Origin of the sequence: Micromonospora sp. CA-244673, from assembly GCF_050948395.1 — a bacterium.
Classification (GTDB): domain Bacteria; phylum Actinomycetota; class Actinomycetes; order Mycobacteriales; family Micromonosporaceae; genus Micromonospora.
The window spans coordinates 5157983-5213966 of record NZ_CP192019.1 but is presented as its reverse complement, the minus strand read 5'-3'; the positions used below and the strand labels follow the sequence as shown (position 1 = coordinate 5213966).

Sequence of the window (55984 nt, the reverse complement as noted above, 5' to 3'; positions counted from 1 at the left end):
CCGCCCTGGGCGCCGCGTTGGTGCCTGTCCTGGGCGCCGATCGTTAGACACGTACGTAATCACCGGCGACACGCCGGAACCCGGTCCGTGAGGGGGCGCGCAACATGGCGATGACGGCTGCGGTCAAGGACGAGCTGAGTCGGGTCGACGTGCCCAAGCCCTGCTGTCGGCGGGCGGAGATGGCTGCCCTGCTCCGGTTCGCCGGTGGGCTGCACATCGTGTCGGGTCGCGTCGTGGTCGAGGCGGAGCTCGACACCGGTGCGGTGGCCCGGCGGCTCCGCCGGGAGATCGCCGAGGTCTACGGCTACCCGAGCGAGATCCACGTGCTCGCCTCGGGCGGCCTGCGCAAGGGCAGCCACTTCATCGTGCGGGTGGTGAAGGACGGCGAGGCCCTCGCCCGGCAGACCGGCCTGCTGGACGTCCGGGGCCGGCCGGTGCGTGGCCTGCCCCCGCACGTGGTGGCCGCCAACGTGTGCTGCGCGGTCTCGGCCTGGCGGGGCGCGTTCATGGCGCACGGCTCGCTCACCGAGCCGGGCCGGTCCAGCGCACTGGAGATCACCTGCCCCGGTCCGGAGTCCGCGCTGGCGCTGGTCGGCGCGGCCCGCCGGATCGGCATCAGCGCCAAGAACCGCGAGGTGCGCGGGGTGGACCGGGTGGTGGTCAAGGACGGCGACGCGATCGCCGCGCTGCTCACCCGGATCGGCGCCCACTCCAGCGTGCTGGCCTGGGAGGAGCGGCGGGTGCGCCGCGAGGTGCGGGCGACCGCCAACCGGCTGGCCAACTTCGACGACGCCAACCTGCGCCGCTCGGCCCGCGCCGCGGTGGCGGCCGCCGCCCGGGTGACCCGCGCGCTGGAGATCCTCGCCGACGACGCCCCCAACCACCTGACCTCGGCTGGCCAGCTGCGGCTGGAGCACCGGCAGGCCTCCCTGGAGGAACTGGGCGCGCTGGCCGAGCCGCCGCTGACCAAGGACGCGATCGCCGGCCGGATCCGCCGGCTGCTCGCGCTCGCCGACAAGCGGGCCCGCGACCTGGGCATCCCGGATACCGAAGCGGCCGTCACGCCCGACATGCTCGTGGTCTGATAGGACCGGTGAGGCGTCGGGCTGCGAAGGGGATCACCACCCGCCGCAGCGCGGCGGCGCGCGCTCGGATAAGGTCGCTGCGTACGGCAAGGGGGCCGGCAAAGGCACCCCTCGCCGTGCTCACCGCCTCGGGCGGTCTGGTCTCCTGGGACCGCGGCGGGGTGGCCGAGATGAACCGTCAACGGCCGGCTCCACCGGTCGGCGAACAATCTCCGCCGGCCGGGGTTCGACGCCGGCGGACCAGAACGCGAGGAGATGGGACCTGTGACCATCCGGGTTGGCATCAACGGCTTCGGCCGGATCGGCCGCAACTTCTTCCGGGCAGTGCTGGCGTCCGGCGCTGACATCGAGGTCGTGGCGGTCAACGACCTGACCGACAACGCGACGCTCGCCCACCTTGTCAAGTACGACAGCATCCTGGGCCGCCTTCCGCACGAGGTGAAGGCCACCGCCGACGAGATCACCGTGGGCGGCAAGACCATCAAGGCGTACGCCGAGAAGGACCCGGCCAAGCTGCCGTGGGGCGAGGTCGGCGCCGACGTCGTCATCGAGTCCACCGGTTTCTTCACCGACGCCACCAAGGCGAAGGCGCACGTCGACGGCGGGGCCAAGAAGGTCATCATCTCCGCTCCGGCGAAGAACGAGGACGTCACCGTGGTCATGGGCGTCAACCAGGACCAGTACGACCCGGCCAAGCACACGATCATCTCGAACGCCTCCTGCACCACCAACTGCCTCGCCCCGATGGCCAAGGTGCTGCACGACACGTTCGGCATCCAGCAGGGTCTGATGACGACCATCCACGCGTACACGCAGGACCAGAACCTGCAGGACGCGCCGCACAAGGACCTGCGCCGCGCCCGGGCCGCCGCGCTCAACATCGTGCCGACCTCGACGGGCGCCGCGAAGGCGATCGGCCTGGTCCTGCCGGACCTCAAGGGCAAGCTGGACGGCTACGCGCTGCGCGTGCCGATCCCGACCGGCTCCGTCACCGACCTGACCGTCACGGTCGGCCGGGAGACCACGGTGGACGAGGTCAACGCCGCGCTGAAGGCCGCCGCGGACGGCCCGCTCAAGGGCATCCTGATTTACAACGACGATGCGATCGTCTCCTCGGACATCGTGACCGACCCGGCGTCGTGCATCTTCGACGCGCCGCTGACCAAGGTGATCGGCAACCAGGTCAAGGTCGTCGGCTGGTACGACAACGAGTGGGGCTACTCGAACCGCCTGGTCGACCTGGTCAAGCTGGTGGGTTCGTCGCTGTGAGCATCCGCAACCTCGACGACCTGCTCGGCGAGGGGGTGTCGGGTCGGCGCGTGCTGGTGCGCGCCGACCTGAACGTCCCGCTCGACAAGCAGAGCGGTGACATCACGGACGACGGCCGTATCCGGGCCGTGCTGCCGACCCTGAGCGCGCTGGTCCAGGCCGGCGCCAAGGTGGTCGTCTGCTCGCACCTGGGCCGCCCGAAGGGCGCGCCGGATCCGCAGTTCAGCCTCCGCCCGGTCGCCGGGCGGCTCGGCGAGCTGCTCGGCGCGCCGGTGCACTTCGCCGAGGACACCGTCGGCGACTCGGCCCGGGCCTGCGTGGAGGGCCTGGCCGACGGCCAGGTCGCCCTGCTGGAGAACCTGCGTTTCAACAAGGGCGAGACCAGCAAGGACGACGCCGAGCGGGGCGCCTTCGCCGACCAGCTCGCGGCCCTCGGCGACGCGTACGTGGACGACGCCTTCGGCGCCGTGCACCGCAAGCACGCCAGTGTCTACGACGTGCCGGCCCGGCTGCCGCACGTCGCCGGCCGCCTCGTGCTGCGCGAGGTGGAGGTGCTCAGCAAGCTCACCGGCGACCCGGAGCGGCCGTACGTGGTGGTGCTGGGCGGCTCCAAGGTCTCCGACAAGCTGGCCGTGATCGAGGCGCTGCTGCCTACGGTCGACCGGCTGCTCATCGGCGGCGGGATGTGCTTCACCTTCCTCAAGGCCCAGGGCCACGAGGTGGGCACCTCGCTGCTGGAGAAGGAGATGGTCGAGACCTGCCGCAACCTGCTGGAGCGGTCCGGCGGCAAGATCATGCTCCCGGTCGACGTGGTGGCCGCGGACGCGTTCGCGCCCGACGCCGCGCACGACACCGTGCCCGCCGACGGCATCCCGAGCCACCGGCTGGGGCTGGACATCGGCCCCGAGACGGTGGCCGGCTTCGCCGCCGCGCTGTCCCAGGCGAAGACGATCTTCTGGAACGGCCCGATGGGCGTGTTCGAGATGGCCGCGTTCGCGAACGGCACCCGGGGCGTCGCCGAGGCGATCACCAAGACCGACGCGTTCAGCGTGGTGGGCGGCGGCGACTCGGCCGCGGCGGTGCGGGCGCTCGGCCTGGACGAGTCCTCGTTCGGCCACATCTCCACCGGCGGCGGCGCCTCCCTGGAATACCTCGAGGGCAAGACCCTCCCCGGCATCGCGGCCCTGGAGAACTGAATGGCGAGCACCCCCCGCCGGCCGCTGATGGCCGGCAACTGGAAGATGAACCTGAACCACCTCGAGGCCAACCTGCTGATCCAGAAGCTGGCCGCGAGCCTCACCGAGAAGCAGCTCACCGGGGTCGAGACGGTGGTCCTGCCGCCCTTCACCGACCTGCGCACCGTGCAGACCGCGGTGGACGGCGACAAGCTGCTGATCGGCTACGGCGCGCAGGACCTGTCGCCGTTCCAGTCGGGCGCGTACACCGGGGACATCTCCGGTGCGATGCTCGCCAAGCTGGGTTGCACCTACGTGGTGGTCGGCCACTCCGAGCGGCGGCAGTACCACCACGAGGACGACGCGCTGGTCAACGCCAAGGTGGCCGCCGCGCTGGCGAACGGGCTCGTCCCGATCCTGTGCATCGGCGAGGGGCTGGAGATCCGCGAGCAGCTCCGGCACGTGCCGCACTGCTGCGACCAACTCGACGGCGCGCTGAAGGGGCTCACCCCGGAGCAGGTCACCAAGGTCGTCGTGGCGTACGAGCCGGTCTGGGCGATCGGCACCGGCAAGACGGCGACCCCGGAGGACGCCCAGGAGGTCTGCGGCGAGGTGCGCAAGCGCCTGGTGGAGACCTTCGGCCAGGACACCGCGGACCAGGTCCGGATCCTCTACGGCGGGTCGGTGAAGTCGTCGAACGTGGCGGCGACCATGGCCCAGCCGGACGTGGACGGGGCCCTGGTCGGGGGCGCCAGCCTGGACGCCGAGGAATTCGCGCAGATCTGCCGGTTCCCGGAGCACATCGCCCGCTGATCGCTCGCTATCCTTGACGCTGCCCGCCCACCGGTCGGTGCCGCTGTGCCCGTCAGGACCGGGCAGTGATCGCAACGAGAGGATTGACCCCCGCCATGCCGATCTGGTTCGCCTACACGATGATCGTGTTGCTGGTCATCACGAGCATCCTGCTCACCCTGCTGATCCTCCTGCACCGCGGTAAGGGCGGCGGGTTGTCGAGCATGTTCGGCGGCGGCGTCAGCTCCAGCCTGGCCGGTTCCTCCGTTGCCGAGAAGAACCTCGACCGCTACACCGTTCTGGTGGGCATCGTCTGGTTCGCGTGCATCGTCGGGATCGGGCTCTGGCTCCGGCTCCAGACGGGCAGCGGCGCCTGAGCGAGCGCTCCGAGTCGTACAATCTGCGCGCGGTCCGTGACGGACCGCGCGCAGATTGTTTCTCCGCGCGTCGCCCGCCGCCTACCCCCGCAAGCGGCGGTCCCCTCCGACGACAGGAGCGAGCAGCCGTGTCCAGTGGCAACGTCATCCGCGGCACCCGGATCGGGTCCGCCCCCGAGCGGTTCGAGCAGCGCATCGAGCCGGCGCCCCGCCGGCCGGTCACCTACTGGTGCGCCAACGCCCACCGCGTCCAGTTCCTCATCGCCGCCGAGGCGGAGGCCCCGGAGACCTGGGACTGCCCGCGCTGCGGCGAGCCGGCCGGCCCCGACCCGGGCAACCCGCCCGGCCCGGCCCGCGCCGAGCCCTACAAGACCCACCTGGCGTACGTGCAGGAGCGGCGCACCCCGGAGCAGGGCGAGGCGCTGCTCGCCGAGGCCCTGGAGACGTTGCGCCGGCGGCGCGGCAGGGCCTGAGCACGCGGGAGCCCCGACCCGCCCGGGCCGGGGCTCCGCCGTCGTTCAGCGCAGGCTGCGAAGCCGGGGCGGCACGTCGGCCGCCGCGGCCCGGTCCAGCAGCCAGAGCGTCCTGGACACCCCGCGCACGCCGGCCGCCGGCAGCTGCACCGGCCCGGCACCGGCGAGGGCCATCCCGACCGCCCGGGCCTTGTCCGCCCCGGCGGCCACCAGCCAGACCTCCTCGGCCGTGTTGATCGTCGGGAGGGTCAGCGTGGTGCGCACCGGCGGCGGCTTGGGGCTGCCGCGTACCGCGCTGACCGGGCGGTTGTCGTGGTGCACCGGGTGCTCCGGGAAGACCGAGGCGACGTGCCCGTCCTCGCCCACGCCGAGCATCAGCACGTCGAAGTGGGGGAGGGCGGCGGTCCCCGGCCGGGCGGCCCGGGCCAGCTCCCGCGCGTACCCGGCGGCGGCCGCCTCCGGGTCGTTGCCGGCGGGCCCGTCCGAGGCCGGCATCGGGTGGATGCGGGCCGGGTCCAGCGGGACCACGTCCAGCAGCGCCGCCCGGGCCTGGGTCTCGTTGCGCTCGGGGTCGCCGGCCGGCAGGAACCGCTCGTCGCCCCACCAGACGTCGACCCGGGACCAGTCGACGGCGTCGCGGGCCGGCAGCTGCGCCACCGCCCGGTACACCGCCGCGGCGATCCGGCCGCCGGTCAGCACCACCGACGCCTGGCCGCGCTCGGCCTGCGCGTCGAGCAGCTTCACCACCAACCGGGCCGCCACCGCCTGCGCCAGCAGGTCGGGGTCGGCGTGTACGGCGACACTCGCCTCACTCATTCATCGTGCCTTCGTCCTCGGACCGCCCCGCGGCGGTCACCTGTGCGGTCCGACCGCCGAGCGGTCCGCGCGTCCCGCTCACTCGTTGGCGGTCGCGCCGGCGTGCGCGGTGACGCCGGCCTCGGCCCGCTTTGCGGTCGCCGGATCCTTCCACACGTGCACCCGCTGGGGGACACGCTGGTCGAGCGCGGTCAGCCCGGCGGTCGCGCCGAGCGCCTCGGCGTAGACCTGGTCGGCGTCGAGCCGGCGCAGCTCCTCGGCCAGCTCGTCGCCGAGCGGGCGCCGGACCAGCGGCAGCGTCCGGTCCTCCTGGCCGCTGCGCCGGAAGATCGCCATGTTGTCGTCGCGGGTCAGCATCAGCTCGTCGCCGTTGGCGCAGCGCAACTGCACCTCGCGCATCCGAGGGAACTTGTCGGTGTGCTCCCAGACCGGGTCGATGCCCAGCCGGGCGGTCAGCCAGCCGCGCATGAGCGCGGCCGTCGGGTCGGTGCGCGGCGCCACCACGGTCGCCTCGGTGACCCGGGCCTGCGTGGTGTCGAACGCCCCGGCCACGAGGGTGCGCCACGGGGTGATCCGGGTCCAGGCCAGGTCGGTGTCGCCGGGGGCGTAGTCCGCGGCCCGCTGCCGCAGCGCGGCGATCGGGTCGGCGGCCTGCGCCGCGTCGGTGATCCGCCGGTCGGCCACCACACCGAGGAAGTCGGTCGCGATCTCCTCCGGCGGCTCGCCGTGCCACCAGGTCACCACCGGCACGTCCGGCACCAGCAGCGGCATCACCACCGACTCGGCGTGCAGCGCGAGCCGGCCGTACATCCGGGTCACCACGGCCTCGCAGGGGCCGAGCCGGCCGCCGACGACGATCTCCGCGTCCAGCCGGTTGCGGTCCCGATCGACGTCGGAGCGGACCACCACGAGCAGCCGGCACGGGTGGGCGGCGGCCGCGATGGTCGCCGCCGCCTCGGCCTCCCGGACGCGCTTCTCGTCGACCACCACGATCAGCGTGAGAGCCATGCCGCTGGCCACCCCGCCCGCGCTGCGCCGCTCGGCGGCGAGCGCCTTGACCACCTCGTTCCCGGTGGTGTCCCACAGCCCGATCATGCTCTCCTCCAGGACCGGCCCTCGCTGGCCAGCATCTCGTCGGCGGCCCGGGGGCCCCACTCGCCGGCCCGGTACGGCTCCGGCTTGGTGCCCGCCCAGGCGTGCTCCAGCGGGTCCACCACCTGCCAGCTCTGCTCCACCTCGGCGGCGTCCGGGAACAGCGTCCGGTCACCGATGAGCACGTCCAGCACCAGCCGCTCGTACGCCTCGGGGCTGGACTCGGTGAACGCCTCGCCGTACTGGAAGTCCATGGCGATGTCGCGGACCTCCATGGTCGTGCCCGGCACCTTGGAGCCGAACTTCAGCACCACGCCCTCGTCGGGCTGGACCCGGATGACGAGCTGGTTGGGGCCGAGCGACTCCATGTCGGCGGCGTCGAACGGCAGGTGCGGCGCCGTCTTGAACACGATGGCCACCTCGGTGACCCGCCGGGGCAGCCGCTTGCCGGCCCGGATGTAGAACGGCACCCCGGCCCAGCGGCGGTTCTGGATGCCCAGCTTCACGGCCACGTACGTCTCGGTGGTGGAGTCCGCCGGGACGCCCTCCTCGTCGAGGTAGCCGACGGCGCGTTCGCCGCCCACCCAGCCGGGCAGGTACTGGCCGCGGACGGTGTCCCGGGAGACGTCCTTCGGCACCGTGATGGCCCTGAGCACCTTGAGCTTCTCGGTGCGGATCTCGTCGGCGTCGAAGCTTGTCGGCTCCTCCATGGCCACCAGGGCGAGCAGCTGGAGCAGGTGGTTCTGGAGCACGTCCCGGGCGGTGCCGACGGAGTCGTAGAAGGCGGCCCGGGTGCCGATGCCGACGTCCTCGGCCATGGTGATCTGCACCGAGTCGACGTACTTGGAGTTCCACAGCGGCTCGAACAGGTTGTTGGCGAACCGCAGGGCCAGGATGTTCTGGACCGTCTCCTTGCCCAGGTAGTGGTCGATCCGGAACACGTCCTGCCGCGTGAAGACGTCGTCGACCAGGTCGTTGAGCGACTTCGCCGAGGGCAGGTCGTTGCCGAACGGCTTCTCCACCACCACCCGGCGCCAGCCGCCGGACTTGGCGTTGTCCGCCATGCCGGTGCGGGCGAGCTGCTTGAGCACCACGGGGAACGCCGCCGGGGGGATGGAGAAGTAGAAGGCGGCGTTGCCCGGGATGCCGTGGGTGTCGCGCAGCTCGTCGAGGGTGGCGGCGAGGTGGTCGAAGGCGGCGTCGTCGTCGAACGAGCCGCCGACGAACTTGATGTTGCCGGCGAGCCGGGCCCAGACCTCTTCCCGCCACGGGGTGCGGGCGTGCTTCTTGGCCGCGTCGTGGGCCAGCGACTCGAAGTCGCCGTCGCCCCAGTCGCGCCGGGCGAAGCCCAGGACCACGAAACCGGGCGGCAGCAGCCCCCGGTTCGCCAGGTCGTAGACCGCCGGCAGGAGCTTCTTTTTGGCCAGGTCGCCGGTCACCCCGAAGATCACCAGAGCGCACGGCTCCGGGATCCGCGGCAGCCGGCGGTCCTGAGGATCGCGCAGCGGGTTCATGCCGCCTCCTCGCTCCGCCGATGTCACGTCGTTCATCGTCACGTCAGTGTCCGTCCGGCCGCATCCAGTAGCTGGGCGACGCCCGCCGCCCGCTCGGTCAGGTGCAGGCGCAGCACCGGTCGCCCGCGACCGGCGAGGGCCCGCCGGTCGCCGGCGGCCTGGGCCGCCTGAAGGTCTCCGAAGGTGTACGGGCGGCCGGGCACCGGCAGGTCGTCGGTGACCGTGCCGGTCACCTGGAGGTGACTGCCGGCCCGTGGGCCGCCCTTGTGGTACTGCCCGGTGGAGTGGAGGCACCGCGGCCCCCACCCGAAGGTGACCGGGCGCGTGACCGCCCGCGCCAGCAGCGGGCGCAGCCCCGCCACCGCCGCGTCGCCCGACCGGTCGAGGTAGGCGGTCACCGCCAGGTAGCCGTCGTCAGCCAGCCCGGCGAGCAGCCAGCGCAGCGCGCCGGCCAGGTCGGCGGGGGCCCCGGCCGGGGCGTACACCTCGATCGCGCCCTCGGTGGCCGAGGGCGGCTCCGCCGGCACGCCGGCGGCGAGCACCCGCGCGGTGTGCTCCGCGCTCTCGGCGACGTCCGGCTGGTCGAACGGGTCGACGTCGAGCACGGCGGCGGCGAGCGCGGTGGCGTACTCCCAGGTGAGGAACTGGGCACCGAGCGGACCGTTGACCGCCATGTCGGCGGGGCCGGGCACGGCGCCCGGGCCGAGGGAGCCGCCGTAGCCGACGGTCAGCACGTCCGGGCCGGTGGCGCCGGGGGCGTCCGGGGATTCGACCACGACCGGGAGGATGCCCCGGCCGGCCTTGCCGGTGGACTCGGCGAGCAGTTGCTCGGCCCAGTCGCCCAGCCCGTCGAGCCCCGTGCCGTCGGACACCAGCGCGACGGTGTCCCGGCCGCTGGTGGCCGCCGCGGCGAGCGCCGCCCCGAGGGCCAGGCCCGGGTTGTCCCGGTCCCGGTCGAGCACGCCGGCGAGGGCCTCGGCGTCGTCCAGCAGGTCGGCGACCGGCGCGCCGGCCAGCGCCGCGGGGACCAGTCCCAACGCGGTGAGCGCCGAGTACCGGTCGCCCACCTCCGGGTCGGACGGGATCACCACCACGCCCAGCTCGTCGGCGACCGCCTCCAGCGGCGAGCCGGGGTCGGTGACCACCACGAAATGCCGGGCCGTCTCCGCCTCGGTCAGCCCGGCGTCCAGGAACGCCTGCCAGTAGGCCCGCCGGATGCCGTCGGTCTCCACGGTGGCGCCGGACCGGCCGGCGACCACCACGACGGTGCGGTCCAGCCGGTCGGCCAGGGCCGCGCGGACCTCGCCGGGGTCGGTGCCGTCCAGCACGGTCAGCGGCCGGCCGAGGGTCCGGGCGACCACCTCCGGGGCGAGCGAGGAGCCGCCCGTCCCGGCCAGGACCACATGGTCCAGGTCGGCCAGCTCCTCGGTCAGCTCGGCGAGCTGGGGGAGCAGGTCCCGGGACCGCGCGTGGGCGTCCAGCCAGCCCAGCCGCGCCCGGGCCGCCGCCTCGGCCGCCGGACCCCAGAGCGTCGGGTCCTTGGCGGCGAGCCGGGCGGGGAGATCCGCGGCGACCAGCGCGGCCCGCACGGACGCGGGCGCGGACCCGTCGACCGCGTCCGCGCCGTGCACGGCCAACCCGGCGGCGATGTCCGCCCGGCCGGCCAGCAGGTCGCTCACCTCACCACCCCGTCCTCGTGGCGCGGCGCGTCCCGGGACGGTTCACCTGTCTCGGGACGCGCCCGGCGCCGTCCGTCACGCGTTGCCCCCGGCCTTCTCGGCGGCCCGCGCGTTGCCCTTGGCGGCCCGGCCCGGCTTGCCGATGCCCTTGGCCGCCTCGGCGAGGGACTTCTTAACCCCGTCGAGTAGTTCCAGCCAGCTCGCCTCGAACTTCTCCACGCCCTCCCGCTCCAGGGTGGCGATCACGTCGGCCATGTCCACGCCGGCCGACTCCAGGTCGGTGAAGACCTTGCGGGCCGCGTCGTACGCGCCGGTGATGGTGTCGCTGCGGGTCTCGCCGTGGTCCGCGTAGGCGTGGATGACCGCTTCCGGCATGGTGTTGACCGTGCCGGGGGCGATCAGCTCCTCGACGTAGATGACGTCGCGGTAGTCGGGGTTCTTGGTCGAGGTGGAGGCCCACAGCGGGCGCTGCGGGTGGGCCCCCGCGTCGGCCAGCTTCTTCCACCGGTCCGAGCCGAAGACCTCGCTGTAGCGCTCGTACGCCAGCTGGGCGTTGGCGATGGCGGCTTTGCCGCGCAGCGCCTTGGCCTCGTCGGAGCCGATCTTCTCCAGCCGCTTGTCCACCTCGGTGTCGACCCGGGAGACGAAGAACGAGGCGACCGACCCGATCTTCGACAGGTCGTGGCCGTTCGCCTTCGCCTGCTCCAGACCGGCCAGGAACGCCTCCATGACCTGCGAGTACCGGTCCAGGCCGAAGATCAGCGTGACGTTCACGCTGATCCCCTCGGCCAGGGTCGCGGTGATCGCCGGCAGGCCCGCCTCGGTGGCCGGGATCTTGATGAACAGGTTCGGCCGGTCGACCAGCCACCAGAGCGCCTTGGCCTCGGCGACGGTCCGGTCGGACTCGTGGGCCAGCCGCGGGTCGACCTCGATCGACACCCGGCCGTCCACCCCGGCGCTCTTGTCGTAGGAGGGGCGCATCACGTCGCACGCCCACCGCACGTCGTACGTGGTGAGCATGCGGACCGCCTCCTCGACCTCGATGCCGCGGGCGGCGAGGTCGCGCAACTGCCAGTTGTACTCGTCGGCGTCGCTCAGCGCCTTCGCGAAGATCGTCGGGTTGGTGGTCACCCCGGCCACGTGCGACTCGCGGCGGAGCTTGTCCAGCCCGCCGGAGCTCAGTCGTACCCGGGAAAGATCGTCGAGCCAGATCGCCACACCGGCGGCCTGGAGCTCGCTCAGCCTGTCCGTCATGCTGCCCACGCTCCCTCAGTTGCCGGTCGTGAAACCGGTGATGTCGCCCACCCGGGTCAGCGCCGCGTGCGCGGCGGCGACGATCCGGTCGGGGGTGAACCCGAACTGCTCGAAGAGCACGGTGTGCGGCGCGCTCGCCCCGTAGTGCTCCAGGCTCACGCACTCACCGCTGTCCCCGACGATCGCCCGCCAGGACATGGCGATGCCCGCCTCCACGCTCACCCGTGCCTTTACCCCGCGCGGCAGCACCGACTCCCGGTAGGCCTCGTCCTGCTCGAAGAACCACTCCTGGCAGGGCATCGAGACGACCCGGGTGGGGGTGCCGTCGGCCTCCAGCCGCTCCCGGGCGGTGAGGCAGAGCTGCACCTCGGAACCGGTGCCGACGATGATCACCTGGGGCTTGCCGCCGGACGCCTCGGCCAGCACGTAGCCGCCCTTCGCGGTGCCCTCGGCGCCGGCCAGGTCGGTGCGGTCGACGGTCGGCAGCGCCTGCCGGCTGAGCGCCAGCGCGGTGGGGCGGTCGGTGTGCTCCAGGGCCTGCCGCCACGCCCAGGCGGTCTCGTTGGCGTCGGCCGGGCGGACCACGTCGAGGCCGGGGATGGCGCGCAGCGCGGTCAGGTGCTCCACCGGCTGGTGGGTCGGGCCGTCCTCGCCGAGGCCGATCGAGTCGTGCGTCCACACGTAGACCACGGGCAGCTTCATCAGCGCGGCGAGCCGCACCGAGGGGCGCATGTAGTCGCTGAACACCAGGAACGTGCCGCCGTACGGGCGGGTGCCGCCGTGCAGGGCGATGCCGTTGAGGATCGCGCCCATGGCGTGCTCGCGGATGCCGAAGTGCAGGGTGCGGCCGTATTCGTCGCCCGGGAAGTCCTTGGTGGCGTGCACCGCCGGGATGAAGGACGGCTCGCCCTTCATGGTGGTGTTGTTGCTCTCCGCCAGGTCGGCGGAGCCGCCCCACAGCTCGGGGAGCACCGGGGCGAGCGCCTCCAGGACCTTGCCGGAGGCGGCCCGGGTGGCGACGCCCTTGGCGTCGGCCGGGAAGGTCGGCACCGCGTCCGCCCAGCCGGTCGGGAGCGTACGGGTGGACATCCGCTCCCACAGCGCCTTGCGCTCCGGGTTGGCCTGCGACCAGGCGTCGAACGCGGTGGTCCACGCCGCCTGCGCCTCGGCGCCGCGCTCCATGACCTGGCGGGCGTGCTTGAGCACCTCGTCGTCGACCTCGAAGGTGCGCTCCGGGTCGAAGCCGAGGATCTGCTTGGTGGCCTTCACCTCGTCGCCGCCGAGCGCCGAGCCGTGGATCTTGCCGGTGTTCTGCTTGTTCGGGGCGGGCCAGCCGATGATGGTGCGCAGCGCGATGAAGGAGGGGCGGTCGGTCTCCGCCTTGGCGGCCAGCAGCGCCTCGTAGAGGGCTTCCACGTCCTCGTGGTAGTCGCCCTGGTCGGCGTCGCCGCGGCGCCAGTCGACCGTCTGGACGTGCCAGCCGTACGCCTCGTAGCGGGCCGCCACGTCCTCGCTCTTGGCGATCCGGGTGTCGTCCTCGATCGAGATCTCGTTGTCGTCGTAGATCACGCAGAGGTTGCCGAGCTGCTGGTGGCCGGCGAGGGCGCTGACCTCGTGACTGATGCCCTCCTCGATGTCGCCGTCGGAGGCGATGCACCAGATGTCGTGGCGGAACGGGGAGTCGGCCCGATCCGGGTCGGGGTCGAACAGGCCGCGCTCGCGGCGGGCCGCCATCGCCATGCCGACCGCGTTGCCGAGGCCCTGGCCGAGCGGGCCGGTGGTGGTCTCCACGCCCGGAGTGTGGCCGTGCTCCGGGTGCCCCGGGGTGAGCGAGCCCCACTGGCGCAGCGCCTTGAGGTCCTGCAGGGCCAGCGGGTAGCCGGAGAGGAAGAGCTGGATGTAGAGGGTCAGGCTGGAGTGCCCGGCGGAGAGCACGAACCGGTCCCGGCCGGGCCAGTTCGGGTCGGCCGGGTTGTGCCGCATGACCCGGTTGAAGAGCAGGTACGCCGCCGGGGCGAGGCTCATGGCCGTGCCCGGGTGGCCGTTGCCGGATTTCTCCACGGCGTCCATGGCCAGCACGCGGACCGTGTCGACGGCCCTGCGGTCGAGGTCGGACCAGTTGAGAGCGGGAAGCTCGGGTCGGTTGGCAGCCACGATGGTTGTGCTCCTCGGCAGATGGGCGGAACCCTCACTGATGACCCTATCGAGCGGCCCTAAACGTCCGCCCGGGGATCTCTGCATGCTGGTCTGTACGTCTCCGACCGGATCAGCCGTTCAACCGGGGATGTGACGGCCCGCACCGTTGCCGGGTCTGCGGGGCAGCCAAAACGACGCCGCGTAGTGTGTGGGGCGGTGTGTGGACCCGGAGGGGTCCGAGCCGACACCGACCTCCCCCGCCGAAGCCGGAAGGTGGCAATCCGTGAGCATGATCACCGAGCGCCCCGTCAGCGACTCTGCCGGGCACCCGCCGGTGAGCACGGTGGCGGAGGGGCCGGCGACCGGCCGGCGGGACGTGCGGGCCGTGGTGGCCGCGTACGTGGCGCTCACCAAGCCGCGGATCGTCGAGCTGCTGCTGGTCACCACCGTGCCGGCGATGATGCTGGCCGACGGCGGCATGCCGGCGCTCTGGCTGGTGGCCGTGGTGCTGGTCGGCGGCTCGCTCGCCGCGGGCGCGGCCAGCGTCCTCAACTGCTACATCGACCGTGACATCGACCAGTTGATGCGGCGCACCAAGCGCCGGCCGCTGCCCGCGCACACGGTGTCGCCGCGCAGCGCGCTGATCTTCGGCCTGGTGCTCGCGGTGATCTCGGTGGCGCTGATGGCCGTCGCCACCAACTGGCTGGCCGCCGGGCTGACCCTCGCGGCGATCGCCTACTACGACCTGGTCTACACGCTCTGGTTGAAGCGCACCACGGCCGCCAACACCTTCTGGGGCGGCGCCTGCGGGGCGGCGCCGGTGCTGATCGGCTGGGCGGCGGTCACCGGCTCCCTGGCCCCGGAGGCGTGGGGCCTGTTCGCGGTGGTCTTCTTCTGGCAGATGCCGCACTTCTACGCCCTGGCGATCAAGTACAAGGCGGACTACGCGCGGGCCGGCATCCCGATGCTGCCGGTGGTGGCCTCGGTCCGCCGGGTCAACGCGGAGATCATCCTCTTCTCCTGGCTGACCCTGCTCTCCTCGCTGGCGGTCTGGCCGCTCGGGATGAGCCCGATCTACGGCGTGACCGCGCTGGTGGTCGGCGGGATCTTCGTCGTCGAGGCACACAAGCTCTGCCGGCGCGCGTCGCGCGGCGAGGCGGTCAAGCCGATGCGGCTCTTCCACTGGTCCACCACCTACCTCACCATCCTGTTCGCGGCCGTCGCCCTCGACGCCCTGCTCTAGTCGCTTTCCGGCGCTCACCGGGGTGGATGAGTTCCCCGTGTCGCGGATTTCATCAGAATTTTTTTCGGCCTGAGCCGGACGGGCTCAACCCGGACAGACTGTGACGATCTCCCCCGCCCGTTTTGGGCCGGCATAAGCGACATGTACGGGCGAATTACCTGTGGTCTTCCTTAAACCAGTAGGTAATTGGCATCACATTCAGTTCATCGTTCTCGCACATCCGAGTGGATGTCTGCTTAGGCTTCGCGTCATGGCAGATGGTTCCGATACGACGCTGACGGCTGACAAGACCGGCGAACAGGCCCCCAACGGCCTGGTCGCGGGCATCAAGTCGTTCGCCGCCGAACACGGCGGGGCGAAGGCGGTCATCGAGTACGTCGGCAAGCGCGGCGCACGAATCGTCCTCGTGGGTTCCGACGGGGCGTGGGCCGACCAGTTCGCCGACGGCACCGACACCGCGCGGCAGGCCTGCGCCAAGGCAGGAGTGACCGTCGAGAACGCCTGGGAGCGTGAGCTGATGGACCAGATGCGTCCGAGCAACGACCTCTGGCGGTCGATGGCCCGGCGCACGATGGCCCGTTGACATAAATTGACCAACCACCACCAGCCGACCCGGGGGAAACCCCGGGTCGCTCTCGTCACCTGCACCGCCCTTCCCGACCTCGACCCGGACGACCGGCTCGTGCTCGACCCGCTCGCCGCCCGCGGCGTCGCCGCCGAGGCGGTCGTCTGGGACGACCCGGCCGTGGACTGGTCCGGCTACGACCTGGTCGTGCTCCGCTCGCCCTGGGACTACGCGCTGCGCCGCGACGAGTTCGTCGCCTGGGCGCGCACGGTGCCCACCCTGGTCAACCCGGCCGACGTGGTCGCCTGGAACACCGACAAGCGCTACCTGGCCGAGCTGTCCGCGGCCGGCGTGCCCACCGTGCCGACCGCCTGGGTCGAGCCCGGGGCGGACTGGACCCCGCCGGCCGACACCGGGGAGTACGTGCTCAAGCCGGCGGTCAGCGCCGGCAGCCAGGACACCGGCCGGTACGACCTGGCCGACCCGGAGCACCGGGAGCTGGCCGTGGCGCACGTGCGGCGGCTGTCCGCCGCCGGCCGGGTCACCATGGTCCAGCCGTACCTGGAGGCGGTGGACACCGCCGGGGAGACCGCGCTGCTCTTCCTGGCCGGGCCGGACGGCCTGGCGTTCAGCCACGCGATCCGCAAGGGGCCGATGCTGACCGGCCCCGACCGCGGCGTGGCCGAGCTGTACAAGGAGGAGCGGATCGACGCCCGGGCGGTCACCCCGGAGCAGCTCGACACGGCGGAGAAGACCCTGGCCGTCGTGCCCGGCGGCACCGAGCGGCTGCTCTACGCCCGGGTGGACCTGATCCCCGGCCCGGACTCCTCGCCCGTCCTGGTCGAGTTGGAGCTGACCGAGCCGAGCCTGTTCGTCGGTTACGCCGACGGCGCCCCGGACCGGCTCGCCGCGGCGATCGCCACCCACCTGGCCCGGCGGTCCTGACCTCGCGCCCGGCCCGCGCCGAGCGGGCCGGGCCCGACCTCACTCCCCGTCGCAGTGGTTGCGTTCCCAGCGGCCGCCGATCGGTGGGGTGTCCAGCCGGACCGCCGCCTCGTTCCCGGCGAGGTCGTTGTCCTCCACCCGGCAGGACACGCAGCTGCCCGCCTCGGTGATCCACAGCCCGTAGGTCTGGGTGTGCTCCTCCCGGTGCCAGATCCGGTTGCCCCGCACGGTGGCCGAGTCGAACGGGGCGTTGATCGCGATCCCGGCGCGTTCCGGCGGCCCGGCGGGCAGCTCGTACGGCGTGCCCGGCGCCGGCGTGGCCTCGTTCCAGCCGGTAGCCCCGTCGGGCCGCACCTCGGCCAGGGACAGCTCGTCGCCGGTGTTGTCCGCGACGACCGCGGTCCGCGAGTCGACCCGCAGGACCTTGCCCCGGTGCCCGCCGGGCGGCCAGTCCGCCGTCCCGTCGGTGACCCGGCGCTGGGCGTAGCGCACCGTCGCGCCGGCGCCGTGGCACGCGGGCGCGGACCGGCGCCCGTTGTCCCGGATCCGGTTGTCCACCACCGCGGCGTCGGTCATCGGCCGGTCGATCCGGATCCCGTCCAGCGCGTTGTCCCAGATGTGGTTCCCCTGGATCACCACGTCCTCCGCGGGGCCCCGGTAGCCGTGGCCCAGGTCGTGCTCGTGGTAGCCGTAGCCGCCGTTGCGGCTGATCCGGTTGCCCCGGATCACGTACGGACCGGGGGTGTTGCCCATGCTGATCCCGTCGCCGACGTTGCGGTCGATCACGCAGTCGGTCAGCAGCCCGCCGCGGCCGGCGATCCCGGCCGTGCCGTTGGCGGAGACGTCGAAACCCGCCTCCAGGTTGTTCGTCAGGGTGCAGGCCGAGACGATCAGCCCGTCGGCCCCCCAGTCGGAGATGCCGAACCGGTTCGCCTGGCTGTGGCACCCGACGATGCGGAAGCCGCGCGGGGGCGGCCAGTAGTCCTTCTGCAGCTCCAGGAAGATCCCGTTGGTCCCGTTGCCCACCGTGGTGCAGTTGGCGATGGTGAGCCGCTCCACGTCGCCCCAGCCGCCGATGCCGACGCCGATGCCCGCGCCGCCCATCTGCTCGCCGTTGTCCAGCCGGCCGCAGCCCACCACGACCACCCCGTCGATCAGGCCGTCCTGGAGGAAGTCGCAGCCCAGCCCGGTCGCCCCGGTGTGGTGGATGTAGAGGTTCCGGAAGACGCCGCGCACCACGTACTGGAGGCCGAGGCCCTTGGCCAGGTAGTTGTACTGGGTCATGCCGACACCGGAGCCGTCGATCTCGAAGTCGGTGAAGGAGCAGTCGGCGATGTGCCGGTCCCGGTCCGCGCCGTGCTGCACCGTGGTCCAGAACGCCAGCGGGACGGGATCGTTCCGGTTGCCCTCGTTGCTGAGCAGGAACCGGGTCGCGGCGGGCCCCGCGCCGATCAGCGACACGCCGCTGCGCCAGACGGTGCCGGCGTCCCGGATCGAGTAGATGCCCGGCGGGCAGTAGATGACCCGCGCCCGGCCGTCGGCGGCGTACCCGTCACCCAGCCGTTCCACCAGGGCGGCCAGCGCCGGCTGGTCGTTGGTCACGCCGTCACCGGTGAGCCCGAAGTCGAGGGCGTCGCACCACAGCGGCGCGCCGGCCACCGGCGTCAGCCGCTGCGGGACGGTCGTGGTCAGGCCCTTGCGCGACACCGGCGGGCTCCCCTCGGGCGGACGATCCGTGGCGCGGACCGCATTCCCGCTGCCGCCCGGGGGTAACGCCGGGGGGAGCGCCGCGGGCGGCGCTCAGGCGGCGGCGGTGACCGGCTGGCCGGCCGGCGCGGCGGCCGCCGGGGCCGGCGGGGCGGCCGGACGCCGCTCCCGGGTGGCCCAGAGCACGCCCAGGGTCGCCAGCAGCACCAGGCAGGAGCCGAGCATGTGCGCGGCGACCAGCACGGCGGGCAGGTGGGTGAAGTACTGCACGAAGCCGATCAGGCCCTGGCCCAACTCGACCGCCACCAGCACCCCGGCGGCCCGGGCGGCCCGGGCGGCGCCCACCGCGCGGAACGCGAAGAGCAGCGCCACCGAGAGGCCGATCAGCAGGAACACCCCGTCGGCGTGCACCTGGGAGATCGCCTCCGGGTCCAGGCCGTTGCGGGCCGCGCCCTGGTCGCCCGCGTGCGGCCCGCTGCCGGTCACCCAGGTGCCGATCACCAGCACGGCCGCGCTGACCACGGTGGTGAGCAGAGCGAGGGTACGCAGCGGCGCCGGCACGGTCGGGACGACCGGCCCGTCGGGCTCGACGGTGCGCCGCCAGAGCGCGTACGCGGCGGCGATCACCACCATCGAGGCGAGGAAGTGCAGCCCGACCACCCACGGGTTGAGGTTCGTGAGCACGGTGATGCCGCCGATCACGGCCTGGGCGGGGATGCCGAACAGCACGCCGATCGCCAGCGGCAGTACCCCGCGCGGGCGGGTCCGCTGGGCCAGCACGGCGAGCACCACGGCCAGCGCGATGACCCCCACGGCGAAGGTGAGCAGCCGGTTGCCGAACTCGATCGCCCCGTTGACGCCCATCTCCGGGGTGGCGATGTACGACTCGTCGGTGCACCGGGGCCAGGTGGGGCAGCCGAGCCCCGAGCGGGTGAGCCGGACACCCCCGCCGGTGACCACGATCGCCACGTTCGCGATGATCGAGGTGTACGCGAGGCGGCGCAGCAGCGTGGGGGAGACCGGGAACCGGGCGAAAGCCTTCACGGAGCGAATCCTACGCACCGTAGTGGAACCCGATCGGGTGACTCCGGCACACCGGTGGTCGGGATCACCGGACCCCGGGTTTGCGGGCCTCCGGCGAATTACGTAACGTTGTCGTTGTGAAAAACGCGGCGGCGCTCTCCGGGCAGCAGCCGGCGACCGCACCGGTCGCCGGGTCGCGGCGCGGCGCCAGGCGCGCCGAGCCGGAGCTGTCGCAGGCCGCGTCCACCGACCTCTCCACCCGCGACCGGGTCACCCAGCTGCTGCTGGAACAGGGCGCGACGACCGCCGCGCAGCTCGGCTCGGCGCTCGGGCTCAGCCCGGCCGCGATCCGCCGGCACCTCGACGCCATGCTCGCCGACGGCGACGTGGAGGCCCGCGAGCAGGTCGTGCGGGGCAGCCGGGGGCGGGGCCGGCCGGCCAAGGTCTTCGTGCTGACCGAGGCGGCCCGGGTGCGCTGCGGCACCCACCACTACGACAACATCGCCACCGCCGCCCTGCGCTGGATCGCCCGCACCGGCGGCTCGCGGGCCGTCGAGGCGTTCGCCGCCGAGCAGGTGACCGCGCTGGAGGAGCGCTGCCGCGCCGCCATGGAGGACGCCGGCGACGAACCGCTCGCCCGGGCGGAGGCGCTCGCCGGGGCGCTGACCGCCGAGGGCTACGCTGCCAACGCGTCCACGATCGCCTCCGGCGGCCAGCTGTGCCAGCACCACTGCCCGGTGGCGCACGTGGCCGCCGAGTTCCCCCAGCTGTGCGAGGCCGAGACCGCGGTGATCTCCCGTCTGGTCGGCACCCACGTGCAGCGCCTGGCCACCATCGCGCACGGCGACGGGGTGTGCACCACGCACATCCCCACCCAGCCGCGTGCCCAGTCCGGTAACACCGTCACCACTGTGAGGACAGATAGATGACCGAGCAGATCGTCCAGCCCCTGACCCAGGAGGAGCAGCTCGCCGCTCTGGGTCGCTACGAGTACGGCTGGGCCGACCCCGACGTCGCGGGGGCGTCCGCCCAGCGCGGCCTCAACGAGGCGGTGGTGCGGGACATCTCGGCCAAGAAGAACGAGCCGGCCTGGATGCTCGACCTGCGCCTCAAGGGCCTGCGGCTGTTCGGCCGCAAGCCGATGCCGGCGTGGGGCGCGGACCTCACCGGGATCGACTTCGACAACATCAAGTACTTCGTGCGGTCCACCGAGAAGCAGGCCACCAGCTGGGAGGACCTGCCGGAGGACATCAAGAACACCTACGACCGGCTGGGCATCCCCGAGGCGGAGAAGCAGCGGCTGGTCGCCGGCGTCGCGGCGCAGTACGAGTCCGAGGTCGTCTACCACAAGATCCGTGAGGACCTTGAGGAGCAGGGTGTCATCTTCCTGGACACCGACACCGCGCTGCGCGAGCACGAGGACATCTTCAAGGAGTACTTCGGCACGGTGATCCCGGTCGGCGACAACAAGTTCGCCGCGCTGAACACCTCCGTCTGGTCCGGTGGCTCGTTCATCTACGTGCCGAAGGGCGTGCACGTGGAGATCCCGCTGCAGGCCTACTTCCGGATCAACACGGAGAACATGGGCCAGTTCGAGCGGACGCTGATCATCGTCGACGAGGGTGCGTACGTGCACTACGTCGAGGGCTGCACCGCGCCGCTCTACTCCTCGGACTCGCTGCACAGCGCGGTCGTGGAGATCATCGTCAAGAAGAACGCCCGGTGCCGTTACACGACCATCCAGAACTGGTCGAACAACGTCTACAACCTGGTGACCAAGCGCGCCGTCTGCCACGAGGGCGCGACCATGGAGTGGGTCGACGGCAACATCGGCTCCAAGGTCACCATGAAGTACCCGGCGGTCTACATGACCGGCGAGCACGCCAAGGGCGAGGTGCTCTCGGTGGCCATGGCCGGCGAGGGCCAGCACCAGGACGCGGGCGCCAAGATGGTGCACGCCGCGCCGCACACCTCCTCGACCATCGTGTCGAAGTCGATCGCCCGGGGCGGCGGCCGCACCTCCTACCGGGGCCTGGTGCAGGTGCTGGAGGGCTCGCACAGCAGCCGGAGCACGGTCAAGTGCGACGCGCTGCTGGTCGACACCATCTCCCGCTCCGACACCTACCCCTACGTCGACATCCGTGAGGACGACGTGTCGATGGGGCACGAGGCGACCGTCTCCAAGATCAGCGACGACCAGCTCTTCTACCTGATGAGCCGGGGCCTGAGCGAGGACGAGGCGATGGCCATGATCGTGCGCGGCTTCATCGAGCCGATCGCCAAGGAGCTCCCGATGGAGTACGCCCTGGAGCTCAACCGCCTGATCGAGCTCCAGATGGAGGGGGCGGTGGGCTGACCGCCGCGCGGCCCGGACCCGTCACGCCGCGTCGCGACCAGCGCGACCGACCCTCCGATCAATCGCAGAACAGACCAAGGAAGAGATGACTACCCAGGCTTCCGCGCCGCCCGCGACCAAGTCGCAGGCGCTCCGCTCGTACGACGTCGCCGACTTCCCGGCCCTCACCGGCCTGGAGGAGGAGTGGCGCTTCACCCCGCTCAAGCGCCTGCGCGGCCTGCTCGACGGCGCCGTGACGGACGAGTCGGCGCACTGGCCGGCCTACGAGTACGGGCAGCTCCCCGAGGGGGTCACGGTCGGCACGCTGGCCAAGGACGACCCGCGCCGGGGCAGCGTGCTGGTCCCGTTCGACCGGATCAGCGCCCGCGCCTACGGCGAGTCGGACCTCGGCCAGCTGGTGCAGGTGGCCCGGGAGGCGGTGGTCGCCGAGCCGGTGATCGTCACCGTGCACGGCGGGCCCTCCGACGTGGTGGCCTTCGCGCACACCTTCGTCGAGATCGGCGCGCTCTCCGAGTCGGTGCTGGTCCTGCGGCACGTCGGCTCCGGCACGCTGGCCGACAACGTCGAGGTGTCGGTGGGTGACGGCGCGAAGCTGACGCTGGTCACGATCGCGGACTGGGCCGACGACGCCGTGCAGGCGCAGCACCTCAAGGTCAAGCTGGGCCGCGACGCCAAGGTGATCCACGTCCAGGTGAGCCTCGGTGGCGACCTGGTCCGGCAGTACACCTCGGTGGAATACGCCCAGCGCGGCGGCGAGGCCGAGCTGTACGGCGTCTACTTCGCCGACTCCGGGCAGCACCTGGAGCACCGGCAGCTGGTCGACCACACCGTGCCGGACTGCCGCAGCTACGTCGGCTACCGGGGCGCCCTGCAGGGCGACAGCGCGCACACGGTCTGGGTCGGCGACGTGCTGATCCGGGCCGAGGCGACCGGCACCGACACGTACGAGATCAACCGGAACCTGCTGCTCACCGACGGTGCCCGGGCGGACTCGGTGCCCAACCTGGAGATCGAGACCGGCGAGATCGCCGGCGCCGGGCACGCCAGCGCGACCGGCCGTTTCGACGACGAGCAGCTCTTCTACCTCATGGCCCGGGGCATCCCGGAGGGCGAGGCCCGCCGCCTGGTGGTCCGCGGCTTCTTCGCCGAGCTGATCAACAAGATCCCGGTCGACGACCTGCGCGAGCGGCTCGGCGACGCGATCGAGGCCCGCCTCGCCAAGGCCGGCGCCTGATGATCAAGATCTGCTCGACCGAGGACGTGCCGAAGGGCACCGCGATCAGCGCCGACGTCGACGGCACGCAGATCGCGATCGTGCACGGCGAGGACGACGCGTTCTACGCCGTGTACGACGAGTGCTCACACGCCGCGGTGGCCCTCTCCGAGGGCGAGGTCGACGGGTGCACGCTGGAATGCTGGCTGCACGGATCCCGTTTCGACCTACGGACCGGTGAGCCCACCGGGCTGCCCGCCACCGAACCCGTTCCCGTCTATCCCGTCGAAGTCCGCGAGGGCGACATCTACGTCAGCCTGACGCCGAGCAATGGAGTGACCCGCTGATGAGCACCCTGGAGATCCGCGACCTGAAGGTGTCGGTCAAGCTGCCCGAGGGTGAGCTCAAGCCGATCCTGGCCGGTGTCGACCTGACCGTGAAGTCGGGCGAGACCCACGCCATCATGGGCCCGAACGGCTCCGGCAAGTCGACGCTGGCGTACTCGATCGCCGGCCACCCCAAGTACGAGATCACCGGCGGTTCGGTGACCCTCGACGGCGAGGACGTGCTGGCCATGTCCGTCGACGAGCGGGCCCGCGCCGGCCTCTTCCTGGCCATGCAGTACCCGGTCGAGGTCCCCGGCGTCTCGGTGGCCAACTTCCTGCGCACCGCCAAGACGGCCATCGACGGCGAGGCGCCGAAGCTGCGCACCTGGGCCGGCGAGCTGCGCGGCGCCATGGAGAAGCTCCAGATGGACCCGGCGTTCGCCCAGCGCAACGTCAACGAGGGCTTCTCCGGCGGTGAGAAGAAGCGGCACGAGATCGTGCAGCTGGAGCTGCTCAAGCCGAAGATCGCCATCCTCGACGAGACCGACTCCGGTCTCGACGTGGACGCGCTGCGCGTGGTCAGCGAGGGCGTCAACCGGGTGCGCGACACCGGCGACACCGGCCTGCTGCTGATCACCCACTACACGCGGATCCTGCGCTACATCAAGCCCGACTTCGTGCACGTCTTCGTGGCCGGCCGGATCGTCGAGCAGGGCGGCCCGGAGCTGGCCGACAAGCTCGAGGAAGAGGGCTACGAGCGGTACGTCGCCGGGGCCGGCTCGGCGCGGGCCTGACCTCCGATGACCTCCATCGCGATCCCGTCGGGCATGCCGCAGTACGACGACGTGCCCCGCTACGACGTGGCACGGGTGCGGGCCGACTTCCCGATCCTGGACCGGGAGGTCAACGGGCACCCGCTGGTCTACCTCGACAGCGCCAACACCTCGCACAAGCCGCGGCAGGTGCTCGACGTGCTCGCCGAGCACTACGCGCGGCACAACGCCAACGTGTCCCGCTCGGTGCACACGCTGGGCACCGAGGCGACCGAGGCGTACGAGGGGGCCCGGGCGAAGATCGCCGCGTTCATCAACGCGCCGAGCGTGGACGAGGTGGTCTTCACCAAGAACTCCACCGAGGCGATCAACCTGGTGGCGTACGCGTTCTCCAACGCCTCGCTGCGCCCGGACGGCGACCCCCGGTTCCGGCTCGGGCCCGGTGACGAGATCGTGATCTCCGAGATGGAGCACCACTCGAACATCGTCCCGTGGCAGCTCCTCGCCGAGCGGACCGGCGCGACCCTGCGCTGGTTCCCGGTCACCGACCACGGCCGGCTCGACGAGTCCGGGCTGGACGACCTGGTCACCGAGCGGACGAAGATCGTCTCGCTGGTGCACATGTCCAACATCCTCGGCACGGTCAACGCCACCTCGCGGATCACCCAGCGGGTCCGCGAGGTGGGTGCCCTGCTGCTGCTCGACTGCTCGCAGTCGGTGCCGCACATGCCCATGGACGTGGTCGACTACGACGCGGACTTCATCGTGTTCACGGGTCACAAGATGTGCGGCCCGACCGGCATCGGTGTGCTGTGGGGCCGGGGCGAGCTGCTCGCGGCGATGCCCCCGGTGTTCGGCGGCGGCTCGATGATCGAGACCGTGTCGATGGCGCGTTCGACGTTCGCCGCGCCGCCGGCCCGGTTCGAGGCGGGCACCCCGCCGATCGCCGAGGCGGTCGCGCTCGGCGCGGCGGTCGACTACCTCACCGGGATCGGGATGCCGGCCATCCAGTGGCACGAGAAGGAGCTGACGGCGTACGCGCTGGACGCCCTCTCCACCGTGCCCGGGCTGCGGATCTTCGGCCCGAACGTGCCGGTCGGCCGGGGCGGGACGATCTCCTTCGCGCTCGGCGACGTGCACCCGCACGACGTCGGGCAGGTGCTCGACTCGCTCGGTGTGCAGGTCCGGGTCGGGCACCACTGCGCCAAGCCGGTGTGCAACCGGTTCGGCGTGCCGGCCACCACCCGGGCGTCGTTCTACCTGTACACCACGACCGAGGAGATCGACGCGCTGGTGGCCGGTCTCGAGCAGGTGCGGAAGGTGTTCGACTGATGCAGCTCGACCAGCTCTACCAGGAGATCATCCTGGACCACTACAAGCACCCGCACGGCCGCGGCCTGCGGGACGCGACGGACCCGGCCGCCCGGGTCGGGGAGGCGCACCACGTCAACCCGACCTGCGGCGACGAGATCACCGTGCGGGTGACCACCGACGGCAAGGTGTTCACCGACATCTCGTACGACGGGATGGGCTGCTCGATCAGCCAGGCGTCGGCCAGCGTGCTGCACGAGCTGCTGCGCGGCCGGGCCGCCGACGACGCCGGCGTGGTGCATGAGGCGTTCGTCGAGTTGATGTCCGGGCGTGGCCAGGTCACGCCCGACGAGGACGTGCTCGGAGACGGGGTGGCGTTCGCGGGTGTCGCGCGCTACCCGGCCCGGGTGAAGTGCGCGCTGCTGTCGTGGATGGCGTTCAAGGACGCCGCGGCACGCGCCGGGGTGGGCGTGAGCCCGGAGGTGAAGGCATGAGCAGCGAAGAGACCACCTCGACGCCGGAGACCGGCGCGGTGGCGACCGACGGCGCGGCCCCGGCCGGCGACGCTCCGGCCAACGGTGCCGCGGCGGCCAACGGTGCCGCGGCGGCCGACGGTGCGGCGGGTGGCGGCAAGCCCGCGATCGACGACATCGAAGAGGCGATGAAGGACGTCGTCGACCCGGAGCTGGGCATCAACGTGGTCGACCTCGGCCTGGTGTACGGCATCCACGTCGACGATCAGAACGTCGCGACCCTGGACATGACGCTGACCTCGGCGGCGTGCCCGCTCACCGACGTGATCGAGGACCAGGCCCGGCAGGCGCTGACCACCGGCCCCGGCGGCGGCCTGGTCGACGACATCCGGATCAACTGGGTCTGGCTGCCGCCGTGGGGCCCCGACAAGATCACCGACGAGGGCCGGGACCAGCTCCGCTCCCTCGGCTTCAACGTCTGACCGGTTTCCCCGGTCCCCGTCGAGCGCGACACCCCCTGCGGGTGCCGCGCTCGACTCGTTCCACCCCGCGTGGGCAGAGCCCGGATCAGCGGTTGTCGCCGCTGCCACCCAGCACGCCACGGCCCTGACGGCTGGCCAGCTTGGCCAGGTTGGCCGCCGCGACGTCGTCCAGCGACAGATCGAGGTAGTCGGCGAGCACCGCCACGTACCACAGCACGTCACCGAGCTCCTTCGCGATGTCGGCCCGGTCGATCCGCGACTCGTCGCTGTCGAGGTCCCGGACCCACTTTTTGAACTTCTCGGCGATCTCACCGGATTCGCCGACCAGCCCGAGCACCAGGTGGAGCAGCTCGTTCGGCTTGTCCCGTGGAGCGGCGGTACGCAGGGCGCCGCGCTGATAGTCGTCCAGGTCCAATTCGGCGCTCCACCGGATCTTGGTAGCGAACGGCCCCCTACCGGGGCCGGTTCCGTCCATGATCCCAGAGGGACCGGGCTCGGGAAAACGGGTGGCGGGCGTCGGGGAGGTGCGGGCACGATGGGCGCGTGATCGAGGCGTACCCGAAGCAGGCTCCTGTCCGTGCGGCCACTGCCGCGCGTCGACAGCGCACCCTGCCGCCGGCCGCCTCGACCCGCCGCCCACCGTCGTGACCGGGGCGTTCCTCGCCGGTCTGGTGGCCGGCTACGGCGTCGCCGTGCCGGTCGGCGCGATCGCGATCCTCATCCTCGGGCTCAGCGCCCGCACCTCGTTCCGGGTCGGCGCGGCCGCGGCGCTCGGGGTCGCCACCGCCGACGGCCTCTACGCGGCGGTGGCCGTGCTGGGCGGCGCGGCCGTCGCCGCCGTGATCACGCCGATCGCCGGGCCGCTGCGGCTGGTGGCTGCGGCGGTGCTGTTCGCCCTTGCCGCGCACGGCGCGTGGCGGGCGCTGCGCTCCCGCACCGAGGCCACGGCCGCCACCGTCAACCGCGGCCTGGACACGGCCGGGCGGGCGTTCGGCGGCATCCTGGCCCTGACCCTGCTCAACCCGGCCACCGTCATCTACTTCGCCGCGCTCGTCCTTGGGCGCAACGACGCGACCGGCCGGGACCCCGTGGGCGCGGCGCTCTTCGTGCTCGGCGCCTTCCTCGCCTCGGCCAGCTGGCAGTTGCTGATCGCCGGCGGCGGCACCCTGGTGGGCCGGGTCCTCACCGGACCCCGGGGCCGCCTGGTGACCGCGCTGGCGTCCAGCGCGATCATCGCCGCGCTCGCCGTCGCCACGCTGCTGGGCTGACCCGCGTCGACCGCCGTCCTGTCAGGAGTGTCAGCTGTCCGGCTGATGTGAAGAAATCCCTGGTCCGCCTAGGGTCTGTGACCATCTGTGGATCATCCGCGTACGCCCCGTCGATCCGGGCGCGTGCGCGGCTCCACCCACTCCTCACCGAGCAGGGGGACGAGGACTGATGATCACTCTGGTACGACGACCGCGCCGGTCGACAGACCGTCGGGCGCGACGCGGGCGGATGGCAGGTCTCCTGGTCGCCGCGCTGGCGGCGGCGGTGCTGCCGGCGCTGGCGGCACCGGCCCCGGCCGGCGCGGCCCCGCCCTCCGGGGGCCCGTGGCACAAGGTGGACGGCAAGCCCGCGCCGACCAAGGCCGGCCGGAAGGCGACCGTGCACGCCGACCGGCTGACCACGTACACGCTGGACCGGCAGAGCATGAAGGGCGTGCTCGACAAGGCGCCGCCGGAGCGGAGCCGGTCCCTCCGCCCGTCGGCCCAGGTCGTGACGCTGCCGGCGCCGAACGGGACGTTCCAGCGCTTCGAGCTGGTGGACTCGCCCGTCATGGAAGCGGGCCTGGCCGCGGCGCACCCCGAGATCAGCACGTACGCCGGTCGTGGCCTGGACGACCCGACCGCGACCGTGCGCGCGGACCTGACTCCGCTCGGCTTCCACGCCTCGGTCCGCTCGGCGGCCGGGAACTGGTACGTCGACCCCTACTACCACCTGGACCAGAGCCTCTACGCGAGCTACTTCGTCCGCGACCTGGCGAACCCCCACGGCGACCTCGTCGAACGGGAGGACGTCATGGCGGCCGCCCAGGCCCTCGAAGGCGAGGTGGGTGTGGCACCCACCGAGGTCCCCACCGGACCGTCGGTGACGCTGCGCACCTACCGGGTGGCGCTGGTGACCGACCCCTCCTACGCCACCTTCTTCGGCGGCGCGGAGAACGTCACCGCGGCCAAGGTCACCCTGATGAACCGGGTCACCCAGATCTACGAGGACGAGACCGCGATCCGGCTCGTGCTGATCAACGACACCGAGAAGACCAACCTCAACACCCCGGCGCTCGCCACCGAGCCCAACGGCCCGTGCGGCGCGGCGGCCTGCTTCACCCCGGCCCAGCTCAGCTCCTGCGGCAGCGGGACGCTCAGCCGTAACCGCATCGTCCTCGGTCAGCTCGTCGGCGCCGGCAACTACGACGTGGGCCACATCGGCCTCGGCGTCAACGGCGGCGGCGTGGCCAGCCTCGGCGTCATCGGCGGCAACGGCAAGGCCCAGGGCTGCACCGGCCTGCCGACACCGGTCGGTGACTTCTACGCGGTGGACTACGTGGCGCACGAGATGGGCCACCAGTTCGCCGGCAACCACACGTTCAACGGCAACCAGTGGAACTGTTCGGGCGGCAACCGGAGCGCGGCCAACTCGTACGAGCCGGGCAGCGGGTCGTCCATCATGGCCTACGCGGGGATCTGCCAGCAGGACAACCTCCAGCCGCACAGCGACCCGTACTGGTCGCACCGCAGCTACACCGAGATCACCAACTACGTCACCTCCACCCGCCCGGCCATCAACGAGGTGCAGACGGTCTCGCTGCGCGACTTCGACACCGACGGCGACGCGTTCACGGTGTCCTGGAACGGCGTCGAGTCCGCGCCAATCGTGCGGGGGGTCAACTACAGCACGGCCGGCATCAAGGCGGCCGTCGAGGCGATCACCGGCTGGCCGGCCGGTGCGACGGTCACGGTGGCCGCGTTCGGCGGCAGCGGGGCGCTCAACGACACCGGCTTCCAGGTCACCTTCGGTGGCACGCTGGCCGCCACCAACGTCGCCCCGCTCGCCCTCACGGGCCTCTCCGGCGCGTCCGGGTTCGTCGGCGAGACCGCCAAGGGCGGCGCCATCGACAACGGCGGCTTCCTGGCCGAGGTGACCGCCAACCACGCGCCGGTGGTCACCGTGCCGGACACGGTCACCATTCCGGTGCGTACCCCGTTCGCGCTGTCCGGCAGCGCCACCGACTCGGACGGCGACACCCTGACGTACCTGTGGGAGCAGAACGACCGGGGCGGCGCCGCCGGCACCGCGCTGGTGAACAACACCAAGGTCAACGGCCCGCTGTTCCGGGTGTTCGGCACGGCCGCCAACGTCTCGCCGAGCGACACCCTGGAGTACCACTCGCCCGGCCTGAACGCGGTTTCCACCGACCCGACGCGGGTGTTCCCGGACCTGACGCAGATCCTGGCGGGCAACACGAACGCCAGAACCGGCGCCTGCCCGGCCGCGCCGGCGCCGCCGGCCAGCGGTGGCGCCACCAACGTGCCGGCGGACCTCGTCGACTGTTACTCGGAGTTCCTGCCCACCCGGGACTGGGTCGGGTTGGCCAACGACCGGACCATGCACTTCAAGCTCACCGCCCGGGACGGCCGGACGGGTGGCGGCGGCGTCGGTAGCGCCGACGTCGCCGTGGTGCTGGCGCCGGACGCCGGGCCGTTCCTGGTCACCTCGCAGGGTTCCGCCGCCGTCCTGGACGGCGGCTCGACGCAGGCGGTCACCTGGGACGTGGCCGGAACCGACGCGGCGCCGGTGAACGCCGGCCAGGTGAAGATCACGCTCTCCGCGGACGGCGGGAAGACCTTCCCGTACGTGCTGGCCGAGAGCACCCCGAACACCGGTAGCGCGACAGTGAGCCTGCCGAACGTGGCGACGACGCAGGCGCGGATCCGGATCGAAGCGGTCGGCAACGTCTTCTTCGACCTGAACGACGCCGACCTCACCATCCGGGCCGTGCCCGTGGTGTCGAACGACGCCCCGGCGGGCGGGGCAGCCGTCCAGTACAGCGACGGTCTCGCGCCGACGGTCCGGGTCACGGCGACCGACGCGGACACCGTCGGGGCGGAGCTGACCGCGTCCGCCGCCGGCCTGCCCGCCGGCCTGTCCCTGGCCGTGTCGGCCACCTCCGGCACCGGGACGCCGGGCACGCGGAGCTGGACGGTGACGGGGACCACCGGCGCGGCGCCGGGCGACTACCCGGTCACCGTCACGGTCACCGACGGCACCGGCCTGGTCGCGGCCACCTCGTTCACGATCCGGGTCGCCGCGGAGGACGCGGCGGCGAGCTGGGCCGGCGACACCCTGGTGACCACGAACGGCGCCACGGGCCGGGCCCTGCTGCGGGCCGTCGTCCGGGACAGCGCGGTGCTGCCCGGCGCGACGGACACCGCCGCGGGGGACATCCGCACCGCCACGGTCACCTTCGCCGAGGGCGGCGTGCCGCTCTGCACCGGCGTGCTCGACCTGCTCGGTGCGGACAGCGGCAGCGCATCGGCGTCGTGCGAGGCGACCCTGCCGGCGGGCAGCCACACCGTCACCGCGACGGTCGGCGGCCACTACACGGGCGGCACCAGCGCCCGGGTGACCGTGGCGGCCTCCGACGGGTCGTTCCTCACCGGCGAGGGCGCGCTGGCCGCGGGCCGGCCCGCCGGCCGGTATCCGGCGGCCGCCGGATCGCCGGTGACCGTCGACCTGGCCGCGAAGGCGGCCCGGCCCGGTAAGAGCCCGACCGGTTCGGCGACCGTCGGGTTCCGCTCCGGCGGCCGGAGCTACGAGATCCGGGGCACGGCCGTCGAGGGTGTCGGCCTGACCGGGGACGGCAGGGCCGCGCAGGTGCGTTACCGGGCCGACCTGGTCGACCGCACCGGCACGGTGGTGGCCGGCGGGCTGACCCTGGCCGTGACGGTCACCGACCGGGGTTCCCCCGGCCGGAAGGACAGCGTCGGGATCACCCTGTGGCAGGGGGGTGCGCTGCTCTTCTCGTCCGACTGGACGGGGGTCGGCACCGCCGAGGTGAAGCTGACCGGCGGGAACCTCACCGTCCACTGACGGCGGGTGACGCGGGAGGGCGCCGGTCCGGTGCCCTCCCGCGTTCCGGCTCCCCGTGGTGTCCGGACGCGCCCCGGTGCCGTACCGTCGTCGCATGAGCAGCCGACCCGCGGCCGGGGGCGGCCGGTGGGTCGAGGTCGACCCGACCCGCGTCGCCCGCTGGGTCGAGGGCTTCGCCGAGCGGCACGGCCCGCCCACCACGACAGTCGAGGGGTACGGCCTGCTGCTCACCGCGCCCGACGGCGCCACGGCCGAGCTGCACACCCCGCCCGGCGCCCCGGCCACCGCCGACGTGCCCGGGTTCGTGGCCGCGGCCGGCGCGCCCCGCCGCCTCGGCTTGCTGCTGGCCCGCAAGGGCGCGGTGGCGGTCGGCGTCGCCCAGGGCCCCGACCTGGTCGTCTCGAAGGTGGACACCCGGTACGTGCAGGGGCGCACCGCCGCGGGCGGCTGGTCCCAGCAGCGCTTCGCCCGGCGGCGGGACAACCAGGCGAAGGCGGCGCTGGGTGACGCGGCCGAGCTGGCCGTACGCCTGCTGTTGCCGGAGGCGGAGAGCCTGACGGCCGTGGTCGGCGGCGGGGACCGGCGGGCCGTGGACACGGTGCTGGCCGACCGGCGGCTGGCCCCGCTGGCCGCCCTGCGCGCGGAGCGGCTGCTCGACGTGCCCGAGCCCCGGCACGCCGTGCTGGTCGGCGCGGTGGCCGCCGCCCGCGCGGTGCGGATCCTGGTCCGCGACCCGGCCCCCGACGACGCCCGCTGACCCCACCGTCGGGGCCGGACATGGCGGGACCCCGGCGCCGGGGTGGTCGCCGGGGTCCGGTGGGTCGGGCGTTACTGGGTGCCGCCGAAGGTGTCGCAGGCCTTCGGGTCGCCGGTGGAGAAGCCCTTGGTGAACCACTGCTTGCGCTGCTCGGAGGTGCCGTGGGTGAACTCGTCCGGGTTCACCGGCCGGCCGGAGCGCTGCTGGATGGCGTCGTCGCCGATCTTCTCGGCCGTGTCGATCGCCTGCTGGATGTCCTGGTCGGTGATGGTCTTGAAGATCTTCTGGCCCTTCTCGTCGGAGGTGCCGGTGGCGTTCTTCGCCCAGGCGCCGGCGTAGCAGTCGGCCTGGAGCTCCAGCTTCACCGACAGCGTGTTGGCGTTCTGCGGGTCGCGCTGCTGCTGGCGGCGCATCTGCGCCTCGGTGCCGAGCAGGTCCTGCACGTGGTGCCCGTACTCGTGGGCCAGCACGTACGGCTGGGCGAACTCGCCCTCGGCGCCGAGCTGGTCGGCGAGCAGGCGGTAGAAGGTGAGGTCGATGTAGACCAGGTCGTCCGCGGGGCAGTAGAACGGGCCGACCCCGGAGTCGGCCGCGCCGCAGCCGGTGCTCACGTTCTGGCTGAAGAACACGGTCTTCGACGGCTTGTACTGGTCGCCGAAGACCTGCGGCAGGGCGGTCCGCCAGTACGCCTGGATCGAGTTGACGTAGAGCGTGTTGCGGCAGTCGAGCTGCTCCAGCGCGTCCTGCGCGGAGCACTTCTGTTCCAGCGAGGTGTTGTCGCCCTGCTCGGAGCCGCCGCCGTTGGTGGCCGCGTTCAGCCCGAAGCCGCCGCCCACCAGGGCGACCACGACGGCGATGATGATGCCCACGATCCCGCCCCGGCCGCCGCCGATCGGGATCGGTATGCCCATCCCGCCGCCTCCGCCGGACCCTCGCCGATCCTCCACCTGGCTGGTGTCGACCCGCGCGTTCTCGTTCAGCTCCATGTTGACCCCGATCACCGATTAGTCCGTGTGTGGTGGTTGCGGTACCGGACCGGGTCCGGACGGGGTTTTCGGTACCCGATGATCTTGCGCGGTAATCCGCCGGGCCGCCCGGGGAGCGCCCGGTACAATTGGCGCGTGCTGCGCTGCGAAGGCTGAACGGCCCCGCGCCGACGGGAAATCATGACCCGCCGGCGCTTTCGCGTGCCCTGAGTCAGCCCTTCGCCGAACCCCGAGAGCGAGTACCTCGACATGATCAACGCCACCGGCCTGGAACTGCGCGCCGGTTCCCGGATCCTGCTGTCCGACACCACGCTGCGGGTGCAGCCGGGTGACCGGATCGGCCTGGTCGGCCGCAACGGCGCCGGCAAGACCACCACGCTGAAGGTGCTGGCGGGGGAGGGGCAGCCGTACGCCGGGCAGATCGACCGGCGCAGCGCGATCGGCTACCTGCCGCAGGACCCGCGCACCGGCGACCTGGAGGTCACCGGGCGGGACCGGGTGCTCTCCGCCCGCGGCCTGGACGTGCTCATGGCGCAGATGAAGGAGCTGGAGGAGGAGCTCGCCGAGGGCGCCGACGACGAGCGGCTGGTCCGCCGCTACGGCGCGCTGGAGGACCAGTTCGCCTCCCTGGGCGGCTACGCGGCCGAGGCCGAGGCGGCCCGGATCTGCGCGAACCTCGGGCTGCCCGACCGGGCCCTGGCGCAGACCATCGGCACCCTCTCCGGCGGCCAGCGCCGCCGCATCGAGCTGGCCCGGATCCTGTTCCGCGACGCCGGCGAGAACGGCGGCGGCATCCTGCTGCTCGACGAGCCGACCAACCACCTCGACGCCGACTCGATCACCTGGCTGCGCGGCTTCCTCGGCAACCACAAGGGCGGCCTCATCGTGATCTCCCACGACGCCTCCCTGCTGGAGGCCGTGGTCAACAAGGTCTGGTTCCTGGACGCCACCCGCTCCGTGGTCGACGTCTACAACCTCGGCTGGAAGGCGTACCTGGAGGCGCGGGAGACCGACGAGCGGCGCCGCCGCCGGGAGCGGGCCAACGCCGAGAAGAAGGCCGGCGCGCTGATGGCCCAGGCGGACAAGATGCGGGCCAAGGCCACCAAGACCGTCGCCGCGCAGAACATGGCCCGGCGGGCCGAGAAGCTGCTGTCCGGCCTGGAGGACGTCCGGGTCGCCGACAAGGTGGCGAAGGTGCGCTTCCCCACCCCGGCGCCGTGCGGCAAGACCCCGCTCACCGCCTCCGGCCTGTCGAAGTCGTACGGGTCGCTGGAGATCTTCACCGACGTGAACGTGGCGGTGGACCGCGGCTCCCGGGTGGCGATCCTGGGCCTCAACGGCGCCGGCAAGACCACCCTGCTGCGGATGCTCGGCGGCCTGCTCGAACCGGACACCGGCGAGGTGCGCCCCGGGCACGGCCTGCGGCTCGGCTACTACGCGCAGGAGCACGAGACGCTGGACGTCGAGCGGACCATCCTGGAGCACATGCGCAGCGCCGCGCCGCAGCAGACCGACACCGACCTGCGCCGCATCCTGGGCGCGTTCCTGTTCTCCGGCGAGGACGTCGACAAGCCGGCCGGGGTGCTCTCCGGCGGCGAGAAGACCCGGCTGGCCCTGGCCACCCTGGTCTGCTCCGGCGCCAACGTGCTGCTGCTGGACGAGCCGACGAACAACCTCGACCCGGTCAGCCGCGAGCAGGTGCTGGACGCGATCGCCCGCTACCCGGGCGCCATCGTGCTGGTCACCCACGACCCGGGCGCGGTGCTGGCGCTGAAGCCCGACCGCGCCATCCTCCTCCCCGACGGCGACGAGGACGCCTGGTCCGACGACCTCCTGGAACTGGTCGAACTGGCCTGACCCCCGTCAGGGGAGCAGGTGGGGGAGGACGCCGGAGGTGGTCAGGATGACCACGCCGAGGGCGATGAAGACGGCCGGCACCAACCAGTGGCCGGCGCGGCCGACCAGGGACACCACCCGGGGGTGGTTGCCGAGCAGGGCGGCGGCCGCGCACCAGACGGCCACCAGGGCGGCGAAGACCAGCAGCCAGACCAGGCCGGTGGCCGGGTCGAGCGAGCGGAACACCGGCACGTAGACGGCGACGTTGTCGGCGCCGTTGGCCACCGTCACCCCGGCCACGCCGAGCAGGCCGCCGACCACGGCCGGCGGCTCGTCGTCGCCGCGGCGGGCCAGCAGGGCGCGGACGCCCAGCGCGATCGGCAGCAGCCCGAGCAGGCCGGTCCACGGATCGGGCACCACCAGCAGCCCGGCGGCGACCACCACCGCGACCCCGACCAGCGCGCCGATGCCCGCGTACTGGCCGGCGACGATCTGCCAGGGGCGGGGCCGGCCGGTGCGCCGGGCCGCCACGAAGAACACCGTGAGCACGACGATGTCGTCGATGTTGGTGGCGGCGAAGACGCCCGCGGCGGCGGCCGCCGCGGCCAGCACGTCGATCATCCGAGGAGCGTACGGCTCGGCCGGCCGGTCGGCCTCTCATGATCCGGCCGGCCGACGCCGGCTGGGCCGGTCAGGAGGATCACTCTATCGGGAAGCTGACATTGCATAGCGTGTCGGTTGGCGAATAGTTGATATCTGGCGCATGATCGTCCGAGGCGGTCTAATAGGTGGGACCGTATCCGAACCGCACAGTCTGGGACGTGAGGAATCAGCATGGCAGCCACCGGCACAGCCACCAGCACTGAGAAGGGTCGCCGGATCGTCGGGGCCGAGCGGCAGACGCTCGCCAAGGACCTGGTAAAGCGGTACACCTCGGGTGAGAGCATCCGTGCGCTCGCGGCCTCGACCGGCCGTTCCTACGGGTTCATCCACCGGGTGCTCACCGAGTCCGGGGTGCAGCTGCGGCAGCGTGGCGGCGCCCGGCGCCGCAAGAAGGCGTGACCCGCCCCCCAGCGTCGTCCATCAGCGCTGTGCTCCGGGCGGTCCGGTGACCGCCGAGACGACCGGAGTACGACTCGACTGCGACGGGCCGGTCGCGACGGTGACGTTGTGCCGGCCCGACGTGCTCAACGCGCAGACCCCGGCCATGTGGCGCGCGATGAGCGACTTCTCCCGGGACCTGCCCGGCGACGTCCGCGTCGTCGTGGTGCGCGGTGAGGGGCGGGCCTTCTCCGCCGGCCTCGACCTGTCGGTCGCCGGCTCCTCCGGCCCGGGTTCCTTCGCCGAGCTGTCCACCCTGTCCGAGCAGGAGTGCGCCGACCGGATCGCCGAGTACCAGGGCGGTTTCACCTGGCTGCACCGGCCCGACGTGATCTCGATCGCCGCCGTGCAGGGCCACGCCATCGGCGCCGGCTTCCAGCTCGCCCTCGCCTGCGACCTGCGGGTGCTCACCGAGGACGCCCGACTCTCGATGGCCGAGGTGACCCTCGGCCTGGTTCCCGACCTGGCCGGCACGAAGCGTCTCGCCGAGCTGGTCGGCTATTCCCGCGCGCTGGAGATCTGCGCCACCGGCCGCCGGATGGACGCCGCCGAGGCGGACCGGATCGGCCTGGCCACGCTCGTGGTGCCGGCCGGCGAGCTCGACGGCGCGGTGCGCGACCTGACGGCGGGCCTGCTGGCCAACAACCGCGACGCGATCGTGGAGGTCAAGGCGCTGCTCGCCGGCGCGGGCGGGCGCACCCACGCCGAGCAGCAGCGGGCCGAGCGCGAGGCGCAGACCCGGCGGATCCGCGACCTGGCCGGTCGGGGCGAATAGTAAGGACCATCCGGGAAGATCCGGGTTACTCGCGAGGTTGTCGTAGTCGTCGGGAGAATTGACCCCGACGGCCCACGGCTGCCGACGACCCGGAGGTGACGAGTGTCCAACCCGATGGCCGGTGGCGGCATGGGCGGCTGGAGCATGCTCCGGTCGATGCGCAACCGCGACGAGATCTCCACCCACCAGCTCAAGCGCGGCACCGCCCGGCGGATCGTCGCGTTCGCCCAGCCCTACCGGCGCGACATCATCGTCTTCCTGGTCACCGTGGTGATCGCCGCGGTGATCGGGGTGGCCACCCCGCTGCTCGCCGGTGACGTCATCGACGCGATCGCCGGTGGCGGCTCCGACGCGGGCGCCACCGTGGTTCGCCTCGCCCTGATCATCGCCGTGCTGGCCGTGGCCGATGCGCTCTTCTCGCTGGCCCAGCGGTGGTATTCGGCCCGGATCGGCGAGGGCATCATCCTCGACCTGCGCACCCGGGTCTACGACCATGTGCAGCGGATGCCGCTGCAGTTCTTCACCCGCACCCAGACCGGCGCGCTGGTCAGCCGGCTCAACAACGACGTGCTCGGCGCCCAGCGGGCGTTCACCTCGACGCTGTCCGGCGTGGTCAGCAACGTCATCCAGCTCGTGCTCACGGCCGGCGCGATGCTCATCCTGTCGTGGCAGATCACCGTGTTGGCGCTCGTGCTGCTGCCCATCTTCATCATCCCGGCGCGCCGGGTCGGCCGCCGGCTGGCCGAGATCACGCGCGAGTCGTACAACCTCGACGCCAAGATGAACGCGACGATGACCGAGCGGTTCAACGTCTCGGGCGCCCTGCTGGTCAAGCTCTTCGGCTCGCCCGAGGTGGAGGCGACGCGGTTCGCCGGCCGGGCCGAGCGGGTCCGCGACATCGGCATCCAGTCGGCCATGTACTCGCGCACCTTCTTCGTCGCCATGCTGCTGGTCGCCTCCCTCGCCCAGGCGCTCACCTACGGGCTCGGCGGCTGGCTGGCCGTCACCGGCGCGGTCAGCGCCGGCACCGTGGTCAAGCTGGCGCTGCTGCTCACCCGCCTCTACGGCCCGCTCACCGCGCTCTCCAACGTCCGGGTCGACGTGATGAGCGCGCTGGTCTCCTTCGACCGGGTCTTCGAGGTGCTCGACCTGCGCCCCGGCATCGAGGAGAAGCCCGACGCCCAGCCGGTGCCCCGCGGCAACGGCCGGGTCGAGTTCCGCGACGTGCGGTTCCGCTACCCGAGCGCCGCCGAGGTGTCGCTGGCCTCCCTGGAGGAGGTCGCCGCGCTCGACCGCACGGTCAACGAGCCCGTGCTCAAGGGCGTCTCGTTCGCCGTCGAGCCCGGCCAGATGGTGGCCCTGGTGGGTCCCTCCGGCGCCGGCAAGTCGACGCTCTCCATGCTGATCTCCCGGATCTACGACGTCAGCGACGGCCAGGTGCTGGTCGGCGGGGTCGACGTGCGGGAGGCCACACTCGCCTCGCTCCGCGACGAGATCGGCGTGGTCACGCAGGACTCGCACCTGTTCCACGAGACGATCCGGGAGAACCTGCGCTACGCCAAGCCGGACGCCACCGACGACGAGATCTGGGCCGCGCTGGCCGGCGCGCAGGTCGCCGACCTGGTCCGCGCCCTGCCCGACGGGCTGGACACCACGGTCGGTGAGCGCGGCTACCGCTTCTCCGGCGGCGAGAAGCAGCGCATCGCCATCGCCCGGCTGCTGCTCAAGGCCCCGTCGATCGTGATCCTCGACGAGGCCACCGCGCACCTCGACTCGGAGAGCGAGGCGGCGGTGCAGCGGGCGCTGTCGGTGGCGCTGACCGGGCGCACCGCGCTGGTGATCGCGCACCGGCTGTCCACGGTCCGCGACGCCGACCAGATCCTCGTCCTCGACGAGGGGCGGATCGTCGAGCGCGGCCGGCACGACGAGCTGGTCGCCGTCGGCGGCCTCTACGCCGAGCTCTACCGCACCCAGTTCGCGGTCACCGACTCGCCGGCCCCCTACGCCGAGCCCGAGCAGCCGGAGCGGGTGGTCACCACCGTGCCGGTCGGCACCTACGTGGCGCAGGAGGCCCTGCCGCCGGCCGCCGCCAACTAGCCCGACGCCGACCAACCAGCCCGGCGCCGGCCAACTGTCGCCGGACAATCCGCCCCGCGGGCTTGACCCTGACGCTGCGTCAACCCTCCATGCTGCCGTCATGAGCATTCCCCCAACGGAACATCAGGTCGAGCAGCCCGCGATACAGGTGCGAGGCCTGGAGAAGTCGTTCAAGCAGCTCAAGGTGCTGCGCGGCGTGGACGTCGACGTGGCACGGGGCAGCATCTTCGCCCTGCTCGGCTCGAACGGAGCGGGCAAGACCACGATGGTGAAGATCCTGTCCACGCTGCTCAGGGCCGACACCGGGACCGCCCGGGTCAACGGCTTCGACGTCGCGACACAGGCCGCCGACGTACGCGAGTCCATCAGTCTCACCGGGCAGTTCGCGGCGGTCGACCAGATCCTCAGCGGGCGGGAGAACCTTGTCCTGGTCGCCCGGCTGAGGCACCTCAAGAACTCGGGCGCGATCGCGGACGACCTGCTGCGGCGCTTCTCGCTGACCGAGGCGGGCACCCGGAGGGTGGCGACGTACTCCGGTGGCATGCGCCGCCGGCTGGACATCGCGATGAGCCTCATCGGGAACCCACCGGTCATCTTCCTCGACGAGCCGACGACCGGGCTGGACCCGGAGGCGCGCATCGAGGTGTGGCAGGCCGTCCGGGAACTCGCCCAGGGTGGCACGACCGTGCTGCTCACGACCCAGTACCTCGATGAGGCGGAGCAGCTCGCCGACCGGATCGCGATCCTCCACGAGGGCCGGATCATCGTGAACGGCACCCTCGACGAACTCAAGCGGCTGCTCCCACCCGCCGAAATCGAGTACGTCGAGAAGCAGCCGACCCTCGAAGACGTCTTCCTCACCCTCGTCGGCGCCGGAACGGACAAGGAACAGCGATGAACAAGCACTTCCTCGGCGACACCACCGTCCTCCTGGGACGTTCGCTGCGCCACATCGCCCGCAGCCCGGACACCATCATCACGACCGCGATCATGCCGATCGCCTTCCTGCTGCTGTTCGTCTACGTCTTCGGCGGCGCGATCGAGACCGGGACCGACTCGTACGTGAACTACCTGCTGCCCGGCATCCTGCTCATCACGATCGCCTCGGGCATCTCCTACACCGCCTACCGGCTCTTCCTGGACCTGCAGGGCGGCATCTTCGAACGGTTCCAGTCCATGCCGATCGCGCGATCCTCCGTGCTGTGGGCGCACGTCCTGACCTCGCTGGTCGCCAACCTGATCTCGCTCGTGGTCGTCGTCCTCGTCGCCCTCCTCATGGGCTTCCGCTCGGGGGCAGGGGTGCTGGCGTGGCTCGCGGTCGCCGGCATTCTGGTCCTGTTCACCCTGGCGCTGACCTGGATCGCTGTGATCCCCGGGCTCACCGCGAAGTCGGTGGACGGCGCGAGCGCCTTCTCCTACCCGCTCGTCTTCCTGCCGTTCGTCAGCTCGGCCTTCGTGCCCACCGGGTCGATGCCCGGCCCGGTGCGGGCGTTCGCCGAGCACCAGCCGGTGACCTCCATCGTCAACGCGATCCGGGACCTGTTCACCGGGCAGAGTGTCGGCACCGACATCTGGATCGCCCTCGCCTGGTGCGTCGGCATCCTCGTCGTGGCCTTCGTGTTCGCCGACCTCACCTACCGTCGCAGGATCTCCTGAGCCGGCGACGGGCGGGTGGAGGGCAGGATCAGAGCATGCTGACGATCGGTCAACTGGCGGCGTACGCCGGCGTCACGGTGCGGGCGGTGCGGCACTACCACCAGATCGGGCTGCTGCCCGAGCCCGAGCGGGACGCTTCGGGTTACCGGCGGTACGGCGCGACGGCGGTCGTGTCGCTCATCAAGATCCGCACCCTCGCGGACGCCGGCGTTCCGCTGTCGCAGATCAGCCGGATGCTCGACGCCGACGCGGCGGCCTTCGCCGAAGCGGTCCGGCGGATCGACAACCAGCTGTGCAGTGAGATCGAACGGCTGGAGACCAGCCGCAAGCAGATCGCCCAGCTCACTGCCGGGGACAGTCTGGCGCTCCCACCGGAGGTGGTCTCCTACCTCGATCGGCTTCGGGACATCGGAGCGTCGAAGCGGATGGTGGAGGCCGAGCGGGACGGCTGGATCCTGGTCGCGGCCCGCTGGCCCGATCGGGTCCGCGAGTGGATCCCCGCGAAGCTCGCGGAGCTGGAGAACCCGCAACTCGTTCGGCTCTACCGGGTGCTGTCCGAGATCTTCGACAGCGACGCGGACGGCGAACCGCTCCTGGCGGAAGCCGCCGACATCATGGCCGGCCTGGCCGAGCAGGCCGACAGCTCCGGCGACCTGATCGCCGGCGAGGAGGCGCACGACGATCTGCCGTTCGACCTGCTGGACGCACTTGCCGTCGAAACCGACCCGCGGGCGGAGCGACTGCGGGACCTGATGCGCGAACGTGGCTGGACCGGTTGGAACCGCATGGAGCGGCTGGAGCGGCCCGACTGACCTGCGGCTAGCCGGTGACTGCGGCGCGCAGCTCGCCGAAGGCGGCACCGAGCGTCTCCGGCGTGAAGTGCGCGTTCAACCCGCTCGGGTTGGGCAGCACCCAGAGGCGGGCCGCCGCGAGCGGTTCCGGCTGTGGCCCGAAGGACGCCTTCGGCCGGGCGAACCCGATCCGGTACGCGGTGACCCCGACCACCGCCACCCAGCGCGGCCGGTAGCGCGCCACCTTGGTGGTCAGCTCCCGCGCCCCCTCGACCAGCTCCTCGGCGGTCAGCTCGTCGGCGCGGGCGCTGGCCCGGGCGACCATGTTGGTGATGCCCAGTCCGAGGCCGGGCAGCTCGTCCTGCTCGCTGGGGTGCAACTGGCGCGGGGTGAAACCGCCCCGGTGCAGCGCCGGCCAGAACCGGTTGCCCGGCCGGGCGAAGTGCCAGCCGGTGGCCGCCGACCACAGGCCCGGGTTGATCCCGACGAACAGGACGTCCAGCCCGGGCGCGATCAGGTCCGGCAGCAGCAGGTCGGCAGCCGCCGCGAGCTGCTCCTTCGTCGGCCGGGGATACCGGCGGGTGGCCGGCGCCCGGCCCGGCTCGGCCGCACCGGGCCGCGTCGGATCCGGCGCCGAACCCGCGGGTCGCGTGGTGCCCGGCGTGCCCGCCTCGGGTCGGGTGTCCCCGGGGCGGCGCCGTCGCCCGTTCACCGGCTCGCGGGTCACAGGCCGCGCAGCGCGCCGCCGTCGACCGGCACGGTCACCCCGGTGACGTAGCCGGCGGCGGGGGAGAGCAGGAAGGCGGCCACCCGGCCGAACTCGGCGGGGTCGCCGATGCGGCCCAGCGGGATCGACGCCTCCGCCTCGGTGCGGGCCCGCTCCGCGTCGCCGCTCGCGGCGAGGAGCTCCCGGTTGCGGTCGGTCATGATCCGCCCCGGCAGCAGGCTGACCACCCGTACGCCGCGGGGGCCGTGCTCGTCGGCCAGGTCCTTGGCCACCCCGGCCAGGCCGGGGCGCAGGCCGTTGGAGATGCCGAGCCCGGGCAGCGGGCCGCGGACCGAGGTGGACAGCACCAGCCCGATGGCACCCCCGTCGGTGAGCGCGGCGGCCACCGTGCGCGCGGTGCGGACGGTGCCCAGGAAGACCGTCTCGAAGGACTCCCGCCACTGCTCGTCGGTGACCTGGGCGGCGGTGCCCCGGGGCGGGCCACCCACCGAGATCAGCGCCCCGTCGAGCCGGCCGAACTGCTCCCGCGCCGCCGCGACGAGACGCTCCGGTGTGCCCGCGTCGGTGAGGTCGGCGGTCAGCCCGATCGCCCGCTCCGGACCGCCGAGCGCCTCGACGGCGGCGGCGACCCGCTCCGGGGCGCGGGACGAGATCACCACGCGGGCGCCGTCGGCGACGAGCTGTTCGGCGGTGGCGAAGCCGAGGCCGCCCGAGGCGCCGGTCAGCACGTACACCCGGTCGGCGAGTCCGAGATCCATGCCGCCGATCCTGCCGTACCCCGGGGGCGCCTGCCACCCGCTCTCAGCGTCGCGCGGGCCGGAGCAGGCGTACCCGGCCGGCGAGCTGGGCCGCGACGGCGCCGCCGGCCCGGGCGACGGCCGGCAGCCGCCGGGGCCGGGGGGCGCTGCGGCCGTCGTAGCGGCTCACCGCCTCGCGGGCGGCCAGCTCCTCCGCGCCCAGCGGCGGCAGCGTGCCCCGGTCGCGCAGCTCCCGGGCCAGGTCCCAGCCGTCGCGCAGCGAGCCGTTGGTGGGACAGCCGGCCGCCCAGCCGGCGAAGGTGGCCGGCCAGGCGTCGCCGAGGCCGGCGGCGAGCAGCGGCCAGTGCCGGGCCACGTCGCCGGCCCGCTTGCGCAGCAGCGCCCGCCGGGCGGCCTCCACCGGCGCGGCGGCGAAGCCGGGCGGCAGCGGCCCGCCGGCCACGAGCGCCGCGACCAGCTCCGCCTGCCGCCCGGCCAGGTCCCCGCCGGTCACGTGACCACCGGGTACGCCGACGCGGCGGCCAGGGCGTCCAGCTCTCCGCGCAGCTCGGCGGCGGGCGGGTAGTGGCCGTCGCGTTCCAGCAGCAGCGCCGGTGGCCGGCGCCGCCCGCACAGCTCACGGACCAGGTCGAGCACCTCGGCGGGGACCGGGTCGGTGTGCGTGTCGTGGTAGAAGCCGCCCTGCTCGGCGCCACCGGCCACGTGCACGTAGGCGATCCGGTCCAGCGGCAGCCGGTCCAGCAGGGCGGCCGGGTCGCCGCCCCGGTTGCGGGCGTTGGCGTGCACGTTGGCGACGTCGAGGAGCAGCAGCGCCCCGGTGGCGTCGAGGATCTCGGTGAGGAAGTCGGCCTCGTCCAGCTCGTCGTCCGGCCAGTCGAAGAGCGCGGCGATCGGCTCCAGGGCCAGCGGCACCGGCAGCTCGGCCTGCGCCCGGCGCACGTTGGCCACCACGGCGGCCACCGCCTCCCGGCTGCGCGGCAGCGGCAGCAGGTGACCGGCCTCCAGGCCGCCGGCCCGGACGAACGCGAGGTGCTCGCTGACCAGCGGCGCGTCCAACGCCGCGGCAACACCGGCCAGGTGCGCGACCCGGGCCGGGTCGACCGGCTCCGCGCCGCCGAGGGAGAGCTTCACCCCGTGGGGTACGACGGTGACGTCCCGCCCGCGCAGTTCGGCCAGGCCGTCGGGGAGCGGCCCGGCCGGGGCGACCGTCTCCGCGACCACCTCGACGAAGCGCAGCCCGGGCAGGCCGGCCACGAAGCCGGCGATCTCCGGCCGCCACCCGATGCCCACGCCGGATGGTCCGGCCGTCATCCGCCGCACCCGCCACCGCCGCCGCAGCCGCCACCGCCGCCCCCGCAGGAGCTGCCCCCGCCGCACGAGCTGCCGCCTCCGCAGGAACTGCCCGAGCTGCCGCTCGACCCCATGGCCTGCCGCTGGATCTCGGCCTGCTCCGAGAAGCCGGGGTCCATGCTCCAGAGGGTGGCGGTGCCGAACAGCGCGACGCCCATGGCCGCGTCGGACGGGCCGTAGGTGGCGTACGCCGGTGCGGCGGCGGGACGCAGCCAGGTGTGCTGGCGGCGCAGCTCGCGCAGCTCGCGGTCGGCCGCCCGGGTGCGCCACGGCACCCGGTTGAGCAGCAGGAACGCGATGAAGATCGGCACGAGGGTGAGCAGCAGCCAGCCGGCGGGCCGGCCGTTGGAGATGCCGACGAAGGCCCGGACGAAGCCGAGCGCCAGCAAGGCCCCGACGAGCAGCGAGCCGCGGCGCAACGTCGCCCGCCGTTCCTTGTCCAGGGCCAGGCCCCGGCGCACGAGGCCGTCGCGCAGCTCGTCGAGGGCGCGCCGGACCCACTCGTCCTGCCCCAGCTCCCGGGAGCGCAGGCCGCGGCCGGCCGCGTGGTGGAGCGCCTGGTCCAGCGGGGTGACCCCGGCCGGCAGCGCGCCACCCGTGGTGAGCCGCCGGTCGGGGCGTACGCCCACCGCGCCGGCCCGGCGCAGCCCACCGAGCGCGGTCCAGACGGCGAGCTGGTCGCCCCCGTTGAGGTACGCGACCTGCTGCGGCCCGAGCGGCCCACCGCCCTGCACGGGGGTGCCGGCCAACGCGCGCCACCGGTACACCAGCGTGCCGACGACCAGGACGACGGCCGCCACGAGGTACCAGCGGAGGAAGACGGGGCCGGGGATGCCCCAGGTCTCGCCCGCGAGAATGTCGCCCGCGAGGACTGTCATGCTCTGCTCCTGTCGCGAGGGGTCGCGCTCATTGTGGAGCAGGTCCGCCAGCGGTGATCTCCGCGGCCGGTCGAGTTATCGGACCGATATCCGCGGGCCGGTCAGTGCCGGCGGACGGCCTCCTCGACCAGGTCGAGCACCCGGCTGAGGTCACCGGCGGGACGGCCCATCGCCAGGTGCAGCACGAGACCGTCGTACGCCAGCTCCAGGAACTGGGCCAGCACGTCGATCGGCACGTCGTCGCGGAGCACCCCGGCTTCCCGCTGGCGGAGCAGGCGTTCCCGGGTGGCCTCGGCGATCGCCGCCGAGCGTTCCGCCCAGCGCCGGGCGAACGCGGGGTCGGTGCGCAGGCGCCGGGAGACCTCGAGCTGGCTGCCGAGCCAGCCGGTGGTGTCCGGGGAGACGGCCCGGGCCAGCAGGTCCCGCATCACCTGGACCAGGCCGTTGCGGGCGACGGTCTCCACCATGATCGCGGCGTCGTCCTCGGCCACGGCGAGGAAGAGCGAGTCCTTGTCCCGGAAGTGGTGGAAGATCGCGCCCCGGGAGAGCCCGGTGGCCTCCTCCAGCCGGCGGACGGTGGCACCCTCGTAGCCGTGCCGCGCGAAACACGCCCGCGCGGCGCCGAGGATCTCCTGCCGGCGCGCGTCGAGCTGGTCCTGGCTTACTCTGGGCACGTGTCGATCGTTCCAGGTGGAAGCGGTCGATGCAAACCGTACGTACGGCTTGAGATGCGGTTTCGCATGATCGGCTCGGCCGGCCGTGCCGGTTAGGATCCTCGCGTGACCCAGGCCGTGCCCCTCCCCACCCGCCCGCTGACCGTGGCCACCGTGCAGGCCGAGCCCGTCCCCGGTGACGTCGCCGGCAACGCGGCCCTGGCCGCCCGCCTCGTCGGCCGGGCCGCCGGCGCCCGGGTCGTGGTGCTGCCCGAGCTGTTCCTGCCCGCGTACCACCCCCCGACCCTGGGCGCCGACCCGACCGGCACCGACGTGGCCGCCGACCCGGAGGGCCGGGTGGACGACGCGCGGCTGGACCCGCTGCGCGCGGCCGCCCGTGACGGCGGGACGAGCGTGGTGATCGGCGCGGCGGTCCGCCAACCCGACCGGCGGCGCACCATCTCCTCGCTCGTGGTCGACCCGACCGGCACGGTCACCGCCGCGTACGACAAGCAGCAGCTCTGGAGCGGCGAGCGCGAGCTGTTCGACGCCGGCCGGCGAGGCGCCTCGCTGCTGGTCGACGGCTGGCTGTTCGGCCTCGGCATCTGCTACGACGGCTGCTTCCCCGAGCACGGCCGGGCCGCCGCCGTCGACGGCGCGCACGGCTACCTCTGCCCGAGCGGCTACCTGGCCGGTTCCGAGCACCGCCGCGACCTCTACTACGCCGCGCGCGCCCTGGACAACACCATGTACGTGGTCTTCGCCAACGCGGTGGGCGGCGCGGACCCGTGGCGGTTCAACGGCGGCGCCGCCGTCTACGAGCCGGAGGGCCGGCCGCTGGCCCGGGGCGCGGACACCGGCGAGGACGTGCTGGTGGCGACCCTGGACCCGGCCGCCCTCGGCGCCACCCGCGCGGCGCACACCATGCTCACCGACCGCCTGCCCGACCAGGGGCTCGCCCGAACGACGCTCGTCGGCTGACGGACGGCGTGGTGCCCTCGGGCCCTGTCGGTCGCGCGCCCCTGTCCCGTAAGGTTCCCGAGTGCCGTTGCTCCTGCTCGATCTGGACAACACCCTGCTCGACCGCGAGGGGCCGTTCCGCGCCTGGGGTGAGCGGTTCCTGGACAGCATCGGCGCGCCGCCCTCCGACATCGAGTGGTTGCGCTCCGTCGACGCCGACGGCCTGACCGACCGCTGGGACGTCGCGGACGCGATCCGCGACCGGTACGGGGTGCGCATCCCCTCCATCGACCTGGTCGAGGAGCTGCACGACGGGGTGGTGGCGTTCACCCGGCTGGACCCGCTGGTGGCCTGCGCGCTGCGGATCGCCGACGACGCCGGCTGGGTGCCGGTGGTGGTCACCAACGGCACGTCCCGCCAGGAGGACGCCAAAATCCGCAAGACCGGGCTGGACCGCTACATCGCCGACTGGGTGATCTCCGAGGAGGCCGGGGTCAGCAAGCCCAATCCGCGGATCTTCGCGCTGGCCGCCCAGCGGGCCCGGATGCCGCTGCGCGGCGCCTGGGTGATCGGCGACAGCCCGGAGGCGGACATCGGCGGCGCGACCGCGGTCGGCCTGCCCAGCGTCTGGCTGCACCGGGGGCGTCGCTGGTCGGACACCAGGTTCGCGCCCACCCGCACCGTCGACGGGCTGATCGCCGCGGTGGCCGCGGTCCTGGCCGGCTGAGCGGAAATTCGGTTGACCCGCCCGCGGCCGCCCGTGACCATGGTGCGGCGCGAGGGCGCAGCCGGGCGGGGCCCGGTCGAGGAGAGGAGGTCGGTCATGGCCGTCTTTGCAGGGTCCAACCACCTGCCTCCACCAGCCTCGATCGAAGGACCGATCCACCCGTGCGCGATCACGACTTCCCGGCGCCGCAGCGCCGTGGCCGCGGCAAGAGCCGCTTCGACGACGACGAACCCACCTTCCTGAAGCGGGGCCGGCACACCGAGCCGGTCCTCACCGATCCCGACGCCGAGCCGGACGCGGAGGACACCTGGTCCTCCTGGGACCAGGCCGTGCACGGGCCTGAGCCCCACCCGGAGTGGCTGGTCACCGAGCTGGCCGCGAAGGACACCGAGCTGGGGGTGCTGAAGACCGGCAAGGAGGCGGACGTCCACCTGGTCCGCCGGGCCGTGCCGGACACCGGCCGGGGCTGCCTGCTGGCGGCCAAGCGGTACCGGGATCCCCAGCACCGCCTCTTCCACCGCGACGCCGGCTACCTGGAGGGGCGCCGGGTCCGCCGCTCCCGGGAGATGCGGGCGATGGCCGGCCGGACCTCGTTCGGCCGGCAAGTGATCGCCGGGCAGTGGGCGGCGGCCGAGTTCGCCGCGCTCGCCCGGCTCTGGGAGATCGGCGCCGCCTCCGGGCGGATCGCCGTGCCCTACCCGGTGCAGCTGCTCGGCACCGAGCTGATGCTGGAGTTCGTGGGCGACGCCGAGGCGGGCGAGGCCGCGCCCCGGCTGGCCCAGCTCCGACCCGAGGGGGCCGACCTGCGCGACCTGTGGGAGCAACTGGTCGACGCGCTGGTCGTGCTGGCCCGCGCCGGATACGCCCACGGGGACCTGTCCCCGTACAACCTGCTGGTGCACGCCGGGCGGCTGGTCATGATCGACCTGCCGCAGGTGGTCGACGTGGTGGCCAACCCGCAGGGGGCGGAGTTCCTGGGCCGGGACGTCCGGGTGGTGGGCACCTGGTTCACCGCCCGCGGCCTGCCCGCCTCGGACACCGATCCGGAGGCGCTGACCGACGTGCTGCTGCGGGAGGCGGGCCTCCGCTGAGCGGCCGCGTCCCGGGCGGGCACCGGCCCGCCCGGGACGCACGGCCGGCGGGCACCGGCCCGCCCGGAAGCGCGGCGGCCGGCCCCCGGCCCCGGGTCACTGGAGGTAGCGCTCGACCTCCGTGACGGGGCGCTGGCCCTGGGCGTCCGGGTCGCCGTGCGTCCGGCGCGCCGCCCGGCGGCGGCGGAGCAGGTCCCAGCACTGGTCGAGGGACTCCTCCAGGGCCCGCAGCCGCTCCTTGGCCTCGTCGTCGGTGCCGGCCTCGTGCTCCTGCGCGGCCGCGCGCAGCCGGTGCTCCTCGTCGACGAGTTCGGAGATCCGGCTCAGGATGGTCTTGTCGTCCATGCCCGAAGCTTGGCACAGGGGGCGGGCACGCGCCCGGGTTCTCCCCAGTCGGCCGGGAGGAGTTGATCGCGCCGGTGCGCCCGCCCGGCCGGCGACCGGCTCGGGGCGGTCACGGCCGGCGGGCGGGCGTCGGCGCCGGGCGGACCTGCGCCGGGAGCCGGCTGAAAACTCCACAGTGGATGGCCGGCTGCGCCGGAAGGCTTCCGGCGTGACGCAAATCCCACCGGCTCCATTGTCGACACCGGGATTGTTGTGCAGTGAGATATTTTCCTGTCCGCCTTTTTATCCGTCGTTCAGGATGGCATGCTCGCGGGCAACGTCACGGGTCATGACGGCGTCGCGACCCTGGGTAGAACAGAGGGAGCCATTCACGTGGACGAGTCGCCGACCGCGCCCCGGCCCACCGGGCGGCCCCACCCCGTCCCCCTGCGGCAGATCCTGCCCGGCCTGCTCCGCGACCCGGCCCGCGCCCTGATCGACGTGGGCAACCGGACCGGGGGCGCGCTCGTCCGGCTGAACCTGGGATCCTTCCGCCCCTACCTGGCCACCCACCCCCGGCACGTCCAGCATGTGCTGCGCGACCGGGCGGACAACTACGAGCGGGCCGGCGACGGGCTGTTCTGGCGCCCGGTCAAGCGGCTGTTCGGCGAGGGCATCCTCGGCGAGGGGCAGATCTGGTCGGCCAGCCGCCGGATGCTCCAGCCGATGTTCACCGCCAAGCGGGTGGAGGCGCTGATCGACGGCATGGCCGACGCCATCCGGGACGCCGTCGACGAGCTGGACGAGCCGTTCCGGGCCGGGCGCCCCGTCGACATCGGCGCCGAGCAGGCCCGGATCGTCAGCCGCGCGATCATGCGGGTGCTCTTCGCCGACAAGATCTCCGTGCCGGACGCGCTGCGGGTGATCGAGGCGCAGGACGTCATCGCCACCGCGGTGATCCCCCGGATCGTGGTGCCGTTCGCCCCGCTCTCCCTGCCGATGCCGGGGGACCGCCCCTTCCGCCGCGCGGTCCGCATCGTCGACGACGTGCTCGTGCCGATCGTCCGGGAGACCCGGGCCGTGGCCGACCAGGGCGACGACATCATCTCCACGCTCTGGCAGGCCCGCACCGACGACGGGCGGCAGCTCGACGAGCGGCAGGTCCGCAACGACACCGTGGCCATGTTCGCGGCCACCACCGAGACCACCATCAACGTGCTCACCTGGGCCTGGCCCCATCTGGAGCAGCGGCCCGACGTGGCCGAGCGGCTCTACGCCGAGATCGACCGGGTGGTGGGCGACGAACCGGTACGCCGCGAGCACCTCGCCGACCTCACCTACACCCGCATGGTCCTGGACGAGCTGCTCCGGCTCTACCCCATCGGCTGGATCATCCCGCGCCGCGCGGTGGCCGACGACGTCATCGACGGCGTGCCCATCGAGGCCGGCGCGACCATGGTGGCCAGCCCGCTGATCACCCAGCGGATGCGCCAGTTCTGGGACCGGCCGGACGAGTTCGACCCGGAACGGTTCCGGCCCGAGCGGGTCCGCGCCCGGCACCGGTACGCCCACTTCCCGTTCGGCGGCGGCCCGCACCAGTGCCTCGGGATGTACCTGTTCTACCTGGAGGCGCAGCTCATCCTCGCCACGATGCTGAGCCGCTACCGCTTCCGGCTGCGCCGGCCCGGCGTACCCGGGTTGCGGCTGGCCGCGGCCCTGCGGCCGCGCGAGCGGGTCGAGCTGACCCTGCTGGCCGCCGGCCGGCGGGCGGAGCCGGCGTGACCGGCGGGGAGGTACCGGATCCGGTCGCCGCGGCGGCCGAGCAGGGGCGGATCTGCGCGCTCGCCGCGAAGGGCCAGCGCGACCTGGCGCGGTGCGCCGCCGGGCACGCCGAGCTGTTCCCCGGCCGGCCGTTCGACGCGGCGCTGTTCAGCAGCATCGCCCTCGCCATGGCGTTCAGCGCGCCGTGGTGCACCGCCGAGGAGCTGGCGCTGACCAACCGGGCCGTGCTGTGGGGCTTCGCGGTCGACTGGCAGGTCGACCACCTGGCGGCCTCCCGGTCGGAGGTCGACCGGATCGTCAAGTCCTGCCTCACCGTGGTCGACGGCGCCGCGCCCGACGACCCGCTGGGCCGGTTCCTCACCGAGCTGCGCGACGACCTGGCCGCCACCCCGGCCTACGCCGAGCTGCGCGAGCCCTGGCGGGACGCGATGGCCCGCACCCTCGACGCGATGGCCCGCGAGTGGGAGTGGAAGCAGGCCGACCACCCCACCCTCGCCGACTACCTGGCGAACGCCGACAACCTCGCCGCCACCGTGGTGAACGTGGCGCACTGGATCCACACGGGGGACGCCGGCACGCACCGGGAGCTGCCCCGGCTGATCGCGGTGAGCGACGAGGTCCAGCGGGCCCTGCGGCTGGTCAACGACCTCGGCACCCACCGGCGGGACCGGGAGTGGGGCGACCTCAACGCGCTGATGCTGGTGGACGACCCGGCGGAGATCGAGCGGCGCCTCGCGGAGCAGGTCGATCACTGCCGGCGGCTGCTGGCCGACCTGACGCCCGCCTGCCCCCGGCAGGCCGACTTCCTGGCTCGGCAGCTCGGCTTCACCAGCGGCTTCTACCGGCTCACCGACTTCTGGGGCGCGCAGTGAGCCTCACCGCGGGTCGCGCTCCGGTCACCCACCCCGGCGACGCCCGTGCCGGGCAGGCCCGGGAGATCGTCGAGGCCATGGTGGACAACCCGGCCGGGGAGACCTCCGCGTCGGTCTACGAGACCGGCCGGCTGGTCGCCCTGGCGCCCTGGCTGCCCGGCCACGACGTCCGCGTCTCCTGGCTGCTCGACCGGCAGCGTGCCGACGGCGGGTGGGGCGGCCCCGGCGGGTACGCCCTGGTGCCCACCCTGAGCGCCACGGAGGCCCTGCTGACCGTGCTGCGCCGGGGCGAACACGGTCCCGCCGCGTCGCTGGCCGGCGCGGCGCACCGGGGCCTGGCCTTCCTGGCCGGCGCCCTCGACGCCGGCACCCCGCCCGACCTGCCCGCCACCGACCTGATCGTGCCGGCGCTGCGCGAGGCCGTCGAGGCACACCTCGACCAACCCCCGGCCGGGCTGGCCGACTGGGCCGGGGCCCGCCTGCCGCTGCCGGCCGGTCTCGACCCGGACCGGCTGACCCGGGTACGCGGAATGCTGGCCAGCGGGCGGCCCGTCCCCGAGAAGCTGGCGCACGCCCTGGAGGTGGCCGGCGACCTGGCCCGCCGGGCCGCCGGGGTGCGGCCCGCCGAGGCGGGTGCGGTCGGCGCCTCGCCCGCCGCGACGGCCGCCTGGCTCGGCCGCCCCGATCCGGGCCCCGCCCTGGACTACCTCCGGGCGGTCGGCCGGCGCGGTCCGGTGCCCTGCGCGAGCCCGATCACCGTCTTCGAGCGCGCCTGGGTGCTCGGCATCCTGGCCCGGGCCGGCGTGCCGCTGGCCGTCCCCGGGTCGCTCGTGGCCGAACTGCGGTCGGCCGTGGGCGTGTCCGGCGCCGCCACCGGACCCGGGCTGCCCGCCGACGCCGACACCACCTCGGTGACCCTCTACGCACTTGCCCGGCTCGGCCGGCCGCTCGACGTGTCCCGGCTCGACGCGTACGACACCGGACGGCACTTCTGCACCTGGCCGGGGGAGGACGGGGCGTCGGTGACCACCAACGCGCACGTGCTCGACGCCCTCGGTCAGCACCCGGGGCACCCCGGCGTGGGGGCCACCGTGGATCGGGTCGCCGGCTGGCTGGTCGAGCGGCAGGAGCCCGACGGCCGGTGGAGCGACCGGTGGCACGCCTCGGCGTACTACGCGACGTACTCCGTGCTGCTCGCGCTCGCCGACCACGCCGGCGGCGCGTCGGCGCGGGCCGCCGTCGAGCGGGGCGTCGGCTGGCTGCTGGACACCCAGCGGGCGGACGGCTCCTGGGGCCGCTGGGGCGGCACGGCGGAGGAGACCGCGTACGCGGTGCTCGCGCTGGCCGGTGCCGGGCGGACGGCAGACACGCGCGTCGATGCGGCGCTCGGTCGGGGGCGGCGGCGACTGTCCGAGTGGGACGGACGCCCTGATGGGCCGGCCCTGTGGCACGACAAGGATCTCTACCGTCCGACGCTGATCGTGCGCGCCGCGGTGCTGGCCGCGTCGTGGTCCACCAGTGGAACTTCCACCGCCGCGGCACAACCATGATCAGGATCGCTTGAATGGAGTTCACGACGGCTGCTAGCGTGCGCCGGAGTCGATCGGATTTCCGACTGATCGGATACCGGGCCAGGACGGTGTGATGCGTTCCCGCAGTACGAATCTCCGTACGAAGATCATCGCCCTTCTGGCGTCCCTGATCGCACTCTGGGCCTTCGCGGCGTGGGTGACGGTCCGGGACGGCTTCAACCTGCTCGGCGTGCAGGCGCTCAACGCGCGGGTCTTCGAGCCCGCCGACCCGCTGCTGCTCCAGCTCCAGAACGAGCGGCGGCTGTCGCTGCTGTACCTCGGACAGTCCGACCCGGACCAGCTCCAGGAACTCGCCGCCCAGCGGGAACGCACCGACGACAGCGCCGCCGCGCTGTGGCGCTCCGCGCAGGACTGGCGCACCGAGATCCCCGCCAGCGACGAGCTGGAGCAGCGGATCACCGACCTGAAGACGCAGGTCGAGCAGCTCGGCGCGGTCCGTGCCGAGGTGGGCCGCAAGACCATCGACCGCACCGAGACGCTGGCCGCGTACAACGAGGCGGTCGACGCCATCTTCGGTGTCTTCGACGCGCTCGGCGGCCTGGACGACGACGAGATCGCCCGGGACACCGCCGCGCTCATCGACCTGAACCGCACCCGGGAGCTGCTGTCCCAGCAGGACGCGCTGCTCACCGGCGCGGTGGCGGCCAACCGGATGACCGTGACGGAGCAGGCCGCCTTCGCCCGGCTGGTCGGCGCCCAGTGGTTCCTCTCCGACCGGACCGCCCGCGACCTCGCCCCGACCGACCGGGCCCGCTACCAGCAGATGACCGAGGGTGAGGCGTTCCGCCAGCTGCGCGCCCTCCAGGACCGGGTGCTCGCCGCCAAGGGCAGCGACGTGCGCCCGCCGGTCACCGCCACGGCGTGGCAGGCCGCCGTCAGCCGGTCGATGGAGGACCTGCGCGGCGTGATCCTCGCCGGCGGCGACGACATCGTGGCCCGGGCCACCCCGGTCGCCGTGGGCGTCATCCTCCGGCTGGTGCTCGCCGCCGGCCTCGGCCTCATCGCGGTCGTCGCGTCCATCGTCGTCTCCATCACCACGGCCCGCGCGCTGGTCCAGCAGCTCGAACGGCTGCGCGAGGCAGCGTTCCGGCTGGCGAACGAGCGGCTGCCCAGCGTGGTGGAGCGGCTGGGCCACGGCGAGGAGGTCGACGTCGCCCGCGAGGCGCCACCGCTGCAGACCGGTGACGACGAGATCGGGCAGGTCGGCAAGGCGTTCAACGCCGTGCAGGAGACCGCCATCCGCACGGCCGTCGAGCAGGCCGACCTGCGCCGCAACGTCCGCGAGGTCTTCCTCAGCCTGGCCCGGCGCACCCAGGCGCTGGTGCACCGCCAGCTCACCCTGCTCGACGCCATGGAACGCCGGGAGCACGACGCCGAGGAACTGGAGGACCTGTTCCGCGTCGACCACCTGGCCACCCGGATGCGCCGCAACGCGGAGAACCTCATCGTCCTCTCCGGCTCGACGCCGGGCCGGGCGTGGCGGCGCAACGTGCCGATGGTCGACGTGGTGCGCGGCGCGGTCGCCGAGGTCGAGGACTACACCCGGGTGACCGTGCGGCCGCTCGGCCCCGTGTCGCTGACCGGCCGGGCCGTCGGCGACGTCATCCACCTGCTCGCCGAGCTGATCGAGAACGGCCTCTCCTTCTCGCCGCCACACACCACCGTCGAGGTGCGCGGCATGATGGTGTCCAACGGCTTCGCCATCGAGATCGAGGACCGCGGCCTCGGCATGGGCGCGGAGGAGCTGGCCGCCGCGAACCGGCGCATCGTGGACCGGTCCGAGCTGAACCTCGCCAACGCGGCCCGACTCGGCCTCTTCGTGGTCAGCCGGCTCACCGAGCGGCACGGCGTGAAGGTGCAGCTCAAGGAATCCGCGTACGGCGGGACGACCGCCGTGGTGCTGATCCCGCTCGAACTTGTCACGCACGACGGGCCGGACCCGAGCACCTCCGGCGGCTTCCCGGCCGGCGCGGGGCAGCCCGCCCTCGCGGCGCCCGCCACCGCTCTGGCGGAGAGCGCGGCGGCGCAGCCCGCCGGGGACCGGCCGGCCACCACCGTGGCGCTGGCCGAGAGCGCCGATCCGGCGGAGCCGGTCGAGGACGGCACGGAACCACCCGCCCCGGCGCGCGAGGACGACCCGGGGGAGCCGCGGCTCACCCCGTCCGGGCTGCCGGCGCGTACCCGGAAACGGCAGCCCTCGCTCGCCGAGCCAACCATGGCGCTGACCCCCGTGGACGCCCGGCCCGCCGACGCCGGCCCCGCCGGCGCGGCGGCGGACAGCGCGGCGGTGGACGCTGCGGCGGTGGCGGACGGCGCGGCGGCGGCCCGCACCGACGGCGGGCTGCCCGTCCGGGTCCGGCAGGCCAACCTGGCGCCGGAGCTGCGGCACGACCAGTCCGCCGCGGACGACGGCGGCGACGACGACGACACGGTGCGCCCACCGGAGCAGGTGCGCCGGATGATGAGCTCCTACCAGAGCGGCACCCGACGCGGCCGGACCGACGCGGCCCGGCTGCTCGGCGGGGCGCACGAAGCCGGCGCGCCGGACACCGGCGACGGTCAGGCGACCTAGGGACCGCCGATCCGGCGATCCCGGACGAGCACGGCACACCAGCCGGGGGAGAAGAGGACGACGAGTGGCGCAGAAGACGGCTTCGAGCGCGGACCTGACGTGGTTGCTGGACGACCTGGTCGGCCGGGTCAAGCAGGCGGAACACGCCGTGGCACTCTCCACCGACGGACTGCTGATGGCCTCGTCCCGCGGATTGAGCCGGGACGACGGCGAGCACCTGGCGGCGATGGCGGCGGGCATCCAGAGCCTGGCCCGGGGCGCGGGGAAGCGGTTCGGCGGTGGTCAGGTGCAGCAGACCATCATCGAGATGCAGTCGTCGTTCCTGTTCGTCACCGCGGCCGGCCGCAACGCGTGCCTGGCCGTGCTGGCGTCCGAGGACGCCGACGTGGGCCTGATCGCGTACGAGATGGCCATGCTGGTCACCCGGGTCGGCCGGTTCGTCGCCTCACCGACACGGGAACAGCCCTTCGGCGAGAACCCGGCGCGA

At 73.2% G+C, this 55984-nt stretch carries 55 protein-coding genes (3 of these 55 running past the window's edge); 37 read left to right on the top strand and 18 right to left on the bottom strand.

Translation table 11 applies throughout. The features are described from left to right. The 7 genes from ACQP12_RS23780 to ACQP12_RS23750 all read left to right on the top strand — a co-directional run. Nucleotides 1–47, top strand: partial view of a gluconeogenesis factor YvcK family protein gene (locus ACQP12_RS23780; RefSeq protein ID WP_357950118.1) — the final stretch only. 931 nt of this gene lie to the left of the window's left edge; 47 of the gene's 978 nt are visible here — the last part of the coding sequence; its start codon lies off the left edge, out of view; its stop codon occupies nucleotides 45–47. A 57-nt stretch (nucleotides 48–104) separates the two neighbouring features. Then, the gene (gene whiA / locus ACQP12_RS23775) at nucleotides 105–1085 is read left to right on the top strand and encodes a DNA-binding protein WhiA (protein WP_357950121.1); all 981 of its coding nucleotides are present in this window, start codon (nucleotides 105–107) and stop codon (nucleotides 1083–1085) included. Between the two features lie 264 nt (nucleotides 1086–1349). Continuing rightward, the gene (gap, locus tag ACQP12_RS23770; protein WP_357950123.1) at nucleotides 1350–2354 is read left to right on the top strand and encodes a type I glyceraldehyde-3-phosphate dehydrogenase; all 1005 of its coding nucleotides are present in this window, start codon (nucleotides 1350–1352) and stop codon (nucleotides 2352–2354) included. Further along, nucleotides 2351–3550: a phosphoglycerate kinase gene (locus ACQP12_RS23765; RefSeq protein ID WP_433282143.1), complete on the top strand. Its 1200-nt coding sequence runs from the start codon at nucleotides 2351–2353 to the stop codon at nucleotides 3548–3550. Before gap ends, ACQP12_RS23765 begins: the two co-directional genes overlap by 4 nt. Then, a complete protein-coding gene (gene tpiA / locus ACQP12_RS23760; protein ID WP_433282141.1) occupies nucleotides 3551–4342 on the top strand; it encodes a triose-phosphate isomerase in 792 nt (263 codons plus the stop codon). It abuts the gene before it with no gap. Nucleotides 4343–4437: 95 nt separating this feature from the next. Continuing rightward, on the top strand, nucleotides 4438–4698 hold the full coding sequence (gene secG, locus ACQP12_RS23755; RefSeq protein ID WP_091270104.1) for a preprotein translocase subunit SecG: 261 nt from the start codon (nucleotides 4438–4440) through the stop codon (nucleotides 4696–4698). Between the two features lie 128 nt (nucleotides 4699–4826). Continuing rightward, nucleotides 4827–5171: an RNA polymerase-binding protein RbpA gene (locus ACQP12_RS23750; RefSeq protein ID WP_357950132.1), complete on the top strand. Its 345-nt coding sequence runs from the start codon at nucleotides 4827–4829 to the stop codon at nucleotides 5169–5171. 45 nt (nucleotides 5172–5216) lie between these two features. Here ACQP12_RS23750 and pgl read toward each other — a convergent pair whose 3' ends face one another. The 6 genes from pgl to tkt form a co-directional block, all read right to left on the bottom strand. Continuing rightward, entirely contained in the window at nucleotides 5217–5987 is a 771-nt protein-coding gene (pgl, locus tag ACQP12_RS23745; protein WP_357950134.1) for a 6-phosphogluconolactonase, read from the bottom strand. A 78-nt stretch (nucleotides 5988–6065) separates the two neighbouring features. Next, nucleotides 6066–7082, bottom strand: a complete 1017-nt coding sequence (locus ACQP12_RS23740) for a glucose-6-phosphate dehydrogenase assembly protein OpcA (protein WP_357950136.1) — start codon at nucleotides 7080–7082, stop codon at nucleotides 6066–6068. Beyond that, entirely contained in the window at nucleotides 7079–8593 is a 1515-nt protein-coding gene (gene zwf, locus ACQP12_RS23735) for a glucose-6-phosphate dehydrogenase (protein ID WP_357950138.1), read from the bottom strand. Before zwf ends, ACQP12_RS23740 begins: the two co-directional genes overlap by 4 nt. Before the next feature lie 38 nt (nucleotides 8594–8631). Beyond that, nucleotides 8632–10272, bottom strand: coding sequence for a glucose-6-phosphate isomerase (locus ACQP12_RS23730; RefSeq protein ID WP_433282137.1), 1641 nt, complete (start codon nucleotides 10270–10272; stop codon nucleotides 8632–8634). Nucleotides 10273–10347: 75 nt separating this feature from the next. Further along, complete coding sequence (gene tal, locus ACQP12_RS23725; protein ID WP_357950144.1) at nucleotides 10348–11526, bottom strand: transaldolase; 1179 nt, start codon at nucleotides 11524–11526, stop codon at nucleotides 10348–10350. A gap of 15 nt (nucleotides 11527–11541) precedes the next feature. Then, on the bottom strand, nucleotides 11542–13680 hold the full coding sequence (tkt, locus tag ACQP12_RS23720) for a transketolase (RefSeq protein WP_433282135.1): 2139 nt from the start codon (nucleotides 13678–13680) through the stop codon (nucleotides 11542–11544). A 265-nt stretch (nucleotides 13681–13945) separates the two neighbouring features. On the opposite strand from tkt, the gene ACQP12_RS23715 reads away from it, so the two are divergent. The 3 genes from ACQP12_RS23715 to ACQP12_RS23705 all read left to right on the top strand — a co-directional run bounded on the left by ACQP12_RS23715 (nucleotide 13946) and on the right by ACQP12_RS23705 (nucleotide 16415). Continuing rightward, nucleotides 13946–14905, top strand: coding sequence for a heme o synthase (locus ACQP12_RS23715; protein ID WP_433282133.1), 960 nt, complete (start codon nucleotides 13946–13948; stop codon nucleotides 14903–14905). A 250-nt stretch (nucleotides 14906–15155) separates the two neighbouring features. After that, entirely contained in the window at nucleotides 15156–15488 is a 333-nt protein-coding gene (locus ACQP12_RS23710) for a hypothetical protein (RefSeq protein ID WP_433282131.1), read from the top strand. 6 nt (nucleotides 15489–15494) lie between these two features. Next, nucleotides 15495–16415, top strand: coding sequence for an ATP-grasp domain-containing protein (locus ACQP12_RS23705; RefSeq protein WP_433282129.1), 921 nt, complete (start codon nucleotides 15495–15497; stop codon nucleotides 16413–16415). A gap of 39 nt (nucleotides 16416–16454) precedes the next feature. Here ACQP12_RS23705 and ACQP12_RS23700 read toward each other — a convergent pair whose 3' ends face one another. Further along, nucleotides 16455–18122 (bottom strand): right-handed parallel beta-helix repeat-containing protein, encoded by a 1668-nt coding sequence (locus ACQP12_RS23700; RefSeq protein WP_357950159.1) that lies wholly within the window; start codon nucleotides 18120–18122, stop codon nucleotides 16455–16457. Between the two features lie 93 nt (nucleotides 18123–18215). Then, the gene (locus ACQP12_RS23695) at nucleotides 18216–19184 is read right to left on the bottom strand and encodes a COX15/CtaA family protein (protein ID WP_433282126.1); all 969 of its coding nucleotides are present in this window, start codon (nucleotides 19182–19184) and stop codon (nucleotides 18216–18218) included. Nucleotides 19185–19282: 98 nt separating this feature from the next. On the opposite strand from ACQP12_RS23695, the gene ACQP12_RS23690 reads away from it, so the two are divergent. The 8 genes from ACQP12_RS23690 to ACQP12_RS23655 all read left to right on the top strand — a co-directional run bounded on the left by ACQP12_RS23690 (nucleotide 19283) and on the right by ACQP12_RS23655 (nucleotide 26079). Beyond that, a complete protein-coding gene (locus ACQP12_RS23690) occupies nucleotides 19283–20074 on the top strand; it encodes a helix-turn-helix transcriptional regulator (RefSeq protein ID WP_433282124.1) in 792 nt (263 codons plus the stop codon). Then, a complete protein-coding gene (sufB, locus tag ACQP12_RS23685) occupies nucleotides 20071–21501 on the top strand; it encodes a Fe-S cluster assembly protein SufB (RefSeq protein WP_154227702.1) in 1431 nt (476 codons plus the stop codon). Before ACQP12_RS23690 ends, sufB begins: the two co-directional genes overlap by 4 nt. Before the next feature lie 85 nt (nucleotides 21502–21586). Continuing rightward, entirely contained in the window at nucleotides 21587–22735 is a 1149-nt protein-coding gene (gene sufD / locus ACQP12_RS23680; RefSeq protein WP_357950167.1) for a Fe-S cluster assembly protein SufD, read from the top strand. Next, a complete protein-coding gene (locus ACQP12_RS23675) occupies nucleotides 22735–23061 on the top strand; it encodes a non-heme iron oxygenase ferredoxin subunit (protein WP_357950170.1) in 327 nt (108 codons plus the stop codon). Before sufD ends, ACQP12_RS23675 begins: the two co-directional genes overlap by 1 nt. Beyond that, entirely contained in the window at nucleotides 23061–23834 is a 774-nt protein-coding gene (gene sufC / locus ACQP12_RS23670) for a Fe-S cluster assembly ATPase SufC (RefSeq protein WP_357950172.1), read from the top strand. The genes ACQP12_RS23675 and sufC overlap by 1 nt, the downstream gene beginning before the upstream one ends. Nucleotides 23835–23840: 6 nt before the next feature. Beyond that, the gene (locus ACQP12_RS23665; RefSeq protein WP_433282120.1) at nucleotides 23841–25145 is read left to right on the top strand and encodes a cysteine desulfurase; all 1305 of its coding nucleotides are present in this window, start codon (nucleotides 23841–23843) and stop codon (nucleotides 25143–25145) included. After that, entirely contained in the window at nucleotides 25145–25618 is a 474-nt protein-coding gene (sufU, locus tag ACQP12_RS23660; RefSeq protein ID WP_357950177.1) for a Fe-S cluster assembly sulfur transfer protein SufU, read from the top strand. The genes ACQP12_RS23665 and sufU overlap by 1 nt, the downstream gene beginning before the upstream one ends. Continuing rightward, nucleotides 25615–26079 carry a metal-sulfur cluster assembly factor gene (locus ACQP12_RS23655; protein ID WP_433282117.1) on the top strand — a complete coding sequence of 155 codons (465 nt, stop codon included), beginning with the start codon at nucleotides 25615–25617 and terminating at the stop codon, nucleotides 26077–26079. Before sufU ends, ACQP12_RS23655 begins: the two co-directional genes overlap by 4 nt. Nucleotides 26080–26164: 85 nt before the next feature. On the opposite strand, the gene ACQP12_RS23650 is transcribed toward ACQP12_RS23655, so the two are convergent. Continuing rightward, nucleotides 26165–26494, bottom strand: a complete 330-nt coding sequence (locus ACQP12_RS23650; RefSeq protein WP_357950183.1) for a nucleoside triphosphate pyrophosphohydrolase family protein — start codon at nucleotides 26492–26494, stop codon at nucleotides 26165–26167. Nucleotides 26495–26723: 229 nt separating this feature from the next. On the opposite strand from ACQP12_RS23650, the gene ACQP12_RS23645 reads away from it, so the two are divergent. The 3 genes from ACQP12_RS23645 (at nucleotide 26724) to ACQP12_RS23635 (ending at nucleotide 31969) form a co-directional block, all read left to right on the top strand. Further along, complete coding sequence (locus tag ACQP12_RS23645) at nucleotides 26724–27347, top strand: LysE family transporter (RefSeq protein ID WP_433282115.1); 624 nt, start codon at nucleotides 26724–26726, stop codon at nucleotides 27345–27347. 229 nt (nucleotides 27348–27576) lie between these two features. Next, the gene (locus tag ACQP12_RS23640) at nucleotides 27577–31212 is read left to right on the top strand and encodes a M12 family metallo-peptidase (protein WP_433282113.1); all 3636 of its coding nucleotides are present in this window, start codon (nucleotides 27577–27579) and stop codon (nucleotides 31210–31212) included. Nucleotides 31213–31306: 94 nt separating this feature from the next. After that, nucleotides 31307–31969, top strand: a complete 663-nt coding sequence (locus tag ACQP12_RS23635; protein ID WP_433282111.1) for an acVLRF1 family peptidyl-tRNA hydrolase — start codon at nucleotides 31307–31309, stop codon at nucleotides 31967–31969. A gap of 71 nt (nucleotides 31970–32040) precedes the next feature. On the opposite strand, the gene ypfJ is transcribed toward ACQP12_RS23635, so the two are convergent. After that, entirely contained in the window at nucleotides 32041–32955 is a 915-nt protein-coding gene (gene ypfJ, locus ACQP12_RS23630) for a KPN_02809 family neutral zinc metallopeptidase (RefSeq protein WP_433289409.1), read from the bottom strand. Nucleotides 32956–33204: 249 nt separating this feature from the next. Here ypfJ and ACQP12_RS23625 point away from each other — a divergent pair, with 249 nt between their 5' ends. Continuing rightward, nucleotides 33205–34812, top strand: a complete 1608-nt coding sequence (locus ACQP12_RS23625) for an ABC-F family ATP-binding cassette domain-containing protein (protein ID WP_433282109.1) — start codon at nucleotides 33205–33207, stop codon at nucleotides 34810–34812. Between the two features lie 6 nt (nucleotides 34813–34818). On the opposite strand, the gene ACQP12_RS23620 is transcribed toward ACQP12_RS23625, so the two are convergent. Next, nucleotides 34819–35412 (bottom strand): cadmium resistance transporter, encoded by a 594-nt coding sequence (locus tag ACQP12_RS23620; RefSeq protein WP_433282107.1) that lies wholly within the window; start codon nucleotides 35410–35412, stop codon nucleotides 34819–34821. A gap of 213 nt (nucleotides 35413–35625) precedes the next feature. Between ACQP12_RS23620 and ACQP12_RS23615 the strand changes: the two genes are divergently transcribed. From ACQP12_RS23615 to ACQP12_RS23590, 6 genes are all read left to right on the top strand, one after another. Next, on the top strand, nucleotides 35626–35853 hold the full coding sequence (locus ACQP12_RS23615) for a helix-turn-helix domain-containing protein (protein ID WP_007462679.1): 228 nt from the start codon (nucleotides 35626–35628) through the stop codon (nucleotides 35851–35853). Nucleotides 35854–35899: 46 nt separating this feature from the next. Further along, nucleotides 35900–36667 carry an enoyl-CoA hydratase/isomerase family protein gene (locus ACQP12_RS23610; protein ID WP_433282105.1) on the top strand — a complete coding sequence of 256 codons (768 nt, stop codon included), beginning with the start codon at nucleotides 35900–35902 and terminating at the stop codon, nucleotides 36665–36667. 114 nt (nucleotides 36668–36781) lie between these two features. Then, a complete protein-coding gene (locus ACQP12_RS23605) occupies nucleotides 36782–38764 on the top strand; it encodes an ABC transporter ATP-binding protein (protein ID WP_357950281.1) in 1983 nt (660 codons plus the stop codon). A gap of 100 nt (nucleotides 38765–38864) precedes the next feature. After that, the gene (locus ACQP12_RS23600) at nucleotides 38865–39662 is read left to right on the top strand and encodes an ABC transporter ATP-binding protein (RefSeq protein WP_433282103.1); all 798 of its coding nucleotides are present in this window, start codon (nucleotides 38865–38867) and stop codon (nucleotides 39660–39662) included. Further along, complete coding sequence (locus tag ACQP12_RS23595; RefSeq protein ID WP_357950203.1) at nucleotides 39659–40420, top strand: ABC transporter permease; 762 nt, start codon at nucleotides 39659–39661, stop codon at nucleotides 40418–40420. The genes ACQP12_RS23600 and ACQP12_RS23595 overlap by 4 nt, the downstream gene beginning before the upstream one ends. Before the next feature lie 35 nt (nucleotides 40421–40455). Continuing rightward, nucleotides 40456–41232, top strand: a complete 777-nt coding sequence (locus ACQP12_RS23590; protein WP_433282101.1) for a MerR family transcriptional regulator — start codon at nucleotides 40456–40458, stop codon at nucleotides 41230–41232. 7 nt (nucleotides 41233–41239) lie between these two features. On the opposite strand, the gene mug is transcribed toward ACQP12_RS23590, so the two are convergent. From mug to ACQP12_RS23560, 6 genes are all read right to left on the bottom strand, one after another. Then, on the bottom strand, nucleotides 41240–41923 hold the full coding sequence (gene mug, locus ACQP12_RS23585) for a G/U mismatch-specific DNA glycosylase (protein ID WP_433282099.1): 684 nt from the start codon (nucleotides 41921–41923) through the stop codon (nucleotides 41240–41242). 11 nt (nucleotides 41924–41934) lie between these two features. Continuing rightward, nucleotides 41935–42696 carry an SDR family oxidoreductase gene (locus tag ACQP12_RS23580; protein ID WP_433282097.1) on the bottom strand — a complete coding sequence of 254 codons (762 nt, stop codon included), beginning with the start codon at nucleotides 42694–42696 and terminating at the stop codon, nucleotides 41935–41937. Nucleotides 42697–42739: 43 nt separating this feature from the next. After that, complete coding sequence (locus ACQP12_RS23575; protein WP_433282095.1) at nucleotides 42740–43189, bottom strand: hypothetical protein; 450 nt, start codon at nucleotides 43187–43189, stop codon at nucleotides 42740–42742. After that, nucleotides 43186–44007, bottom strand: a complete 822-nt coding sequence (locus ACQP12_RS23570) for a DUF692 domain-containing protein (RefSeq protein ID WP_433282093.1) — start codon at nucleotides 44005–44007, stop codon at nucleotides 43186–43188. Before ACQP12_RS23570 ends, ACQP12_RS23575 begins: the two co-directional genes overlap by 4 nt. Continuing rightward, nucleotides 44004–44924 carry a TIGR04222 domain-containing membrane protein gene (locus ACQP12_RS23565; RefSeq protein ID WP_433282091.1) on the bottom strand — a complete coding sequence of 307 codons (921 nt, stop codon included), beginning with the start codon at nucleotides 44922–44924 and terminating at the stop codon, nucleotides 44004–44006. The genes ACQP12_RS23570 and ACQP12_RS23565 overlap by 4 nt, the downstream gene beginning before the upstream one ends. A gap of 101 nt (nucleotides 44925–45025) precedes the next feature. Further along, a complete protein-coding gene (locus ACQP12_RS23560) occupies nucleotides 45026–45598 on the bottom strand; it encodes a TetR/AcrR family transcriptional regulator (protein WP_357950219.1) in 573 nt (190 codons plus the stop codon). 105 nt (nucleotides 45599–45703) lie between these two features. Here ACQP12_RS23560 and ACQP12_RS23555 point away from each other — a divergent pair, with 105 nt between their 5' ends. The 3 genes from ACQP12_RS23555 to ACQP12_RS23545 all read left to right on the top strand — a co-directional run bounded on the left by ACQP12_RS23555 (nucleotide 45704) and on the right by ACQP12_RS23545 (nucleotide 48355). After that, nucleotides 45704–46558, top strand: coding sequence for a carbon-nitrogen hydrolase family protein (locus ACQP12_RS23555; RefSeq protein WP_433282088.1), 855 nt, complete (start codon nucleotides 45704–45706; stop codon nucleotides 46556–46558). A gap of 61 nt (nucleotides 46559–46619) precedes the next feature. Continuing rightward, nucleotides 46620–47264, top strand: a complete 645-nt coding sequence (locus ACQP12_RS23550) for an HAD family hydrolase (protein ID WP_357950225.1) — start codon at nucleotides 46620–46622, stop codon at nucleotides 47262–47264. A 161-nt stretch (nucleotides 47265–47425) separates the two neighbouring features. After that, on the top strand, nucleotides 47426–48355 hold the full coding sequence (locus tag ACQP12_RS23545; RefSeq protein WP_357950227.1) for an RIO1 family regulatory kinase/ATPase domain-containing protein: 930 nt from the start codon (nucleotides 47426–47428) through the stop codon (nucleotides 48353–48355). A gap of 96 nt (nucleotides 48356–48451) precedes the next feature. On the opposite strand, the gene ACQP12_RS23540 is transcribed toward ACQP12_RS23545, so the two are convergent. Then, on the bottom strand, nucleotides 48452–48700 hold the full coding sequence (locus ACQP12_RS23540) for a DUF2630 family protein (protein ID WP_151463982.1): 249 nt from the start codon (nucleotides 48698–48700) through the stop codon (nucleotides 48452–48454). 372 nt (nucleotides 48701–49072) lie between these two features. On the opposite strand from ACQP12_RS23540, the gene ACQP12_RS23535 reads away from it, so the two are divergent. Beyond that, a complete protein-coding gene (locus ACQP12_RS23535) occupies nucleotides 49073–50461 on the top strand; it encodes a cytochrome P450 (protein WP_433282084.1) in 1389 nt (462 codons plus the stop codon). Next, nucleotides 50458–51333, top strand: a complete 876-nt coding sequence (locus tag ACQP12_RS23530) for a terpene synthase family protein (protein WP_433282082.1) — start codon at nucleotides 50458–50460, stop codon at nucleotides 51331–51333. Before ACQP12_RS23535 ends, ACQP12_RS23530 begins: the two co-directional genes overlap by 4 nt. After that, nucleotides 51330–52883, top strand: coding sequence for a prenyltransferase (locus ACQP12_RS23525; protein ID WP_433282080.1), 1554 nt, complete (start codon nucleotides 51330–51332; stop codon nucleotides 52881–52883). The genes ACQP12_RS23530 and ACQP12_RS23525 overlap by 4 nt, the downstream gene beginning before the upstream one ends. A 94-nt stretch (nucleotides 52884–52977) precedes the next feature. Further along, nucleotides 52978–55497: a nitrate- and nitrite sensing domain-containing protein gene (locus ACQP12_RS23520; protein ID WP_433282078.1), complete on the top strand. Its 2520-nt coding sequence runs from the start codon at nucleotides 52978–52980 to the stop codon at nucleotides 55495–55497. Between the two features lie 64 nt (nucleotides 55498–55561). Then, a protein-coding gene (locus ACQP12_RS23515; protein ID WP_357950242.1) for a roadblock/LC7 domain-containing protein crosses the window boundary here: on the top strand, nucleotides 55562–55984 show its 5' portion. It continues 3 nt past the right edge of the window; only the first 423 of its 426 coding nucleotides appear in the window; the start codon lies at nucleotides 55562–55564; the stop codon falls past the right edge of the window. Further along, nucleotide 55984 carries a 1-nt sliver of a DUF742 domain-containing protein gene (locus tag ACQP12_RS23510; protein ID WP_433282076.1) on the top strand. It continues 389 nt past the right edge of the window, so a 1-nt sliver of its 390-nt coding sequence is all that appears in the window; its start codon straddles the right edge of the window (only 1 of its three bases is visible, at nucleotide 55984); its stop codon lies beyond the right edge, outside the window. The genes ACQP12_RS23515 and ACQP12_RS23510 overlap by 4 nt, the downstream gene beginning before the upstream one ends.

Bases quoted from the DNA above. Each gene is read 5' to 3' on its own strand.
- whiA (WP_357950121.1), top strand. From the start codon at position 105: ATGGCGATGACGGCTGCGGTCAAGGACGAGCTGAGTCGGGTCGACGTG.
- tpiA (WP_433282141.1), top strand. From the start codon at position 3,551: ATGGCGAGCACCCCCCGCCGGCCGCTGATGGCCGGCAACTGGAAGATG.
- secG (WP_091270104.1), top strand. From the start codon at position 4,438: ATGCCGATCTGGTTCGCCTACACGATGATCGTGTTGCTGGTCATCACG.
- pgl (WP_357950134.1), bottom strand. From the start codon at position 5,987: ATGAGTGAGGCGAGTGTCGCCGTACACGCCGACCCCGACCTGCTGGCG.
- ACQP12_RS23740 (WP_357950136.1), bottom strand. From the start codon at position 7,082: ATGATCGGGCTGTGGGACACCACCGGGAACGAGGTGGTCAAGGCGCTC.
- zwf (WP_357950138.1), bottom strand. From the start codon at position 8,593: ATGAACCCGCTGCGCGATCCTCAGGACCGCCGGCTGCCGCGGATCCCG.
- tal (WP_357950144.1), bottom strand. From the start codon at position 11,526: ATGACGGACAGGCTGAGCGAGCTCCAGGCCGCCGGTGTGGCGATCTGG.
- ACQP12_RS23710 (WP_433282131.1), top strand. From the start codon at position 15,156: ATGGCAGATGGTTCCGATACGACGCTGACGGCTGACAAGACCGGCGAA.
- sufB (WP_154227702.1), top strand. From the start codon at position 20,071: ATGACCGAGCAGATCGTCCAGCCCCTGACCCAGGAGGAGCAGCTCGCC.
- sufD (WP_357950167.1), top strand. From the start codon at position 21,587: ATGACTACCCAGGCTTCCGCGCCGCCCGCGACCAAGTCGCAGGCGCTC.
- ACQP12_RS23675 (WP_357950170.1), top strand. From the start codon at position 22,735: ATGATCAAGATCTGCTCGACCGAGGACGTGCCGAAGGGCACCGCGATC.
- sufC (WP_357950172.1), top strand. From the start codon at position 23,061: ATGAGCACCCTGGAGATCCGCGACCTGAAGGTGTCGGTCAAGCTGCCC.
- ACQP12_RS23665 (WP_433282120.1), top strand. From the start codon at position 23,841: ATGACCTCCATCGCGATCCCGTCGGGCATGCCGCAGTACGACGACGTG.
- sufU (WP_357950177.1), top strand. From the start codon at position 25,145: ATGCAGCTCGACCAGCTCTACCAGGAGATCATCCTGGACCACTACAAG.
- ACQP12_RS23655 (WP_433282117.1), top strand. From the start codon at position 25,615: ATGAGCAGCGAAGAGACCACCTCGACGCCGGAGACCGGCGCGGTGGCG.
- ACQP12_RS23640 (WP_433282113.1), top strand. From the start codon at position 27,577: ATGGCAGGTCTCCTGGTCGCCGCGCTGGCGGCGGCGGTGCTGCCGGCG.
- ACQP12_RS23635 (WP_433282111.1), top strand. From the start codon at position 31,307: ATGAGCAGCCGACCCGCGGCCGGGGGCGGCCGGTGGGTCGAGGTCGAC.
- ypfJ (WP_433289409.1), bottom strand. From the start codon at position 32,955: ATGGAGCTGAACGAGAACGCGCGGGTCGACACCAGCCAGGTGGAGGAT.
- ACQP12_RS23625 (WP_433282109.1), top strand. From the start codon at position 33,205: ATGATCAACGCCACCGGCCTGGAACTGCGCGCCGGTTCCCGGATCCTG.
- ACQP12_RS23620 (WP_433282107.1), bottom strand. From the start codon at position 35,412: ATGATCGACGTGCTGGCCGCGGCGGCCGCCGCCGCGGGCGTCTTCGCC.
- ACQP12_RS23615 (WP_007462679.1), top strand. From the start codon at position 35,626: ATGGCAGCCACCGGCACAGCCACCAGCACTGAGAAGGGTCGCCGGATC.
- ACQP12_RS23605 (WP_357950281.1), top strand. From the start codon at position 36,782: ATGGCCGGTGGCGGCATGGGCGGCTGGAGCATGCTCCGGTCGATGCGC.
- ACQP12_RS23600 (WP_433282103.1), top strand. From the start codon at position 38,865: ATGAGCATTCCCCCAACGGAACATCAGGTCGAGCAGCCCGCGATACAG.
- ACQP12_RS23595 (WP_357950203.1), top strand. From the start codon at position 39,659: ATGAACAAGCACTTCCTCGGCGACACCACCGTCCTCCTGGGACGTTCG.
- ACQP12_RS23590 (WP_433282101.1), top strand. From the start codon at position 40,456: ATGCTGACGATCGGTCAACTGGCGGCGTACGCCGGCGTCACGGTGCGG.
- ACQP12_RS23580 (WP_433282097.1), bottom strand. From the start codon at position 42,696: ATGGATCTCGGACTCGCCGACCGGGTGTACGTGCTGACCGGCGCCTCG.
- ACQP12_RS23570 (WP_433282093.1), bottom strand. From the start codon at position 44,007: ATGACGGCCGGACCATCCGGCGTGGGCATCGGGTGGCGGCCGGAGATC.
- ACQP12_RS23565 (WP_433282091.1), bottom strand. From the start codon at position 44,924: ATGACAGTCCTCGCGGGCGACATTCTCGCGGGCGAGACCTGGGGCATC.
- ACQP12_RS23540 (WP_151463982.1), bottom strand. From the start codon at position 48,700: ATGGACGACAAGACCATCCTGAGCCGGATCTCCGAACTCGTCGACGAG.
- ACQP12_RS23520 (WP_433282078.1), top strand. From the start codon at position 52,978: ATGCGTTCCCGCAGTACGAATCTCCGTACGAAGATCATCGCCCTTCTG.